The following is a 57,671-nucleotide window of genomic DNA, read 5'->3' on the forward strand; positions in this document are numbered from 1 at the left end:
GCTGCTCCGTGCTCAAGCAGCACGCGGATGATCAGCCCGTTCCAGCGTTGACCGAGGAGCTGAAAAGCGGATTCGAATTTGGGGCACAAATCGATTTTTGTCATTTGTGATCACTCCTAATCTTTACGTAATCTCATTGTATCATATGAAACAGCAATAAAGCACACTAATAGAGTGTTACTAACTAAAAATAAGTGGTTTACTGTTTGTTTGTAAAGGATATGGGAACTGTGAAAGAAAAATTCGGAGGATTGATTGAAATGACAAAGATTTTGATTCCTTTTTACAGTTCTTACGGTCATGTTCATGAATTAGCGAAAGCAGTCGCCGCCGGTGTTTCGATGGTGGAAGGAGCGGAAGCACGGACAGTTAAAATTGAGGAATTTGACGTGACAAAACAAGCGATGTCCGGCCAAGAAGCATACGTAAAGGCACAAGAAGAAATGGCTAATCTTCCGACAGCGACGCATGATGATTTGCGCTGGGCCGACGGAATCATTTGGGGAATTCCGACGCGCTACGGCACGATGCCGGCGCAAATAAAACAGTTTTTGGATTCTGCCGGAAGCTTGTGGATGAACGGAGAGCTGGAAGGAAAAGCGACCGGTATCTTTACAAGCACAGGTTCGATTCACGGCGGTCAGGAGACAACCGCCATCACATCACTCGTTACGATGCTGCACTTCGGGATGATTTATGTCGGTCTGCCGTACGGATCAAACCCTGAACAATTAACAACAGACGGCATCGGCGGTTCGCCTTATGCCGCATCAACGGTAGCTGCGCCTGACGGGAGCAATCAGCCGGATGAACGGGAATTAACGATGGCTAAACGGTTAGGAACGAGAGTGGCTGAGGTGGCGAAGAAATTAAATCAATAATCGAGCGAAACCGGAAGAGGGCGCCTCTTCCGGTTTTTTTGCTTTTATTAATGTCCTGCAATATGCCCTTTTAGTCAGGTAGGCAGTTTGCTATAATTGAGAAACTAATGAATTTCCGGAGGTGGAGATTTTTGGAAGGTTCGGAAAAGCGCAAATTATACATCGATTGGTATTTACTAACGGCCATCGCTGTCCTCTCCATATTCGGGTTGATAATGATATACAGCGCCAGTTATGTGCGCGGGTATGAACAATTCGGGAATATGACACATTTTTTTGACAGACAGTTAATCTGGCTTTTTCTGTCGACGCTGATGCTGATATTTTTTATGTTTTTTCCATATCGGCATTACAGTAAAATGATTAAATTCATTTTAATCGGTTCTTTTGCGATGCTCGTGTTGGTCTTAATGCCGGGCATTGGGTATGAAGTCAATCACGCTACACGCTGGGTGACGGTCGGCGGTTTTCAAATTCAGCCGTCGGAATTCGTAAAAATATCAATGATCATTTATATCGCCTATGTTTATTCAAGGAAGCAAGCGTACATAGATAAATTCGTTTCCGGGCTTCTTCCTCCGCTGATCATTGTCGTATTGATGTTTGCGCTTATTTTGATGCAACCGGATTTAGGGACGGCCACGTCAATTGTATTGGTAGCCGGGATGCTCGCTTTTTGTTCCGGTGCACGATTTTTTCATATCTTTTCGCTCGGCGGTTTAGCAGGGTATGCAATTTATCATTATGCCACGAGCGCTCCTTACAGAATGAATCGGATTACAGGTCACATGAATCCTTTTGAGATGGAAGCTGACCACGGTTATCAGCTCGTTCAGTCCTATATTGCGATCGCACACGGCGGTATGAGCGGAGCAGGGATCGGGCAAAGCGTGCAAAAACTTTTTTATTTGCCTGAAGCGCACACAGATTTTATTCTGGCGATCGTCAGTGAAGAGTTAGGCGTGATCGGGATCGGATTTGTTTTTTTGTTAATCAGCGTGATTATTTTCAGAGGGATTCTAGTCGGAATGCGCTGCCGTGACGCTTTTGGCAGCCTTCTGGCTTATGGAATTGTGTTTCAATTGGCGATTCAAATCGTTTTTAATGCCGGGGCAGTCAACGGGCTTCTACCGATTACCGGTATTCCGTTTCCGTTTTTAAGTTACGGCGGTTCATCAATTATGGTAACCTTTATCTCGATGGGAATATTAATCAATATCTCAAGGCGTACCGAAAAGGATCGTCAAGAACGACGCGGGGAAACTGAATCCGTCCCTGTATATGAAAATGAAAACCGCTCATTTTATGCCGGTTCAAAATGAACTGATTGATTATAAGGAATGGATGGATGAACAATGCAAGAACGCAAAACCCCGTTTCAGCAGTTAGATTTTTCGTTGTTGTTTTATTTATTCGTACTGATGTGTTTCAGTCTTATCGCGATACACAGCGCCGGTGCCGCAGGGCAATATGAAGGAAATTTCGTTCAGCTGCAAATCATTTGGTTTGCAATTGGAACGATTTTAATGCTCAGTGCAATGGTGATCGATTATGAATTATTTAAAAACTTATCATTGCCGTTATATATCATCGGCATGGTGCTTTTATTGCTCGTGCACTTTTTTGGGATAGAAGTAAACGGCGCGCAGCGCTGGATAGATATTCCCGGACTAGGGCGTTTCCAACCGTCGGAATTTGTGAAAATCTTTGTGATTATCACTTTAGCGCATTACGTTTTTCACTTGGCAAAAACCCCGAGGGAAAAAACGTTTAAATCGGATATTTTCGTCGTTGGAAAAATTCTTGCGATCGGGCTGCCTCCGTTCGGACTAATTTTAATTCAGCCGGATTTAGGGACAGCGATGGTTATTGCTGTCGTCATTTTCATCATGATTTTGATGTCAGGAGTTACTTACAGGATGATCAGTTTGATTATCGGGCTGTTTGTTTCATTTGTCGCTTTGCTTGTGTGGCTTCATAACAACTTTTTTGCGTTTTTTACGCAATACGTTATCCAGCCTCACCAACTGACGAGAATTTATGCGTGGCTGGACCCGAATGCAAATATCGGCGCTGAAGGTTATCAGCTTTTTCATGCCATGCAGGGGATCGGTTCCGGACAGCTGTACGGGACAGGATTCACCGAAGGAGTGAAAACTGCAAGCGGGAATATTCCTGAGCTTCATACGGACTTTATCTTTACGGTGATTGGCGAAGAATTCGGGTTTGTCGGAGCGACTGTGCTGCTAATTATTTATTTTCTTTTGCTTTATCGGATGATTATCATTGCCTTTACATGTAATAATTCATTCGGAACGTATTTAGTGGCTGGCGTTGTCGGATTAATCGCTTTTCAAATTTTTCAAAATATCGGGATGACGATCGGGCTGGTACCGATCACCGGGTTAGCGCTGCCGTTTGTCAGTTACGGGGGAAGCGCATTAATTACGAATATGCTTGCGGTCGGGATCGTGTTGAATGTTAATATCCGCACGAAAAATTATATGTTTGGCGAAAATGAATAGTTGGAATGAGGGTGAGCAATGCGGGCTGATAAATTATTAGCTTCACTCGGTTACGGATCGAGAAAAGACGTTAAAAAATTATTAAAGCAAGGTGCTTTGTCGGTTAACGGGGATATTGTTAAAGATCCGAAGACTCATGTTGATGAATATGAAGATGAATTTGAAGTGTTTGGCGAGCCTGCAGTCTATCGAAAATACATTTATTTAATGATGAATAAGCCTCCCGGAGTCATCTCCGCAACAGAAGATGAAACAGAAGAAACGCTCAGTGATTTGTTAGAAGAAGAGGACCGTTTTTTTGAACCTTTTCCCGTCGGCAGACTTGATAAAGATACGACCGGGCTTGTGCTGATGACAAACGATGGCAAATGGGCGCACAGGCTGATGTCGCCTAATCGGCATGTCGATAAAATTTACCGCGTTCATTTGGCTCATCCTGTCGGTGAAAAAGAAGCAGAAGCTTGCCATAAAGGCTTGACTCTGGATGACGGGTACGTGACGAAACCGGCCGACCTGGATTTATTCGGCAAAGAAGAAGCGGACGTTGTTCATCTGACGATCCGGGAAGGGAAGTATCATCAAGTTAAACGCATGTTTGCCGCGCTTGGAAATCATGTCGAAAGGCTGAAACGCGAGAAAATCGGCGATGTTCAACTTGATCCGGAACTTGAGCCCGGCATGTACAGAGAATTGACTGAAGAAGAGCGCTCGCTCTTATCTGGGGAAAACGATTAGACAGAGAAGCTGCCGCTGTTGACCGGCAGCTTCTCTTTATAATGTAAAAGTTTAAGCAGCAATCATTCCAATTTTAGAGATGTAAGCGTATAATTTTGGATTGCAAAGCATCACTGATCTGTTTAATAGACGGAGGATTCATATATGACGGAACGGCGCATGTTTTTTAATATGAAATTATTTTTCTTTTTTGCTTATTTTGGCTTCGGCGGTTTATTTCCGCTCCTAAGTGTTTATTTACAGGAGGATATCGGTTTGCGCGGTTCGCAAATCGGTGTGATAACGTCGATCGGACCGATTGTAATGATCCTTATTCAACCGCTGTGGGGGATGGCGAGCGATGTGACAAAAAAGCCGCGAATACTGTTGACTGTTTCAGCTGTCGGTGCTGGTTTGACAGGGTTTTCTTACTTATTTGCTGAGCAGTATGCGTTGCTCGTTGCGATTGCAGCCGGAGTCGCAGTTTTTCAAAGCGCAATCATTCCGCTGTCTGACAGCATGGCAATGTATTATGTACAGCAAAAAGGCGGGGATTACGGATCGATTCGAATGTGGGGAGCAGCGGGATTTGCCTTATCGGTTTGGCTGATGGGCAACTTATCAGACCGATTCGGACTTGAAGTTATTTTCTTCGGTTTTGCTTTCGTATTGTTTTTAAGTGCTTGGTTTGCTTCGGGAATGCCCGGGGAAACGAGTAAGCAAAAGGTCGACTTACGCGGAGGCCTGAAAAAGCTGGTCAAAATTCCGCAATTTAACGTATTTTTGCTCGTCACTTTTTTAGTCTTTGGGCCGATAATGGCCAATAACTTTTATTTTGGTCTTTTTATTCAGTTTGCCGGCGGCTCGCTGGCCGGCGTCGGCTTCGCGTTTTTGCTTGCAGCGGGGAGCGAGGTTCCGTTTATGCGTTTAGCCGGTTCGTGGATTCGGAAACGGGGAATTCTCGTTATTCTTCTCGCAGCCGCGTCAGCATCCGGCGTGCGCTGGCTCTTTTATGCAACCGGACCTGAACCGACCTGGATATATTGGACAACAGTCATTCAAGGTTTCAGCATTGGGTTATTCGTTCCGGCAGCGCTTCAGTATGTCGCGGATTTAGCGCCTAGAGATGTTAAAGCAACAGCCGTATCGATTTATTCGGCGGTCGGCAATGGTCTTGGTGCTTGGTTTTTCAGTATGACGGCCGGAATGATTATGGAATGGTTTAGTATTTTGTCTGTCTATTTGTTTTACGGAGTTATGACACTGACAGGTGCCGCGCTGACTTTCGGCTTATTGAGCGTGCATAAAAAATCCGTGCAAACGGCATGATAATGAACTAAGCGCCCTGAAAGGGCGCTTAGGCAGCCAATTAAAATTCGAACAGATCAGTCGATAAGTAACGTTCACCTGTGTCGCAGGTGATCGCTACAACAGCTTGATCAGCAGGCAGCTGTTTTGCCGTCTGCAAAGCCGCAAAACAAGCTGCTCCGGAAGATGGGCCGGCTAGGAGCCCTTCTTCTTGAGCGAGCCTTCTCGTAATGTCATAAGCATCTTCATCGGAAATACGGTAAATATAATCGTAAACCTCTGTATTTAATATCGGCGGAACAAAGCCGGGGCTGGTACCGACAAGTTTATGCGGACCGGGTTTTCCTCCTGATAAGACAGGAGACCCTTTCGGTTCGACAACATGGACAGCTAATTCCGGATAATGTTTTTTCAACTCTTCTCCGGTGCCTGTAACCGTTCCGCCAGTTCCGGAAGCTGCGATGAATGCGCCGAGCGGCTTGTTGATTTCTTCCATTGCCCGGATAATTTCTAAAGCGGTCGTTTCACGGTGAGCGTCGGGATTCGCTTTGTTTTCAAATTGCATCGGCACGAAACTGTTCGCGATTTCCTTATGAAGCTCGTGAGCCTTTTCAATCGCACCAGGCATTTTTTTATCGCCCGGGGTGAGGACCACTTCCGCCCCGTAAGCTTTCAGCAAGTTAATCCGTTCTTTCGACATTGAATCAGGCATCGTTAAGATCGCTCGGTAATTTTTGGCGGCGCAGACCATCGCTAGACCGATCCCGGTATTTCCGGATGTCGGCTCAATAATGACCGATTCTGCGTTTAAAAGGCCTGCTTTTTCCGCTTCTTCGATCATATTCGCTGCCGCTCTGTCTTTCACGCTTCCGCTTGGATTCATCGATTCAAGTTTTAAGTAAACGGCTGCGCCGTTCGGATCGGGAAGATGATTAAGCTTTAACAGCGGTGTGTCGCCGATCAGCTCACTTATGTTATTAACGACTTTCATATACAACACCCTTCCATAAATCTTATTTTACAGATCAGTTTAATCATTATTATAGCACAGCCGATATAAGAGGAGAAAGGTTGATGTCAATTGAGCACAAGCCATACGTTTATTGCAATTCCTTTAGCAGAAAAGCTGTTTGACACGGGCGTGTATTATCAAAATCAGCTTGATTTACGCACGTACTGCAAAAAGCTTGTTCATCCGGACGATTTTCATCTAACATTGCTCTTTTTGGGAGGGTGTGAAACGGCCCTTCGCGACCGGATTTGGCAAGACGTCCGGCAAGAAACAGCCGGTATGGAGAAGTTTTCGTTAACGATACGGCGGTTAAACTTTTTTGGTAAACCGAACCGCCCGCGCGTCCTTTTTCTGGAACCGGAAAACAATTATAATCTGCATGAAACGGCTGAAACGATTCGCAAAATAGCTGCCAAACAAGGGTTTTCCGCAGATGACAGACCGTTTCGCCCGCATATGACGCTGGCAAAAAAATGGCGCGATGCTAAGCAAGACTGGCCGGCGAAAAAGCGGCCCTTACCGAGCACGATTGAACCGGTAACTGTAACCGCTGAGAGGATTTCGCTGTTTAAAATTCACCCGGAAAGAAAACAAAAATACGAAGAGTTGGCGACGATCTGCTTTAAAGAGCCGGAAAGGAGAGATTGATCGATGGCCCAGCTTGTGAAACTTTCTCACTATGTGTCGCGTTATGAGATCGATATTTACCGCTATCCAAGCCGTTATGTACGTTTAAAACGAGAGCGCTGGAACCGGTTAAAACAGGAATGGAACGCGAAACAAACCGGTTTTCCTGACGCAGCTGTGCCGCAGGATGACCGGATCAATCGTGATTCGAGATTGCAAAGGACGGTGAAACGGCTGTTCAGACGGAAAACAGCGAGCGATGATATCCCTTATCCGGATTTTGGCCATGTTCACAGCCGGTCACTCGAAGATGTTAAAGCAGTGTTTCAAGAGGAGCTCTTTCATTTTCAAATAGGCTGGGCTAGTTCAACCGTTTCTGAAGTCTCGAGGGTAAAACAGGCGTATTATCAGGACGAGATGCTTCGCCGTCTAGTAAAAACCCTGCCCGACACTTTTTTTATCTTTTATGAACCGGTCTGCTTTATGAAAAAAGCCCCGGTAGAACTGGATATTGTGATCGTCAGCCCTTCTGACATTTGGGTTATTAAACCGCTTGCCGGCGACGGAGATACGATTTATACGAAATCATCAGAGCGGTATTGGGAAAAACGGGGAAAAGAGCGAACGGAAACTTTTTTAAGTCCAATGTATGATTTAAACCGGATGAGGACTGTCATTGAGCATCTCCTCGAGGAAGAAGGGATTTCTCTGCCCGTCTACCAGGCTGCTGTTGCCAAGGACAGCTTTCTTGATGTTTCTTCACACTCAACGCGGACAAAGCTGATCGATAAACGAACGATCGACAGTTTTATGCAAAAGCTGATCAATAATCAGGCGCCGATTAAGCACACGCAATTAAAAATTGCCGATGCGCTGCTCCGCAATGTACAAACCGTGTCTGAATCGCGGATTGAAGCCGATTTGGAGACAATCGAAAAACGAGATGACTGACAGAAAAACCCTTTGCTCTTCAACGAAGAGCAAAGGGTTTAGTTTAAAGCTTCCAAATATCTGAGACGTACTCCATAATCGTGCGATCGCTGGAGAACTTCCCTGAATGAGCAATGTTTGTTGCCGCCATCCGCTGCCAGTGGTTTTGATCGCGGTAAGCGCGGTCGATCATTTCGTGCGTTTCTACATAAGGACCGAAATCTTTAAGAACAAAGAACGGATCGTTATGGTACATGATGTTGTAAAAAAGATCTTTAAATTCGATTTCTTGCGAACCGAATACGCCGCCGTTAAGCTGGTCGAGAACCCGCTTAACACGAACGTCAGCATGGTAAATCGATTTGGCATCATAGCCGCCGTGCGCGTAATAATCAAGCACTTGCTCGGCTGTAAGACCGAAAATGAAAATATTGTCGTCTCCGACGAAGTCGCGTATCTCAATATTGGCGCCGTCCAATGTTCCGCACGTGATGGCTCCGTTCATCATCATTTTCATATTGCCGGTCCCGGACGCTTCTTTGCTTGCTGTTGAAATTTGTTCGCTGACTTCAGCTGCCGGGATAATTTTTTCGGCGAGACTGACATTGTAGTTTTCGAGAAAGACTACTTTCAGTTTGTCTTTTATGTCCGGATCGTTATTGACAACTGAAGCAACGTGATGAATTAACTTAATAACTTCTTTCGCTAAATGATAACTCGGCGCTGCTTTTGCTGCAAAAATAAATGTTCGCGGGGTAATATCCATGTTCGGGTTATCTTTTAGTTCGTTGTACAAATAAATGATATGAAAGACGTTCATCAGCTGGCGCTTGTATTCGTGCAGGCGCTTAATTTGCACATCAAATATCGAGTCGGTGTTTAATTTGACCCCTTGCTGTTCATAGACATACTTCGCCAACAGGTGTTTGCTGTGCTGTTTACAGTCTTTCATCGTTTCGAGAAACGGTGCATCGTTTGTGTACCGCAACAAATTCATTAACTTATGCGGCTCATGAACCCAGCGCGGTCCGATAACATCAGTGATTTTGCTCGCAAGGCAAGGATTGACCTGCTGGAGCCAGCGCCGGTGTGTAATGCCGTTTGTCTTATTATTGAATTTCTTTGGATAGAGCGTGTAAAAGTTTTTCATTTCTTTGTTTTTCAATATTTCGGTGTGAATTTTTGCGACGCCGTTCACACTGAAGCTTCCGACAATCGCTAAATGCGCCATATGAATCTGTTCGTAGGAAATAATCGCCAGTTCATGAATTTTGTCGCGCAACTCCGGATGCGTTGTATAGATTTGTTTGCAAAAGCGCTCATTAATTTCATGAATAATCATGTAAAGGCGCGGCAGGAGGTTTTGAATCATCGATACAGGCCATTTTTCGAGCGCTTCGCTCAACGTCGTGTGATTCGTATAAGCTAAAAGGTTCGTCGTGATTTGCCAAGCCTTTTCCCATCCGTACCCTTCTTCATCCATGAGTATTCGCATCAGTTCCGGGACAGCAAGACTCGGATGAGTATCATTGATTTGGATCACTGTGTATTCAGGCATCATCGACAGTGGTAAATCATGATTGCGCCGGAAATTTGCAATAATGTTTTTAATCGTCGCTGAGACGAGAAAATATTGCTGTTTTAAACGGAGCTCTTTGCCTTCAAAAGTTGAATCGTCGGGATAGAGAAACCCGGATATTTGTTCAATCGAGTGGATGTGATCCAAATGGTGGTAATACTGCTGATCAGAAGCTGACAGTCCTTTGTTTTCCGCCGGAGAAAGTTCAGCGCTCCACAGACGGAGAGTATTGACGACTTCATTATGATAGCCGAGAACCGGAACGTCATAAGGGACCGCCATGACAGAGTCGGTGTTTTCATAACTGATTTCCAGCGAACCGTCCCGTCTCTTATGTTCATGAACGGTTCCGCCAAAGCGGATTTCAACGGCTTCATCCGGTTTTCTCGTTTCCCACGGATATTCTTCTTTCAGCCAGTAATCCGGCAGTTCGACTTGATTGCCGTGAATAATCCGCTGTTCAAATAAGCCGTAACGGTAGCGTATTCCGGAACCATGCCCGGCATAGCCGAGCGATGCGATCGAATCGAGAAAACAGGCTGCCAGTCGTCCAAGCCCGCCGTTGCCGAGCGCAGCGTCGTGTTCTTGTTCGTAAATCCTCTCAGGCCGGCGGCCGAGATCAAGCAGCGTTTGGTTACAAATATCAAGCAGGCCGCAGTTTTGCAAATTGCTTTCGATCAGGCGGCCGATCAAAAATTCCATTGAAATGTAATACACTTGTTTGGATTTGTTTTGCTGAATTTCTTGATTCGTTTCAAACCATTTCGGCATAACAAGGTCCTGGATGATCGAAGCGATGCTGTAGTATATTTCTTTGTCCGTCGCTTCTTCAAGTGTCGTCCGGTGTTTTCGTTTTAATTTGCCTTCGATGGCTGTGTGAAATGATGCCGGGTCGTAATTATGCACGTCAGTCACTCTCCTTTATCGCTCCAGCAGTTAATTCTTTGTAGATGTCGGCGTAGGCAGCTGCAGAATCTTTCCAGCTGAAGGAGCTTTTGTTTACATTTTTCATCAAGGCTTTCCATTGCAGCGGATCGTGAAAAACCGAGAGTGAATATTGCAGGGATTGCAGCAGTTCATGCGCATTGTAGTTTTGAAAGCTGAATCCGTTGCCGGTGCCGGTATACTGATTGAATGGAATGACCGTATCTTTTAAACCGCCAGTTTCGCGCACAATCGGCACAGATTTGTACATTAAGGCGATCAGCTGGGAAAGACCGCACGGTTCGAATTTTGACGGCATGATGAAGAAATCGGAAGCGGCATAAAGGCGTCGCGCCAGCTTTTCATCAAACGTTAAGACAGTAGCCATCCGTTCGTGGTGCATATGTGCGATCCAGGAAAAAGAAGATTCAAATTCGTAATCGCCGGTTCCAAGCAGAACGACTTGGACGTCTTGCTGTAGAAATTCAGGTAAAATTCGTTCTAATAAATGGAAGCCCTTTTGTTCAACAAAGCGGGAAATAGCAATATAAAGCGGAACATCACCTCTTACCGGAAGCCCTAATTCTTCTTGAATGATCTCTTTATTTTGCCGTTTTTTCTCGCGTGAATGTTTGTACTGAACCGGTATATTCGGATCGTTTTGCGGGTTATAAGAATCGGTGTCGATCCCGTTAATAACGCCGGCGACATCAAGGTGACGTTCACGCAGGAGCGGGTCTAATCCTTCGCCGAAATAAGGATCCATAATTTCTTGGGCGTAACTTGGGCTGACGGTCGTAATTTTGTCTGCATGGAAAATGCCGCTCTTCATGCAATTCAGCATCCCTTTCCACTCGAACCCGGCAAAATGATCACGCGGCAAGTTAAAGAGGTCGTCAAACGCTTCATACATTAACCAGCCTTGGTACTGGATATTATGAATCGTAAAGACGGTGCGCATCCCTTCGATTGGCTGCAGAATGTTGGCAAAGGCGACTGCCAGGCCGGTTTGCCAATCGTGAGCATGAAGGACATCCGGTGTGAAATCAAGGTACGGCAGCGCGTCAATCACAGCGCGGCAGAAGTAGACATACCGCTCGCCGTCGTCAAAATAACCGTACACATTGTTGCGCCCAAAATAATAATCATTGCTGATAAAATAATACGTGATCCCGTCGTGTTCATATTCAAACAGTTCGGCGATATGCTCACGCCAGCCGACGTTAACGGTAAACGATGTCTTTTTCACGAGGCTGGACGCAAAAGGCTCTGGGAAATGATCATATTTCGGTAAAATAACTCTGACGTCAGCATGGCCTTGCTGTTTGAGCGCTTTCGGAAGAGACCCGATGACATCGGCGAGTCCGCCGGTTTTTACAAAGGGTGTACTTTCTGAAGCGGTAAATAATACATTTGTCATGTCGGACTCTGTCCCCTTTCTCATTTACGTTCGTTAGATCCGCTGTCTTTTTGCAGCGATAAACGGTTTTTCTTTCGATCCGATCAGTTTTTGCCCGCTTGAAACATGCACATCTTTATCGAGGATGACATTTTCCAAATAAGCTCCTTCTTCGACTTTGCAGCGCTGCATGATTACGGAATTTTTTATCGTCGCATTTTTTGCAACGTTGACGCCGCGAAACAATACGCTGTCTTGCACTTCGCCTTCAACCACACAGCCGTTGGCGAGCATCGATGAAGAGACGGACGAATCTTCTTTATATTTTACCGGCGGCTCATTACTCGTTTTTGTGCGGATGTAATGGTTTTTAAAAAAGAGCGATTTAAAATGATCCGGTTCGAGCAAAGACATGTTGTTGCGGTAAAAGCTCTCGACGGAATTTATAAACATCGTATAACCGCGGTAATGGAAAGACTGAATGGCTAAATCGGGAAGATTATCTTTAATGCCGTCCATAAAGAAGTGATCTTTATGATACGCGATGCATTGATCGACGAGCTTAAGCAACAGATCTTTTTTAATGATATACACATTCGAGAAGACGTTTTTGTTTTCCGGGTCATTTGAGAACCCTGTGACCCAGCCGTTTTCATCCTCGTTAATCCGCAGCTGCGGGCTGTGTTCCGGCAGGACATTTTCAACCGGTACAGTAATGCACGTAACATCCGCGTCCGTTTCAAGGTGGCGCTCGAACGCCCGTTCGTATTTCATGTTGGCCAAAAACTGACTGCCGCTGATCACGACGTGTTCCGCTGTTGAACGGTGGAAATAATCACGGTTATTATGGAAATGGCGCAAGTCGCCTTTTGAAATATCCGACGGATCATTCCAGTCAGGCGGGAGAATAAAAATTCCGCCATGCCGTCGGGCAAGTTCCCAATCTGCCCCTGTTGATAAATGGTCCATTATCGACCGGTATTTATGATTGGTGAATACTGCCACTTCATCGACGCCGCTGTTAACCATATTTGACAATGTGAAATCGATCAGCCGGTAGCGTCCGGCGAACGGCGTGGCAGCACCGCAGCGGAAATAAGTCAATTCTTCGAGAAAATCATGTTCATGCTCTATATTGATTAACCCCATCAGTTCTTTCATTTTAACGGCCCCCTTTTACACCATTGAAATCTGCAATGTTCTGTTGGTTGATAACAACCGGCTCATCGTATTGTTCTCCGTTTATCACCGTTTCGTCCGGTATGACGGTTTCTTCCATAATAATGGCCCGTTTGATTGTGCAATCGCTGCCGACAGAAACGGAAGGGTGGAGAATCGAATCTTCTACGACCGATCCTTTACCGATATCAACCCGTTCGAATAAGACGGAATGATTGACGCTTCCGCTGATCCAGGAACCGGACGTGACGAGCGAATTATTCACTTTACCGTCTTGGTCAACGTAGTGCGGCGGATAATGCGAATCGTGCGAGTACGTCCGCCACTCACGGTTATTCAATGAGAGCGAAAGGTCTTCTTCCAGCAAATCCATATTGGCTTCCCAATAACTTTTGACGGTTCCGACATCTTTCCAGTATCCGTCAAAACGGTATGCGAACATGCGGTGATCGTCGTTGAGCATCGCCGGAATGATATCTTTGCCGAAATCATGGCTCGAATCTTCCTTTTTCATGTCCTCGATTAAATAATTTCGCAGCGAAGCCCAAGTGAAGATGTAAATGCCCATCGATGCTAAATTATTTTTCGGGTTGGCCGGCTTTTCGTCAAATTCATAAATTTCAAGGTTTTCTCGCGTATTTAAGATTCCGAAACGGGAAGCTTCATCCCACGGGACTTCCATGACGGAAATCGTTGCTTCCGAACCGGTTTCTTTATGCTGCTCGAGCATTTTACGGTAATCCATTTGATAAATATGATCGCCGCTGATTACGAGAATATATTCCGGGTCATATTGATCGATGTAATGAATATTTTGCGAAATCGCATCGGCCGTGCCTTTATACCAGCTTCCCCCGTCTTGAGCCGTATACGGCGAAAGGGTCGCCAGTCCGTCGCGCTGCCGGTCCATATCCCACGGCTTGCCGATGCCGATGTGGCGATTTAATTCCAGCGGCGAATACTGCGTTAAAACGCCGACAGTATGAATTTTTGAATTGGAACAGTTGCTTAATGTAAAATCAATGATCCGGTATTTGCCGCCGAAGTGAACGGCAGGTTTGGCTAAATGTTTCGTCAGCAGCCCGAGCCGCTTTCCTTCTCCACCGGCGAGCAGCATTCCGACGATCTCTTTTTTCATTGCGATTCCCCCTCTGGTTGTAATAAATCTTTATGTGAAAATACAGCCACCGCCATGGGCGGAACCATAATTTTCATGTGTTGTTCTTGGCCGTGCCAGCTTTCATCGAACGTGTGGTGATCATACGGGTTAACTTGGCCTGATCCTCCGTACGTTTCCTGATCGGAGTTGAAAACTTCTTGATAAACACCTGGCTGCGGAACGCCGACTTTGTAATCGTAATGAACGACCGGGGTGAAATTACAAACGACAACAGCCTCATCTCCCGGCGTTTTGCCGCGGCGGATAAAGCATAATATACTTTGATCGTTGTTATCAGCGTCGATAAACTGAAAACCGGAGCTGTCGTGATCGTTCTCATACAGAGCAGTTGTATCTTTATAGAGATGGTTAATATCCCGGATGTAATGTTGCATGCTTTGGTGCAGCGGGTAGTCAAGCAAATGCCAGTCAAGGTCTTCTTTGTCTTTCCACTCGGCATACATGCCGAGTTCGCTGCCCATAAACAGCAATTTTTTCCCCGGATGCATCATTTGATAACCGATTAAGGCTCTCATGCCGGCGAATTTTTGCCACTGATCGCCCGGATTTTTATCCAAAATTGATTTCTTGCCGTGAACAACTTCATCGTGCGACAAGGGTAGGACAAAATTTTCCGAGAAGGTGTACATAAACGAAAAGGTGAGCAAATGGTGATTGTATTTTCGGTGAATCGGATCGAGTTCAAAATATTTCAACGTGTCGTTCATCCAGCCCATATTCCACTTGTAGTTGAACCCTAGGCCGCCGACGTACGTCGGTGAAGTGACGAGCGGGATATCGGTGCTGTCTTCTGCCATCATTAAAACGGTGTCGTCGTAGGAGAAGACAACTTCATTCATTTTTTTCAAAAAGGCGATCGATTCTAAATTTTCTTCGCCGCCGTAAGAGTTGATCATTTTCGGTCCGTCATCAGGCAGATCGAAGTTTAAATAAATCATGCTTGCTACAGCATCGACGCGGATTCCGTCCAAGTGAAATTCCTTCAGCCAAAATACAGCATTTGAAATTAAAAAACTTTGAATTTCCGGCCGGCCGAAATCGAAGGTGAGTGTCCCCCATGACGGCTTGTCGGCTTTACGGTGATCGGCATACTCAAACAGCGGTTCGCCGTCAAATTGCCGCAGGCCGTGATCATCCCGGCAGAAATGGCCCGGAACCCAATCGAGAATGACGCCGATGTTGTTTTGATGACATTGGTCAACGAAATACTTGAAATCTTCCGGCCGTCCGTAACGGCTCGTGACCGCATAATAACCTGTGATTTGATAGCCCCAGGAAAGATCGAACGGGTGTTCTGTAATCGGCATTAATTCGATATGTGTATAGCCGAGTTTTTTCACATACGGAATTAACGTTTCCGCTAATTCACGGTAGGAAAACAGCGCTTCATCTTCATCTTCAAAAGCGAATTCTCCGGGTTTTTTCTGCCATGTACCGAGGTGGACTTCATAAATGTTGACGGGTGATTCGTAAGATGACCGCTTTTCTTTTGCTTTAAACCATCCTTGGTCGTTCCATGTGTAACCGGGGTCATCCCAAACGACAGAACCGGTATTGGGGCGCACTTCAGCATAGCGGGCATAAGGATCCGCTTTTAACCGCGTCGTTCCGTTCGGGTGAGAAAGGTGATATTTATAAACGCTACCAGGTTTAATCGTTGTGAAAAAACCGGCCCATAAACCGTTGTCAGTTACCTTTGTCAGCGGCGCATCCCCGCTGTCCCAATTGTTAAAGTCGCCGACAACGGAAACGTAATTTGCATGGGGAGCCCAAACGGCAAAACGAAAGCCTTCTTTTTGGTCAAGCGTTACTTTGTGGACTCCGAGGAGGCGGTAGCTTTCATAATGCGTTCCTTGATGGAAGAGGTACGTTTCTTCTTCATGGAGGAGTTGTGTCATAAGCATCTTCCTTTCTTTTTAAAGAGGTGGTGATTGGAAAAACTCTTCCTTGTATTATATTTCTTGATTGTACAGCATATTCCCTTTAAATAAATGTGATAAAAGCGAGAATTTTTTGAAAGTAAATTTCGTTGAAAGTTCATGCCGAACAGAGTATGATCAAAGGTGCAAAGAAATTATTGAATGTACGGAATGAGGGTCGCACGATGAGACAAGTGACAGGCTGGATTGATGAACCGAACCGGGTTAAATTAATAGGGGCAGGTTTGCACAACCGGATTCATATCTACGATCCGGCAGTCATTCTTGGTGAGAAAGAACGCATCAATTTAACGGTTGTAAATATTGACGGCGACGAAGCTGATCTCGTCTCAGACAAATATATTTATCCCGGCGAAGAGCGGACCATTTATATCCGTGATTTGTCTGCGCCTGTTCATGCCGGAGCTGTTGTCCGATCGGAATGGTTTGAACGGATGTATGATGACAGCAGCAATACGTTCGGGGCGCTGTATGAAAAAACGAAAACCGTTTTCCGCGTATGGAGCCCGACGGCGACAAAGATGAGTGTCGAAGTGAACGGCCGCCAGTACCGAATGAAGCGGTCGTTTTTAGGAACGTGGGAAAGGACTGTCCGCGGTGATCTTCACGGAGCGCGCTACCTTTATATTGCGACAGTACAAGGAGTAAAAGCGCGGGTGATTGACCCTTACACGAAATCCTTGACAGCAAACAGCAAGCACGGCGTCGTGCTCGATTTGTCGAAAACAACGCCGAAGCAGTTCCTGTATGAAGCGAAAAATCGCCCTGAACATTTGCAAGACAGTATTATATATGAGCTGCACGTGCGGGATGCGACTGTGCACAAAGACAGCGGCGTTCGTTACAAAGGGAAATTCGCCGGGTTAACCGAACGCAATACGACGACCTCTGACGGGTATCCGACAGGATTGAATTACATTTCGAATTTAGGGGTTACGCATGTTCAGCTTTTGCCGGTCAATGATTTTGCGCGTGTCGATGACCGTAAACCTGAAACGGGCTATAACTGGGGGTACGATCCGCTCTTTTTTCAAGCGCCGGAAGGCAGTTATGCGACGGATCCTGTTGATCCGGAATGCCGAATTTGCGAATTGAAAAAACTCGTTCACGTTTTCCATGAAGAAGAGCTCGGCGTTATTCTGGACGTCGTTTACAATCACGTCTACATAATGGAAGAATCGCCGTTTGAAATGCTTGTTCCCGGTTACTATTTCCGCTATACGGATGACGGGAAAGTAAGCAACGGAACCGGGGTCGGAAATGATATCGCAACGGAGCGGCCGATGGTGAGAAAGTTCATCTTGGATACCATTGATTACTGGCTGAACGAATACAATGTGGACGGATTTCGCTTTGATTTAATGGGAATTATGGACATAGGCACGATGCAGGAAATTGTTAAGCGGACAAAAGAAGAATCGAAGCCGATCATGCTGCTTGGCGAAGGATGGGATATGCCGACGGCGCTTCCGACGGAGGAGAGAGCAGCGAGTCATCAGTCACACCGTCTGACCGGACTGCGCTTTTTTAACGATTTGTTTCGCGATTCGATAAAAGGAAGTTCTTTTCATCTTGAAGATCGCGGCTATATTAACGGCGGGGGGAGGTATGTCGAACGGCTCGAGCAGCTTGTTTCCGGTTCGTGGATACCGGAAGATCAGCCGATTCCCCCTCTCGTAGAAGATGTCCGTCAAAATGTCAACTACGTAGAGTGTCATGATAACCACACGTTGTGGGACCGGCTTAAAGTATCCAATCCTGATGCCGGAGAGCTGTCAAGACGGAAAATGCATCAGCTTGCTACGGCGATAACGATCTTAAGTCAAGGTGTGCCGTTCATTCATGCAGGTCAGGAGTTTTACCGCACGAAATACGGGGACGGCAACTCCTATATCTCAGGGGATGACATTAACCAGCTCGACTGGCAACGGGCTGAGTCTTTCGCCGAAGATGTCGCGTGGATTTGCAAATTGATTGAAATCCGAAATGCATGCGAGGGGTTTCGTAAACGGTCGAATACAGCTGTGGAGGAAAGACTTTACAGCTTTCAGACGCCCGAACCTGTTTACGGGTGGATGATGTTTGGCTACGACGAAGATATCGCTGTTTATTTAAACCCGGTAGACCGGTCGTTTCAAATACAAATCCCCTCGCTCGGCAACTGGTCATTAATGGCGTCGAACCAGCGGGAAGAATTATTCTCGACACAGTCGATGCTCGGGAACCAAACGGAGCTATTTCCTTACGAGTGTCTCATTGTAAAAAAAGCTTATAACAGTTGAACTGTAAAGGTATCTTATTTACAATGATAGAGGGCGTTCTGCGCCTTTTTTTGTCAATTGCTGCTGTTTTATACTACGCGGCAACATGCGATCATGAATGAACAATAAATGAGGGTGAATCATTTGGAACAATTCCTGGGTGGAGATTGGCAAATACGTCCTGCCGGCGGTGCGACCGGCGAAGCGTATATTGCTGAACAAGGTGAACAAAAAATATTTATAAAGCGCAACTCTTCACCGTTTCTCGCCGTTTTGTCGGCAGAAGGAATTGTTCCAAAACTGCTTTGGACGAAACGGCTTGAAAACGGTGATGTGATTACCGCTCAACAATGGGTGGACGGACGTGAATTGAAAGCATCCGATATGAACCGGCATGACGTTGCCCGGCTTCTTGCAAAAATTCACCGCTCGAGAGATTTGCTTGAAATGTTTAAACGTATGGGGAATACCCCGTTAAAACCGGAAGATATTTTATACGATATTCAAAAGCGTTGTGAAGCGCTTATTCAGAGCGATGAAGAAATGAACAGAGCGCTGCAATGGCTGGAAGAAAACCGCCCTGTCTACGATGTTCAAGAGTTTGTTGTCTGTCATGCGGATGTAAACCATAACAATTGGATCGAGTGCACGATCAACGGCAAAGATGATTTGTATTTGATTGATTGGGACGGATCGCAAGTTGCGGATCCGGCTTTAGATCTTGCGCCGCTTTTGTATTTATATATTCCGAGCGGCGATTGGCATTCGTGGATGCAGGCATACGGCCTTGAGCTGAATGATGCATTGCTTATGAAAATGCGCTGGTATATGATGGCGCTCATACTGGAAAATATTGTTTGGTACGAAAAGCGCCAGCGTTCGACGGAGCGCCAAGAATGGACGAAAAAACTGCGGGAGCTTCTGCAGTGAATAGCGACAGCAAAAAGGAGTGACCCTGTACGATGCGTTTACGTAATAAACCTTGGGCCCGAAGTTATATGGACGCGCGCCCGCATATTGTCGAACTTGATCCCCGCGGACAAAAAGGGCGATGGAAAGAGCTGTTCGGAAATGACAATCCTTTGCATATAGAAATAGGAACGGGGAAAGGGCGCTTTATTACCGAAATGGCCAAGGCGAACCCGGAGATTAATTATATCGGTATCGAACGGTTTGAATCGGTGATTGTGAAAGCCGTTCAAAAAGCCGGAGAAGAGCCGCCCCCGAATCTTAGGCTAATTGAAGCGGATGTTAAAAATATCGAGCATTTATTTGCGCAAAATGAAGTTGATCGTCTGTATTTAAATTTCTCAGACCCGTGGCCGAAAAAAAGGCATGCGAAAAGACGTTTAACGAACGAATGGTTTTTGAAGTGGTACGCCTTGATCCTTAAAGATCACGGGGAAATTCACTTTAAAACAGATAACCAAGGTCTGTTTGAGTATTCGATTGAGAGCATGACGGCATTCGGCTACCGATTGAAAAATATCAGCCTGGATTTGCATAACAGTGAGATGACAGATAACATAATGACCGAATACGAAGAGAAATTTTCCAACAAGGGTATGAGAATTTACCGTCTGGAAGCAACGCTGAATTGGTAAGACAAACTTTAGGAGGTGTTTTATGCTTGAACAGTTGACGTTATCCGATAATTGCCGCTTGACATGGCTGAACGGGGGAGTGACACACTTGGACGGAGGGGCGATGTTCGGTGTTGTTCCTAAACCGCTCTGGTCCAAAAAATACCCGCCGAATGAGCTGAATCAAATTGAGCTGCGGACCGACCCAATTTTGCTGGAAGTAGATGGAAAAAACTATTTGATCGAATCCGGGATCGGCAACGGGAAATTCAGCGATAAAGCAAAGAAAAATTTTGGGATTACAGAAGAATCACGGCTGACAGAAAGTCTCCGGACTGTGTCGTTAACCCCCGCGGATATCGACGGTGTATTAATGACACACATGCACTTTGATCATGCGAGCGGTTTGACAGATGGGAACGGACGTTCGATCTTTCCGAATGCAGTCATTTGGGTTCAGGAAACGGAATGGAACGAATTGCAACATCCGAATATCCGTTCTAAAAGTACTTATTTCGAGGAAAACTGGCGGGGAATCGCTGAGCAAACAGAGACGTATGCGCGTGAAAAAAAGATTGCAGACGGCATTCGTCTGATCCATACCGGCGGGCACAGTGCAGGACATGCGGTTATTCACATCGCAAGAGGAGGCCAGGAAGTTTGGCATCTCGCCGATTTGCTGCCGACTCATGCGCACAAAAATCCGCTCTGGGTGATGGCGTTTGACGACTATCCGATGGATTCGATTGCGCAAAAACAACGGTATCTTAACCCTGATTCATTTGAAACTGCCTGGTTCACTTTTTACCACGACGCCTGCTATCGCGCGTTAAAGTGGTCTGAAGACGGAAAAAGCATTCAACAAACGATTGAACGAAATCGGGATAACGAATGAAAAACCGGAACGGCATTGGCCGTTCCGGTTAGGTTTTAGACAAAGTCATGACATCGATAGATGTCATATTAATAGGAACGGATGACGACGCATCGTCCGGCTTCTTTCCGCGGGCGAGCGCCGAGCCGCTTCGGGCTTGGCCCTGCAGGGTCTCGTCTATCTCGCATTCCCGCAGGATTAAGCCGGGATGCTGGGTCATCCTCTTTTTTGAAGCGAGTTAATTTATAAAAAAAGAAGCCATGCATCCACTCCTCCGACGCCTCCGGGAAAGCAAGAGACGAAGATCCGGATTCGGCGGTCCATGGCCGCCGAATACTAGCTGAGTCCTTGCCCGGGACAAGCGGAGAGTAGTGGATTCATGGCTGACATAAAAATATAGTTTGTCTACAATCTAACCGGAACGGCATTGGCCGTTCCGGTTTTTGTTTATGCGGCATCTTCTTGTTTCTTGAATTCAAGCACCGTTCCCGTCGAGGAATCGACAAGAAATTCATACGCGGCAATTTTTCCGGATTCTTCAGCAATCGTAATGCCGCCTCGGTAAACATGATAGACAAGGTGATCTGTTTCGTACTCCTCTGTCATCATATGCACCCAAGATCCTTCGACTTCTCCGATTTGTGAAGCTTTCTTTTTAACCACTTTCAGCGCTTTCTCGGCCGAGAGCGGACTTTCGCTTTTCTCCAGTTGACTTTTTGCGAGTACAGTCAATGCGACGCCAGCTCCTAAACCTGCAACAAAACCTTTCCAGCTCATGTGATCTTCACCTCTTCTTTAAAACTCGATTGGTAATCGATTAATGCGCGAACGGTTTCAAAGACAGTATATCGGAAATAGGCGAAGAAGCCAAACAGAAAATTTCGCATCAGCGAATGCGCAGAAAAACTGGAAGATCAAACGCAGTTCCGTTAAAATGAGAACAAGAATGCAGTGAAAAGGAGTGGGTGATGAATGAACGAAGATACATACCGAATGTTTCAAACATTAACGCAGCTCCCGGGTGCACCGGGACATGAACACGAAGTGCGCAAATACGTGAAAGCTGAATTAGAAAAATACAGTGATGAAGTGATCCAGGACCGTTTAGGCGGAGTATTTGGTGTGAAACGAGGGGCTGAAGACGAGCCTAAAGTTATGGTCGCAGGTCATATGGATGAAGTCGGTTTTATGGTCACATCGATCAATGATCAAGGATTGTTGAAGTTCCAGCCGTTGGGAGGCTGGTGGAGTCAAGTGCTCCTCGCCCAGCGACTGCATATCATTACAGACGAAGGCCCTGTCACGGGGGTAATCGGTTCAACACCGCCGCATTTATTGGATGAAGAAAAACGGAAGAAGCCGATGGAGATCAAAAACATGTATATTGACATCGGAGCAGACGATAAGGAAGATGCTGAAAGAATCGGGATAAAGCCCGGGCAGCCGGTAGTACCGGTCTGCCCGATGGAGACGCTCGCGAACGAAAAAAAGATTTTGGCAAAAGCGTGGGATAACCGGTACGGTGTCGGTTTATCGATTGAACTGTTAAAAGAATTGCACGGTGAAAAGACGCCGAACACGCTCTTTTCCGGAGCGACCGTTCAAGAAGAAGTCGGTCTTCGCGGTTCGCAAGCATCAGCAAATATGATCCAGCCGGATATTTTTTACGCGCTGGACGCAAGTCCGGCCAACGATGCAACCGGAGGGAAAGATGCATTCGGACACCTCGGCAAAGGGGCGCTGCTTCGTATTTTCGACCGGACGATGATTACGCACCGGGGGATGCGCGAGTTTATTTTAGATACAGCTGAGTCACACGATATCCCGTATCAATTTTTTATTTCGCAAGGAGGAACGGATGCCGGGCGGGTGCATACTTCCGGCGACGGCGTACCTTCAGCAGTGATCGGTATTTGCTCGCGCTATATTCATACGTCGGCGTCGATGATTCATGTCGACGATTATGCTGCTGCGAAAGAATTGATCACAACACTTGCCCGAAAAACAGATAAAACATCGCTTGAAACGATCCGAGCACAAGTATAAACGTCATTCATGCAATTATAAAAGGTGCTGCATAGCGGACATACCGCTCGGCAGCACCTTTGTTTTGCTGGATGCTTAGGCAAAAATGTACGCGAGAGACTGCAAGGCTTGTTCCGGTGTTTCGACCGTTACTTGAGCTTTCTCTGATAATTCCTTCAGCGGGTGGTGAAGCTGCGGCGGACGGATTAAAATCAGCGGTTTGCCTAGTGCGACGGCGGTTGCAGCGTCCATTGCACTGTTCCACTGTTTGTAATTTTCGCCAAAAAGAGCAATGACAACATCCGACTTTTCGAGAAGAACTCTTGTGCGCAGATTGTTCAGCTGCGAAGCGGCCTCATCTTTATAGACGGGACTCGGCTGTTCTCCGAGAATCTCTTCGCCGATGTTATCAGAGCGATCGTGGTTTTCCATCGGGCCGGTGAATTGAACCGGGAGTCCTTGTTTTGAAGCGAGCTCTTTCAGCTCTTGTCGCCAATCATCGTGAATCTGTCCGGCTAAGTATACAGTTAATTCCATCTTATCCCTCCTTTAATGGCCATTCACAAGAACATTTCCCGTTTCATTTTGCTTCAAACGTAGCTTAAGGATAACAGCCCGCAAAAAAAGAAAAATTATGATAAAATAACCCCGGTATTTATCAAGACGAATTCGGCTTTGGAGGATATTATGAAAGCATTTTTACAGAGAAAGGGTATTGAACCGTCGTTTCATCAATACGTTGTAAAAGCCCTCAGTTTTATGGCGCTCGGACTGTTTTCCTCGTTAATTATCGGTTTGATTATGGAAACGGTCGGCGAACAGTTGGTCAGTCCGTTTTACGAACCTGCAGGCGAGGCGTTAATAAGTATGGGGCAGCTGGCAATGGATCTTTCCGGTCCGGCGATCGGGATTGCCGTCGCCTATGGTTTAGGCGCGCCGAGACTCGTGTTATTTTCCGCTCTTGTCAGCGGTGCTGCCGGTGGTGAACTGGCCGGTCCGGCAGGAAGTTTCCTTGCGGCGCTACTGTCGACAGAGATCGGTAAACTTGTTTCGCAGGAAACAAAGCTGGATATTATTGTGACCCCGTTTGTAACGATTGCTTCCGGCTGGACGGCGGCGATGCTGGTCGGCCCGCCGATCGGTGAAGGGATCAGGCAATTCGGCATATTTATTATGTGGGCGACAGAACAGCAGCCGTTCATTATGGGCGTATTGGTAGCCGTGCTGATGGGCTTGGCGTTGACTGCTCCGATTTCCAGTGCAGCGATTGCATTTATGCTTGAACTGGAAGGCGTGGCTGCCGGTGCGGCGACGGTCGGCTGTGCCGCCCAAATGATGGGGTTTGCTGCGAGCAGTTACCGTGAAAACGGGGTGAGCGGTGTCATTGCATTAGGTCTCGGCACATCGATGCTGCAAATTGCTAATATAGCTAAAAACCCGCGAATCCTCTTGCCGCCGACACTGGCAGCAGCTGTGATCGGTCCGCTGACAACCGTTGTATTTGTAATGGAGAACAACCCTGCCGGCGCCGGGATGGGGACAAGCGGCTTAGTCGGACCAATTATGACAATCCGAACGATGGGGACAGAGCAATTTGTCTGGTTTGGTATTATCAGCTTGCAAATCGTTGGACCGGCGCTTGTCAGTCTGATATTCTCAGAATGGTTCAGAAGAATCGGCTGGATTCGGCCGGGCGATATGGCGATCGAAAAATCTTAAAGTTCTGTATCGATCACGCTGTTTTATCCTGAACCGGGATCATGCTAAAATGAGGCTGTCAGGAGGAAAAAACATGAAACCGCTCGAATTAAAACGCGAAATCGAAAAACATTTAGATGAAAAGTGGACGACGTCATACGATCGCGATACGGATAAATTACGGATTGTCGACCCGCAAACAGACAAAGGTGTCACCGTCAATTTAGCCGGTTTAACGGGAAAAATGGCGGAAAATAAAGAAAAAACACTCGAGGAAATTTTGCATACAATTACAGAGGGTATGCAGCTGTTATCGAGAGAAATCGAACTGGAAGGAAATGAACAGCGGATCTATCCGGTGTTGCGCAGCGCTTCTTTTCCAGTTGAAACTGATGACGGCAGAAAGCTGCTTTACAGAGACCATACGGCGGAAACGCGGATTTTATATGTTGTCGATAATCCTTCATCTTATGCGATGATTGATGAGGATACGGCCGCGAAAGCAGGCAAATCAATCACGGAAATCGAAGAAACAGCGCTGTTTAACCTTCGCTCGCTGCCGGCTCCGTTGACAGAAGATACGGTAGCAGGCAATACATTCTACTTTTTGCGGACTGATGACGGGTATGACGCCAGCCGTATTTTAAACGACAGCTTATTGCAAACGATGTCGGAGAAGATTTACGGGGAAATGGCTGTTGCTGTTCCGCATCAAGATGTCGTTATTTTTGCTGATTTGCAAAATAAAACCGGCTACGATGTGCTCGGGCAGATGGCTTTTCAATTTTTCTCCGAAGGACGGGTGCCGATTACAGCCCTTCCGTTTCTTTATGATCAAGGCGAGCTTGAGCCGATATTCGTTTTGGCGCAAAAAAAACCGCAAGATCCGAAAAAGGACGGATGAAACTTTAACCAACTGGCAGTATGATATAATAAGCTGAAGAATCGCCCGAGGGTGATTCTTTTTCTTTCGATCTGACTATAGTGAATAGAGGAGAATCAAAGTGAACTTTTCAGAAATTCCCGTTTGGTTAAAAAAAGTGTTCAGGTCATTCGCTGCCGAGGAAGAGCAAAAGAATGACCGCGATCATCATTCTCATACGCTTAATCGATACGAAGATGATAACTCGGAAATAGAAGTTAAAACAATCAGTTATTACCCTAAGCAAGGCGCTTTTCGCTTTCCGGTGCAAGTGGATGAAGCAAAGACGATTCATGAACATATTGAAGAAACGCGAACACATACAGCGAAAAAGACGAGCGGGCAAGCGTCCGGTTATACTGATAAATCGACTGAGAATGCAGAACCTGCGAAAAAAAACGGCCCCTTTGTTCCGACCGCACAAATACCGTCGCCGATTTACGGTTACAGTACATCCAGACCGGCTCGGCAACAGGAAGAAACAGACACGGATGAAACGGAAAAAGAAGCGGACTGCTCACCGCTGTTAGCGGAACGCGCTCAAAAGGCGGATCCGGCCGGCTTTAACTCCAAAGAGCAGCCTGAACAGCTTGCCGACGAAGAGGCAGCGGAGGAGACGCTGTCAGCTGAAACGGAATCTTTTTATGCCAACCGCACATCCGAAGAAGAACCGGCGGCTTTTGAGCAGGAGGAAGAAGCGGAAGACCCCGCTGTTCAAAGCCCGTTAACGCCTGTTCTGCGCGAAGGTGTACAAACCGTGTCCGCTCCGGAGCCGGCGGCAAAAGATACGGTTTCTGTGAAGCCGTTTAATGTCATAATGACGCCTAAAGATAAACAAACCGTCAACAAGAAAAAACGCACAACAGGCAAGAGCGGTTACTCATTGCCCCCGCTACATTTGCTGGATGTCCCGGCGCGTGCAAGCGAAGCTGACGGGCAATGGATTGCAGATCAGACGCAACGGTTGAACGAAGCGTTCGCACAATTTAAAATTGCCGCCCGTGTCGTTGATTCGACACGCGGCCCGGCGGTTACCCAGTTTGAAGTGCAGCCGGATGCCGGTGTAAAAGTTAACAAAATTGTTAATTTAGCTGATGATTTAAAGCTCCATTTAGCCGCGAAAGATATCCGGATTGAGGCGCCGATTCCGGGCAAGAGTACAATCGGGATTGAAATACCGAACGCTTCGACAGACCCGGTATCTGTACGAAAAATTATGCATTCGCGCGCATTTACACAAGCTGCGGATCCGCTTACAGCAGCGATGGGGATGGACCTTACCGGCGATCCCGTCGTGTTAAACCTTCAAGCGATGCCCCACGGCCTTGTGGCAGGGGCAACCGGTTCCGGCAAAAGCGTCTGCATCAACAGTATATTGATCAGCTTGCTCTACCGTTCAAGCCCGGAAGAAGTGAGACTGTTATTAATTGACCCGAAAATGGTCGAACTGGCCCCGTACAGGGAAATTCCGCATTTGGCTGCGCCGGTAATCACTGATCCGAAAGAAGCGACTGCCGCGTTAAAGTGGGCAGTCGCTGAAATGGAAAATCGTTATGAGAAATTTATGCAAGTCGGCGTGCGGGACCGGGAAAAATACAATGCAGAAATGGATAAACGGGGAGAAGAGGCAGAAAAAATGCCGTATTTGCTCATCGTGATCGATGAACTTGCTGATTTGATGATGACAGCTGCCAACGAAGTCGAAGACGCGATTTGCCGGATTGCTCAAAAGGCCAGAGCATGCGGGATTCATTTGCTTGTAGCAACGCAGCGGCCGTCCGTCGATGTGATCACAGGGCTGATTAAATCAAACATTCCGACAAGGATTGCCTTTGCGGTATCGGCGCAAACGGATTCGCGGACGATTTTAGACTCCTCCGGCGCTGAGAAGCTTCTCGGAAAAGGCGATATGCTGATGATGGTTAACGGAGCTCGGCGAACAAGGCGTGTTCAAGGGGCATTTGTATCCGATGAAGAGATCGAAAAGGTGACGTCTTTTGCCGCAAAACAGCCCCGGCCAGATTTTTTATTTGAAAAACCGGCGATAAAAGAAGACAATAAGGGGGAAGATGATGATCCGCTGTACGATGACGTCCGTGAATTTGTTCGGACATCAAAGGCGGCGTCAGCATCTTTATTGCAGCGCCACTTCCGGATCGGCTACAATCGAGCTGCTCGATTAGTAGATGATTTGGAGGCAAAGGGAATCGTCTCTCCGGCCCGAGGGAGCAAACCCCGTGAAGTTTATTTGACAAGTGAAGAAAATTCGGAACAAAATGAGTATTAGGCTACACACATGGTCTTATTTTCGATACAATAACCATGTTGCTGCTCCATCCCGAACGACGAATTTCGTTTTAAAAGACAACAAGAGTTCGAACAACAACATTTCAGGAGGGATTGTTATGCAGCAAGAACCTTTAGAAAATATTGTTCAAACTGTCTCGCCGGCTTGGCTCCATTTGCTCAAATCGGACGAGCGTCATCAAGATGTTGTACTTCGAAATGGGATGAACTGTTTAAACGAAAGCGATGTTGCCGAAATTGTTGAGGCTGTTATTCAGCAACGCGCAAAAAATACGCTCTATCAATAACAGGAAGAGTCCGAAATGCAAGGAGATTAATGATGAAAGAAATCCATTTAAAACTTCAGGGCAAAATTAAACGGTTGACAAACAATACGTTTAAATTTGATGAACGGGTCGGAGAAGGCTGGTTCTCTGCTGTATATTTTCTTAAAACAAAAGAAATCGCCAAAAAATTAAAAAAAGATAACCGGATCACGATGCAGTTTTTCCAAAAAGAAAATGCGGTTTTGTGCGGTACGGATGAGGTTTTAGCGCTTTTGGAAACTTTTGCTGATAATCCGGAAGACCTTGAAGTATATTCACTTGAAGACGGAGATAAAATCGAACCGTTTGAACCCGTTTTAAAAATCACCGGTCCTTATCAGCATTTCGGGTTTTTAGAAGGGGTAATTGACGGAATATTGGCCCGTCGAACGTCGGTGGCAACGAATGTGTATGAAGTCGTGACAGCGGCAAAAAAATCAGGAAAAGAGAAACCGATTATCTTTATGGGTGATCGGGATGATCACTTTATGATGCAAGCGGGCGACGGCTATGCGGCTTACATCGGCGGCTCCAAAGCTCAAGCAACCCACGCAATGAACGAATGGTGGGGCAAACGGGGAATGGGGACGATGCCTCATGCTCTGATTCAATTGTTTGAAGGGGATGTTGTTGCAGCCTGCCGGGCTTATCAAGAAACATATCCCGATGATGACTTGCTGGCTTTAGTAGATTATAATAATGATGTCATAACTGACTCATTAAAGGTTGCCCGCGAATTCGGCGATAAATTGAATGGCGTTCGGGTTGACACGTCAAATCATATGATTGACCAATATTTTTGCCGCCACCCTGAAGTGATGGGGACATTCGATCCGCGCGGAGTGAATCCGGAGCTGCTCTTTGCTCTCAGGCAGGCACTTGATGAAGAAGGATTTAACCATGTGAAAATTGTCTGTTCAGGCGGGTTTGATGCTTCACGCATTCAAAAATATGAAGAAATTGGCGCACCGGTCGATATGTACGGTGTCGGCAGCAGTTTGCTGAAAGTACATATTGGTTTCACCGGCGATAACGTGAAGCTTAACGGTGAACACGAAGCCAAAATGGGCAGAGAAGAACGGGTTAACCCCCGGCTGGAAAAAATAAATTTTGCGAAAAATCATTATTAAGCGCCGGCTCAGCATCCGCCGGAATATTTTTGGTTGCGTATACTTTTGACGAGGAGATGGAGATAAGAATCATGAGAAGCAGAAAAACTGAGTTTATGGTTGATTTCCCGCGTTTGAAAAAGCAAAAACAACTTGAGGCGACGCAAAAATTATCCGTGCTGTATGAAGGTGTGTTTGATTACATCGAACGTGAAGCGAATTTGCGCGAAAAAGTCCGTGCAAAAGCCATTTATAAACACAAGATCGGCCTTGGTAAAACGAGTATGATAACGGTCGAAGAAGATGAACATTTTCAACACTGGTTCGCCTTTGATCATATCACTGCTGCCGGCTCAAGAATGTTTGATTTGTATATTCGCGACAACCAAGAGAAGCTCGATAAAAAGACGCTGGAGATTGCCGGAATGGTTATGCTAATGCATTTGGAGCCTTTTTATGTGCAATTTTCCAATTCGGACAACTTTATTATCGCTCCGCTTTTTGAACCGTTTGTCTATCAAGAAGTATCGCCTTTAAAGCCGATGACGATGCCCGTTGAAAAAGAGTTCATTTTGGCGCGGACAGTGAAGCTTGGTTTTGAACGGAAAATGATCGGTCCCCCGATTACGATTAAGGAAGAGTGTGAGGAAGATGTGGCATTACGTCTGTTAACAGCGAGCGAACAAGGTCAATTGGCCTATAGGAAATATTTAAAAGAGTTTGGCGTTGACTTTCGAAAGTACTGCAATAAATGATCTGAATATGGTTCTTGCTCGTCATTTTTTGCGTGAAACTTGCATCTGCTCTCAGCGGTGCGTATGATTTCCTGTGAATACGATGACCAAGAATGTGGAGGTTTTATCTAATTATGACGCTGTATCATTTTATCGGAATCAAAGGTTCCGGCATGAGTGCGTTAGCACAAATACTCAGTGATATGAATTACCCGGTCCAAGGTTCAGACGTGGATAAACAATTTTTTACACAAAAACCTCTAGAGCGAAAGAATATTCCGATTCTTCCCTTTGACAGCACAAATATTCAAGAGAACCAGACAATTATTGCATCGCCGGCTTACGATGAAACGAATCCTGAGTTTGCTGAAGCGAAAGCGAGAAATATCGCTGTTCATTCTTATCCGCAATTTTTGGGAGATTTTATTAAACAATTTACAAGCATTGCTGTTACAGGCTCGCACGGAAAAACAACAACAACAGGTTTATTAGCCCATGTTCTTGAGGAAGCCAAGCCGACTTCTTATTTAATCGGGGACGGCACCGGCAAAGGCGCAGAAAACAGCGAGTATTTTGTTTTTGAGGCATGTGAATACCGGCGCCACTTCCTGCAATATAGTCCCGATTATGCAATTATGACAAATATTGATTTTGATCATCCGGATTATTTTAAAGATCTCGAGGATGTTTCAAAGGCTTTTTCGGAAATGGCGGAGAAAGTCAACAAAGCAATTATCGCTTGCGGCGAGGATGAGCAGCTGCAAAAAATGAAGGCGACAGTACCAGTTCTCTACTACGGATTAGAGGGCGATCATGACTTTTTAGCCAGCAACGTGACAACCGATCAAGACGGGACGCACTTTGATGTGTATATTCGCGATTCGTATTACGGCACGTTTACGATTCCGGGTTACGGAAACCACCACGTATTAAATGCTCTTGCTGTCATTACGATCTGTCATTATGAAGAGTTAGATATGTCGGTTGTTAAAAAGCAGCTGAAAACCTTTCCCGGCGTTAAACGGCGTTTTACGGAAAAACAGCTTAACGGTCAAGTGTTGATCGATGATTATGCGCATCATCCGACAGAGATAGCAGCGACGATTGATTCGGCGAAGAAGAAATATCCGGATAAAAGTGTAACCGCGGTTTTTCAGCCGCATACTTTTTCGCGTACCGAAGCGTTTCTGAATGATTTTGCCGACAGTTTGCAGCAAGCGGATTATGTTTATCTTTGCGATATTTTTTCATCTGCGCGTGAAACAGACAGCGCTCTGACAATCGATGAGCTGCAGGAACGGATTCCGGCATCGCAGCGGATATCTGAAGAAGAGACGTCGGTTTTGCATGAACATGAAGACGGGGTGATCCTCTTTATGGGAGCAGGCGATGTACAGAAGTTTCAGAAAGCGTACGAAGGAACGATGAAGACTGTATAAAGCTATTCGGTATTAAAGAGACCTTCTCAACATGAGAAGGTCTCTTGTAATTTAGCGGCGCTGTCAGCTCGGTTTTATTTTAAGTTTTCCGGATTCAATACTGCAAGGTCGTCCGTGACGAAGCGTCCGTCTTCGCGGATTAATTCATCGTCGAAATAAATACGTCCTCCGCCGTATTCGGGACGCTGAATCGAGACGATGTCCCAGTGAATCGCTGATTTGTTGCCGTTATCAGCATTTTCATAAGCTTGACCGGGCGTGAAATGAAAACTGCCGTCAATTTTCTCATCGAATAAAATATCTTGCATTGGGTGCTGGATATACGGATTTACGCCGATGGCAAACTCTCCGATATAGCGTGCTCCTTCATCAGTATCGAGAATTTCATTGAGCCGGTCCGTATTATTCGCTGAAGCAGCAATGATTTTCCCTTGCTCGAATGTAAACCTGATCGCATCAAAGGTAGTTCCCTGATAAGGAGACGCGGTGTTATAAGTGATCGTTCCTTCAATGCTTTCGCGTACTGGGGCGGTGTAGACTTCGCCGTCAGGAATATTCAGTTTTCCGGCACATTTAATTGCCGGAATATCTTTGATTGAAAAAGAAATATCCGTGCCTTCGCCTGTAATGCGAACCTTATCGGTTGTTTCCATCCGCCGGACAAGCGCGTCCATTGCAGCGTCCATTTTGCTGTAATCCAGTGTACAGACATTGAAGTAAAAATCTTCGAACGCTTCTGTACTCATGTTTGCGAGCTGCGCCATCGACGGGTTTGGATAACGCAGAACGACCCATTTTGTGTTGGGGACACGTATTTCCCGGTGAACTTTCGTGCCGACAGTTTGCTGATGCAGACTCATTTTTTCGGACGGAACATCGGCGAGTTCGTTGATGTTATCTCCCGAACGCAAGCCGATATAAGCGTCCATATTTGTCATGACTTCTGCTTCAAATGCGGCTTGCTGCTCCTGCTGTTGCTGTGTGGCATTCATCAGCAGTGTCCGGTTTATTTCCGGTTCTTTTAGGGAAATGAAGGGATGTGCGCCGCACTTATATGCTTCTTCAACTAATGCTTTCACCAGTTCGGTTTTAACACCGAAGTTTTCGATTAATATGTTTTCATTATGTTGTAAATCGACGGAATAACGGATCAAGTTTTTCGCAAGCTGGTTTAATCGCTCATCGCGCATAGATTTGTCCTCCTTTTTTATATGTGAAATATCGTGTTCATTTTACAACGTTTTGCAAGGAGAGACCAGTGTATGGAATATTTATGCGGATTTTTTACGAGGAGGGCTGTTTAACACCGGATCGGATGGTATACTGTACAGTAAGTCAAAGTAAATTACTCACTCGGAGGTGCCGGTTATGGAATGGTTAATGTATGTAAGTTTGGCAATTATTGCTGTTGCGTTTGCAGTACTTGTCTTTTATATTATTCAAACGCTGCAAGCGATGAAACAAACAATGGATAATTTGTCAGAGACGGTGGACGGAATGCAGAGTCAGGTGGACGATATATCAAAAGAATCGACGCAGCTGTTACATAAGACAAATAAATTGGCTGACGATCTTCAGCACAAATCAGATTCATTAAATTCCGTTTTTGATGCTGCAAAAGATTTAGGCGATTCTTTTCAGAGCATGAACCGCTCTGTGCAGAAAGTGTCGGAGTCGATTTCCGTTCAAGCGGAAGAGCGTTCCGAACAAGTCGGCCAGGCTGTCAAATGGGGCAATCTTGCCATGGAGTTTTGGAGCAAATATAAAAAGAAGAAAGCAGAAACGGCGGCTGCAGAACAAACGAAAGGGGAGTAATGATGAGTGATCAAAAGATGGATCCTAAAGATGTCATTATCGGAACGTTTATCGGCGGCGTGATCGGTGCGGGTGCTGCCTTGTTATTTGCACCGGTTCCGGGCAGGGAGCTCCGCCATAATATTAATGAGACGGCTAAGGAGAGCACGACGTCAATCGCGCGCAATGTCCAAGGGCAATCGACACAAGTGATTGATAAAGTGAAGGAGATTTCCAAACGTCTGCGCAGTGACATGGATGAGTTGACCGAATCGGCCGACTCATTAATGGATGATGCCGAGGGCCTTGGCGAAGAAATTGCTTCTTCTGTCCGCAAAGAAGTGGAAGATTTACAGCGTTCAGTCGAGCAGCTCGTCCGCGAAGTAGAAGAGCGCGAAAAAGCGAAACAGGGGGAATCAGACTCGTGAAAATGTATAAATTGATTCGACAAGACGATCTTGATGCGATGATCAATCAACATTCACGTTTTTTGTTGTATAAAAACAGCACGACTTGTCCTGTATCGACGGAAGCATTTGAAGAAGTGAGAAGTTACAGCGAAGAAGATGAAGCACTTCCGGTTGCATATTTGCATGTTCAAGAAGCAAGAGAAGCTTCCAATTACGCAGCGAACTATTTTGATGTGCAGCACAAATCGCCGCAAATACTGCTGGTTGAAAACGGCTCTTGTTCTTGGAATGCTTCGCATTGGCATATCACGGCCGATGCGATTCGCAGCGTCACTGAAAAATAAGAAAAGCTCTTGCGTTTTTTCAAATACGCAAGAGCTTTTTTTATTGCCAAATGAGTTCAAGCTGATCACCTTTATTGATCGGGGTGGAGAAGGCTGTATGTTGACCGTTTAAGCTGATAAGCGGTTTCAGCTGAGGATCATCCGGTCTGAAGATATTTACAGCGGCAAACACGTCCTGGAAAATAAACGGTTCATGTTCATTTTCTTCGATTTCAATCCTGTTGCCGTGAAAAACCGGTTTGTCCATTGCGACGCGCTCCCCGTTAAGATAACAGGTGAAGCGATCCTTCGTTAACGTAACCGGTTCGTCGTTAAATGTAACGGTGATTGTTTCTTTTACTTCTCGGTAATCAAGTGAAAGGATGTCATAAACAGTCGGTCTGTCTTTCCCGGCTTCGTTTTTTAACGTCAGGCGATCGCCATTTTGAACTCGCTGATTCAGCATAACCGGAGCAGCGTGGTCGTTGATAAAAATATCTGCACCGGGAGTATCGATTATTTTCGATTTGCCATTCAGCGTCACTTTGACGGGCTCTTTTTCTGACGGTACAGAGTGTCCGGCTAATGCCAGCACATCTTGAACGGTTGCGGGCGTCTGAATTGTAAGGCTGTCTCTGTCTTGCAAGCATCGAGTCGGCGCCGCCGGATGGTTGTTCACGTTCACAGCCGGAAAGACTGTCACGGGCTGATCGTTAATATAAATCAGTTTATGCGCCAACTCGCCTTCAAGCAAATCGGAAACAGCCGCTTCGGCATCTTTTCCCGACTGACCGGGCTGTATTTTAATTTCGTCTCCTTCGTTTAATAGACTGTCGATGGCGGCTGGCTTGCCGTTTATGACTACATCCGGCGGTGTGCCGAGCGTCCCGGGAACAGACGTCGGCCGCCCGTTCACTGTGACGGTTATGCCCGCTCCGGGTTTCCCATACAGCTCGGCTAAGTCAAATCCGCCGGTTAACAGCGCGTCTCCCGCGGTCAGTTCTTTAACATTAAACATTCTTACCGGCGAGTCATTGACAGTGACGCTGAGGTACTCTACCGGCGTTTCTTTGGCGGCGATAGCGATGCCGATCGGCGTGACGAACTCGGGGCTTTTATCCTGCTCTTTGGCAAACGTCAAGTTTTTAATTGCATCGACACCGCGAACAGCAATCCGTTCTGCGGGAATTTGCAGTTTTTCTGCCAGTTTTTCCGCCAGTTTCGGAGTCATGCTTCCGCCGCCTACAAGCATGACGGCCCGCGGAGCTTTTTTATTCAGTGTCAAAATTTCCTCGCGGATAAGTTCTGTCAAATGATCAACTGCCGGAGACAGCGCTTCAATCACATCGCTGCCGGTTAAAGTATGTTCGATGCCAAGAATATCAACAGCATTGACGCGTGTTTCTTCGCTCAGACGACGTTTTACACTCTCGGATTCCGGAAAATCGAGTAAAAATTGATCGCTGACAGCTTCTGTTATTTCATCGCCTGCATTAGGGACCATGCCGTACGCGCTGACAGTTCCGCTGTCGGTAATGGCAATGTCTGATGTACCGGCGCCGATGTCAACGAGCGCAATATTCAATCGGCGCATCGAGGCGGGAATAAGCACGTTAATAGCTGCGATCGGTTCGAGCGTCAGCGCCTTAAGACGAAGGCCGGCCCGGTTTAAAGCCGCCAATAACGATTCGACAACAACTTTCGGCAAAAACGTGGCAATCACCTCGACGCCGGCACTCGTTCCTTGCTGCTCCAAGAGGCTTCCGATATGCTCGCCGTCAAGCTCATAAGTTAAGATCGAATAGCCGACACAGTAATCAGGATGATCTTTCAATGAACGGTATTGATTCGCGAGCTGAAATTGAGCTTTTTGTACAGCAGATAATTCCAAATGAAGCAATGAAGAGCGGTCAAGAAAATGATTTCCTTCCAAAGATACCGTTTCCTTGGCGCGCACGGTTTTTAACGAGCGCCCTGCTGCAGCAACGGATACGTCATAGAGCGGTCCGTAAATACTCTCAAGCTTTGTTTTAACCCGGACGATGGCAGCAGAGACTTCGGGAATGTTATGTATTTGTCCATCGAGCATCGAGCGTTCGGGGTGTTCTTCGGTGACAATATCCAAGACATGATAGCCGTCGTTTGTTTCCGCAAGGATCAATCCGACGACAGAACGGGTGCCGATGTCCAGCGCAAAAAGATAAGATGATGAAGGTTCATGCATCGAAAAACCTGCCTTTCAAATTTTCAATTCTTTGCTGTATTATACATGAATTCGTTTAGAATGCCGATACAGCAAGATCAATTTACAATAAAACCGCTTCATTACATAAAAGCGTCGAATTGTTAAAGAAAATGACGTGACAGCACATTGTTTATCAGTTATAATAGGCCGTAATTCGTTAAAGAGCGAAAACGCAATGCATAAGAGAGGGGTATTTTCAAATGGGAAATGAACAATTAGAAGAGTTGAGAGGCCAATTAGATGAAGTGAACGAACAATTGGTTGAATTGATCAGCAAACGGGCAGAAATTGCTCAAGAAATCGGCCGGGTGAAACGTTCGCAAGGGTTGAACCGTTTTGATCCTGTCCGTGAGCGCAGCATGTTAAACATGATTGAGGAGAAAAATGAGGGACCGTTTGAAACCTCTACAATGCAGCATATTTTTAAAGAGATATTCAAGGCGAGTCTTGAACTGCAAGAAGACGATAATCGTAAAGCGCTGCTAGTATCCCGGAAAAAGCAGCCGGCTGATACGGTTGTTCAAGTCGGCAATGAACAGATCGGCAACAGTAAACAACATCTCATTGCTGGACCGTGCTCAGTAGAAAGCCAAGAGCAAGTGGATGAAGTTGCTGCTATGATGAAAAAACAAGGTTTGACAATGATGCGCGGAGGAGCTTTCAAACCGCGGTCGTCACCTTATGATTTCCAAGGACTCGGTCTTGAAGGGCTGAAAATTCTTAAAAATGCCGCAGACAAATACGGCTTGTCTGTTATCAGTGAAATTGTTACACCGCAAGATATTGAAACGGCAGTCGATTACCTTGATGTTATTCAAATCGGCGCGCGGAACATGCAAAACTTTGAGCTTTTGAAAGCGGCAGGAAGAGTCGATAAGCCGGTCTTGCTTAAACGCGGTTTATCCGCCACAATTTCGGAATTCATTAATGCAGCTGAGTACATTTACTCACAAGGAAACAAAAATATTATTCTTTGCGAGCGCGGTATTCGCACGTATGAAACAGCAACACGGAACACCCTGGATATTTCAGCTGTGCCGATTTTGAAACAAGAAACACACTTGCCGGTGCTTGTTGATGTAACGCACTCAACCGGACGACGCGATCTGCTTCTCCCGACAGCGAAAGCTGCATTTGCAGTCGGCGCAGACGGTGTGATGACAGAAGTTCACCCTGACCCGGCAGTAGCCCTCAGCGATTCAGCGCAGCAAATGGATATTCCGCAATTCGAAAGCTTTTTGGAAAGCTTGGAAGCATCCGGTTTGTACAGCCGTCAAACGGCGACAGTAAAATAAGATTGAACGAGTGCCTTGCTGTTGCAGTCTTCATAAATGCAGCGGCAAGGCACTTTACTGCGTTTTTATGAAAAAATATGATTGATTTTCAAAATAAATGTTAACTTTTGATTTTTGCAACCGATATAAAGATGAGAATTTGCGTCCCTCCGCGAATTATCGTATTATATCAGTACATTGTGAAAATAAATCTGAAAACCATAATATGTAAATTTTAGGAGGATAATAAGATGAACATTACAATTTATGACGTAGCGCGGGAAGCGGGCGTATCGATGGCAACTGTCTCCCGTGTCGTTAACGGAAATCCGAACGTAAAACCGACAACAAGAAAGCGTGTACATGAAGCGATCGAACGGCTTGGCTACCGGCCTAATGCGGTTGCGAGAGGTTTAGCGAGCAAACGGACGACGACGGTCGGAGTGATTATTCCTGATATTTCAAGCATCTTCTTCTCCGAACTGGCGCGCGGAATCGAAGACATTGCAACGATGTATAAATACAACATCATTTTATGCAACTCAGATCAAAACAAGGAAAAAGAAATTCACTTGATCAATACGCTTTTAGAGAAACAAGTAGACGGCATTGTATTTATGGGCGGGGAGATTACTAAAGAGCATGAAGAGACGTTCAAAAGCTCGCCGGTACCGATCGTTCTCTCTGCGACCATTGATGCCAATAAGGAATTCCCATCCGTAAACATTGATTACGAGCAGGCATCGTATGATGCAGTGACAGCTATGATTAATGCCGGGCATGAAAAAATCGCCATGCTTTCCGGCACATTGGCAGATCCGATTAACGGCTATCAAAAGTTTGCGGGCTATAAACGAGCGTTGCTCGATGCCGGTAAAGAAGTGAACGACGACTATGTTACTTTAGGCGATTATACACATGACGCTGGAGTAAATGCGATGAAGGAATTAATTGCATTGGAAGACCGCCCGACAGCGGTTTTTGCTTCAACAGATGAAATGGCGCTCGGACTTATTCACGGCGCACAAGATGAAGGTTACCGTGTGCCTGAGGACTTTGATATTATCGGATTTGACAACACACGTCTTGCGACAATGGTCCGTCCGACATTAACATCGGTCGTTCAGCCAATGTATGATATTGGCGCGGTTTCTATGCGTTTGTTAACGAAGTTTATGGACGATGAAACAGTCGATGAACAGGTGGTGCTGCTGCCGCACAGAGTTGAGTACCGTCAGTCGACTTCATTTCAAGGTGAATAAAGCGAACAGAGTGAGCTGCTGAAGCCAGCTTCGGCAGCTTACTATACATAATACATAAAGCAGCGATCATTGTCAGTTTGGGGAGAGGGATTATGAAAAAAACAGATATACTCACACCAGCAGGGATACTAATAGGGATGACAGCCGTCATGCTGGCAATATACGGGAATGCGGCTGGAGACGGAGAAGTTGCTGATTTCATCCAATTTTCGTCGATTTTAATTGTATTTGGCGGTCTGAGCGCAGCAATTGTGATTAACTTCTCAATTCCGGATTTAAAACTGCTCCCCCGCGTTTTTCGGGAAACATTCCGGACGAAAGAACACGACCTGGAACAGTTGATTAATACGTTTGTCGACTTATCTACCCGTGCCAGACGGGAGGGCTTGCTTGCTCTTGAGGCAGGTCTTGAGGAAGTCGATGATCCGTTTATTCAAAAAGGTGTTTTGTTAGCGGTGGACGGAATCGAACCTGACGTGATCAAAGATATTATGCTTGCTGAAGTAACCGCGATGGAAGAGCGTCACCGTAAAGGACGGACGATTCTTGAAAAAGCGGGTGAATACGCTCCGGCTTGGGGAATGATTGGTACGCTCGTCGGTCTCGTATTAATGCTGCAAAATTTAAACGATCCGGAATCGATCGGACCGAGTATGGCAATTGCTCTTTTGACAACGCTGTACGGAACTTTGATGGCGAACCTCGTTTTTCTGCCGATGGCGAATAAGCTCGCTCTTAGCACGGAAGAAGAAATTTTTGTCAAGCAAGTGATTGTCGAAGGCGTCATCGGTGTGCAGTCAGGACAAAATCCGAAAATACTTGAAGAGAAACTGAGCGCGTTCCTGCCTGACCATATTAAAGGCAAAGAAGAGGATGAGGAGCAGGATCTTAATGAATAGGCGGCGTCCGCAGGATGAAACTAAAAAAGGTGCACCGAAATGGATGGTGACGTTCTCGGATTTAATGACGCTGATCCTCGTGTTTTTCATCCTGTTATTCTCGATGTCGGTCGTGGATGCTAATAAGTTCCAAGCGATTGCAGAGTCCTTTCAAGACAGAGCAGTATTTGACGATTTTCCTTCAATCGTCCCGTTTGAAAATCCGGCAGAAGAACGAAATGAACGTAACGAACCGCATGAACCGGATGAAACAGATATCGAACAGGATACAGATGAGCTCGAAATGGATGAAGAGCTGGACGATATGCTGGAAGAGGTAAATGACTATTTGGAAGAGGAAGAGCTGACAGAAGAAATCTCAGCTTCGCGCGATGATCGGGGTGTTGTTCTCGTTTTGCAGGAGCAGGCACTGTTTGAAACAGCTGAAGCTGAAATCGTTGAAGGAGCTGAGCCGTTTCTGGAAAAAGTCGGTGAACTTCTTGATACGATTCCGAATATGGTGAAAGTGGAAGGACATACGGACAGCCGTCCGATTGAAACGGCTCAGTTTCCGTCAAATTGGGAGCTCTCTGGAGCAAGGGCAAGCAGCGTGATCCGATACTTGACTGAGGAAGATGCTGAGCTTGATGAAAAGAGATTTTTGGCAGTAGGTTATGGAGATACACGTCCGGTCGCCCCGAATACGACGGAAGAGAATTTACAGCAAAACCGCCGTGTTGTGCTCGTTATATCGGACCCTTCCTATGAAGACAATGAATTGTATTAAACCACCTTTCCGCCGAAGCGGAAAGGTGGTTTTTAAAATACGTGCTTTTTGTTTTTTTGGTAAATAGGTTTTAAAGCGTTTAGCAATGTCCGTTCATTTTTCTTCTCGATTTCATTGCGCCGCGGGATCTCAGGATAGATGCCTTGCGGATCATGCCAATAGCCGGGCAGATTTACGGGCGAAGCGGCACGCCATTTATTTACCCAATTTTCCGGGAGGAAGCCGTTTATCATCCCGGTTTGTTCGGACATTACGAGCCAGAGAAGTGACCAGGCTCGCGGAACGACACGCCAAATATCATAGCCGCCTCCGCCGACAGCGATCCATTTACCGTCACAGTATTCGTGGGCAAGTTCGTGAGCGAGTTTGGGGATTTCATGATAAAGGTTAATCGTGCCGCAAAGATGCGTGAGCGGATCATAGTAATGAGAATCAGCTCCGTTTTGTGTGAGAATGATGTCCGGCTTAAAATACTCTGTCACTTCGCGCAATGCCGCTTTATATAATGTAAGCATTGATTCATCCTCGCTGAAGGCCTCATAAGGAACGTTAAATGAATATCCGTAGCCGTCGCCGTGTCCTCGTTCATTGACGTGGCCTGTACCGGGGAAAAGAAACCTTCCGCTTTCATGGAAAGACAGCGTGCATACATCCGGATCGTTATAAAACGCCCACTGAACACCGTCGCCGTGATGAGCGTCAGTATCTACATATAAAACTCTCGCCCCGTATTTTTTTTTCATGTATTCAATGGCAATCGAACTGTCATTGTAAATGCAAAAACCCGATGCTTTTCCGCGAAAACCGTGGTGCAGCCCGCCGCCAAGGTTAAGGGCGTGATCATAGCCGTGTTCAAATACCTGATCGACCGCTTCTAAAGTACCGCCGACAAGCCAAGAAGCGGCATCATGCATTTCCGGAAAGGCAGGGGTGTCGTCGGTGCCGATTCCGTATGCTGTCCGGTATGATGATTTAACCTGTCCTTCGCTCGCATTGATCACAGCTTGGATATAATCTTCATCATGAATCAGCATCAATTCTTGAACAGTGGCCTTACGGGCAGGAATCATTTCAGCTTTGTTTAATGCGCCGGTTTCAGTCAGCAAATCATTGGTCATCGATAGCCGTTGCTGGTTGAAAGGATGATCATCATGAAATTTATACTGTAGCTGCTCGTTCGAGTAAATATATACAGCATTTCCCGTCATAATGTTATCCCCAATTCACGGGGCCAGATGACGTTATACCCTTGTTTTTTCAACGTTTCGATTAACGGGCGCATATCCATCGTAGAGAGTCTGAATACAAGGATTTTACAGTCCGGCTTTTCCGAAGAAGGATAAAGCAGAACACTTTGCACATTCATGCGATGCTCTTTTATTAATACCGATACGTCGCAAAGCATGCCGCTCTCGTTCGGGACTTCTACTTCCAGCCTTGAGCTTGGGTTTGCGGCTCCCGTAAGTTTAACGAACGTTTTTAATAAATCCGTTTCTGTGATAATACCGACAAGGTCGCCTTCTTCATTTTCGACGGGCAAGCAGCTTAAGTCATTTTCAACCATAATATTAGCTGCATCTTCAGCGAAATCCATCGGCAGTGCAGTGATAACATTCGTCACCATTACATCGGATATCGGACGGTTCATATAGTCTTTATGATTGCCTTCGAAAATTGACGGGGAAGCTTCTTTTAAATCCCGGTCAGAAATGATGCCGATCATTGTCCCTGATGAATCAGTCACCGGCATATGACGAAAGTGTTTTTTCTTCATCAGCTCTAGAGCATCACCGATCGCCATATCCGGCTCGGCCGTAAAGATATTACGTATCATGATATCGCTTACATTCATGCGCAGACAACTCCTTCAGTTTGCTAAATCATGTATTTATGCTTAAAACGAACTCTGTCAAACTCGTGAATCGCATCGGGTTTAACGCGTTTGCCGATACGGGCCATTAAACAGTTAGCAGGATGGGAAGTGATCTCGGGATCATCTGTGGCGTACCACTCTAACCCTCCGGTTTTCATCACTTTTTCCATGATATCTCTGTACTGCCAAATGGATAGACCTGTACCGCGTAAATCCCAATGCCAATAATACTCTGTCGTAATAATTATATAATCTTCAACCGCTTCATCCATCATCGATACTTTTAAAATGTTTTTAGCGAGCTGATAACCGCGGTAGCGCTGTGATACTTCGATCGCGCCAAGCTCAATGAGGTTATCGAGATTTACTTCGGACCAACGCTCGAGCGGATCAGGATACAAATACGTCGCATAGCCGACAATAAGGTCTCCATCCCGGGCAACAATGATGCGGCTTTCCGGAAGATCAAGCACTTGAATTAACGCTTTTTGCTGCTGAACAGGCTTTCGAAAAGCAACTAATCCTTCATCGAACTCGCATTTTTCTAATACTTCTTTAGAAACGGGACCTTCGACTAAAAAATTTTTTCCGTCTTTTGCTTCGATGTTCATGGAATGATACGTTTTTTTGTGCTTCACAGGCATCCCACCTTTAATCCGGTATACAGTGCAACTATTAATGATTTTGTTTAACTATATCATATTCAACCTGCTTTATGAGACAAAAATTCCCTTCTTCTTTGTAAAAAACCCTTTATGTACAGTGTACATAAAGGGCAGACAGTTAATTTTCATTCTCTTCATTAGCATTATTGTTGCTGTTTTCTTCTTCCTCTTCTTCACGGTTTGCTTCGGCATTGTTGTTCGAGTTATTATTGTTTTCATTTTCATTGCTGTTCGTGTTATTAGTGTTGTTTGTGTTGTTCGCATTATTCGTGTTATCTGTGTTCTCATTGTTGTTGGAGTTTTCCTCATTATTCGATTCATCTGCATTATTGTTTGTTTGATTGTCGTTTTCAGCCTCGTCATTGTCATTATTTTGATTGTTACTGACGTTGTTTTCATTCTCATTGTTATTGGCTTCGTTATTATTATTGTTTCCGTTATTTTCATCGTTTGTTTCGTTGTTATCAGAAGAATCTTCATTGTTATTAGAGGTGCCAGCATTGTTGTCTGAAGACGCATCGCTATTCTCGCTATTATCTTCAGCGCTGTCATCATTATTATCGTCTTCATCGTCATCTTCAAACGAACCGACCATTGTTTCGTTGCGATCTGATTCTCGGCCGGCCGTGTCTACGGCGGTCACGGCATAGCTGCCTTCGCCTCCGCTGTAGTTGAAATCTTCATCCCATCTGACGGCGTCGACTTCTTCATAACTGCCGTCTTCAGATGAAGCGTAATAGACGCGGTAACCGATCACTTGCTCATCCGGATGCTCATCCCAAGCAATGCCGTTACCGGAAGTTGTTACCGAATTCAGTGATGACGGGGTGCTTCCATTATCCGGAGCTTCTTCATCAGAAACGAGGTCGTCCCAATCTTCCGGAATATATTCAGAAATATCTTCGTCTTCAGCAAAATCAAAGTACTCTTCATCAACGGAAACCCCGGAACGGGTGAATTCAGACGGCGTTTCATCTAATGCCGTATAAGAATTGCCGCCGACTTCAACGTAATCGACTTCTTGCAGACTGTCGTCTTCTTCTGTCGGCGCATAATCCGAATTAAAGATATCTGTTTCGACAAGTCCGGCTTCTTCACAAAGATCAGACGGGAGCATGCCGGAGATTGTACAAACTTCTTCCTCAACAATACCGCCAGGGGATTCAAACTCTTCATCCGGACCGATTAATTCGTCATCTTCTTCGTAAGCAGCGTTCATCAATTCAGCCCAAAGCATTTGCGTGCGGCCGCTGTATCCCATCCCTTGATAATTTTGCGCAAGCTGGCGGTTATCGTCAAAACCGAGCCAAGTCGCCTGCGTGATATTCGGATTCAATCCGACGAACCAAGAATCTCTGAATTCTTGCGTTGTCCCGGTCTTGCCGGCAAAATCGCTGTCAAAGTTCAGCGTATTCGTGATTTGCGTCGAGGCCGTTCCGACATCGTCGTAAATCACATCGCGCATCGTGTCTAAAACGAGATAACCGGTTTGCGGGGAGAAGACTTCGATGCCTTCTGTCTCCTCTTCATAGATCGTTTCGCCGTCGGAATCATTGATTGATTCGATCATAAAGCTGTCGACGCGTTCGCCCATATTGGCAACAGCCGTGAAGGCAGAAGCGTTCGCTTCAACGGTCAGTCCCAGTGTACCAAGCGGTGTGCTTGCATACGGATGCGGATCATTTTCGATAAAGCGGCTGAAGCCGTAATCAATTAAAGCATCTTCAGCGAACTCCCGCTCGCCATCTAAAATCGGCATAAATTCGCGTACAGCCGGCACGTTTCTTGAACGAGCCAACGCTTCGCGGGACGTCATTAAGCCGTCATATTGGTTATCAAAGTTCGTCAGTCCTTCGCCATCATTATAATCTTCATACGGCGTATCCGGTGCTAAGATTCCCGGCTGCAAATATCCGGTTTCAAAGCTGAGCGCATACGTCGTCAACGGTTTCATCGTCGAACCGGATTGACGAAAAGCTTGTGTAGCACGGTTGTAATTTTGTGTTTCGAAGTCGCGTCCGCCGACAAAACTGATAATTTGCCCCGTTTCGTTGTTAATCGTTACAGAAGCTGTTTCTTCAAGAATGGTTGTTTCTTCTTCTTCGCCGTCGTCATTCGTAACATAGTCCGTTTGATCAGAGAACATCTCGAACTCCTCGACTGCTTCTTGCTGCGCATCATAAATATCTTTATCAATTGTCAGGTGAATTTCGTATCCTTCCTGTGATAATGCACGTTCAGCTTCTTCCTCATAACGGTTGCGAACGAGGTTGCGCTGGTCGTCGTCCTCAATATCATCGAGGTCAACATCGTCGTTATCCATGAGGATTTCCGGCAGCTCTTGCAAAGCCCGGCGCCGTACTTCATCGGTTAAAAACGGGTATTCATCAAGGCTTGTCGGTTCCGGTTCTGTAAGGTTTTCGCGAATATCGTAAGCGAGAGCGTCTTCTTTCTCTTCGTCTGTGATCGCTCCGAATCGGTGCATACGTTCGATGACGGTCTCCATCCGGTCGAGCCCGGCGTCAAAATTCTCGCGAACCTCGCCGCTGCCCTCAAACGGCGTGTAGCCGAACGGGCTCTGCGGCAGGCCGGCGATAAAAGCCGCCTGAGCAATGTTTAGATCCGAAACATCTTCGTCAAAAATTCCTTCAGCCGCTGCGCGGACGCCGGCAATTTGCTGCCCGTTGGCGTTACGGCCGAAAGGAACAACATTTAAGTACGCTTCAAGAATGTCTTCTTTTTCAAAGAAATGTTCTGTCCGCATCGCATACAATATTTCTACAGCTTTACGGTCGTGGGTTACTTCGCTCGAGAGGAGCTGATTTTTAACGAGCTGCTGTGTTAATGTGCTCCCTCCGGTTTGCGTTGCAGCATTGGAAAAATCTTGATACAATGCACGCAAAATTGCCTTGGGAACAATCCCGTCATGTTCAAAGAAATATTCATCTTCTGTTGCAATGACAGCATTAATAAGATTTTCTGAGATCTCATCAAGCTCAGCTTCACGGCGCTCGATTGGGCTTGGCATATCGCCAAGATATTCACCGCCGGCAAAATAAATTTCTGTTGCTTCCTCGTAATTGTAAATGTTTTCTTCCAGTTCTTCAGAATCCGGAATCGGTTCATCTTGAACGAGGGAGGCGAAGTATCCTGCGGCAGCACCGCCGACAAAAAAGGCTGTGACGAATAGTAGCGAGATTAACAGCAATAATAAATTCCAAATCACACTCGATGTTATTCGTGTACCTTTTATGGCTATTTGCGGTTCTTTGCGGGATAAAATTTCCCGCAGGGAGAAACGTTGATTATCCATGTTCATACCTCCTAAAAGTCATCAATATTATAGCACATAAAGAAATGAATGATATAGACTGTCGGTCTTAATTATCGGATTGACAGCTGTCAGACGCTGTGATATAAATGGTGCTTAGTAATAAATACAGCAGAGACACAAAGAACATACCGAAGTAGTTTTCTTTCTCAATGGCCCAGAAAACCGGTGGATGCTGCGAACCGGCGCACAGAAAGATAAATGAATTACAGTATGGGAGTGTGTCCGGCATGAGCCGGGCCGTTTTGCGGAGCGATAACCCGCATTGAGCGGGGAAACAATGTTTCCCAACCAGGGTGGTACCGCGATTTCATCGTCCCTTACGTTAACAGCGTGAGGGACGTTTTATTATTTAAAAGAGGTGAGAAACTTGACACTGTTGGAAGATCTGCAATTTCGAGGTTTAATGAATCAAGTAACAGATGAGAGCGGTTTGGAAAAGCTGTTGGAAACGGAACAAGTCAAACTGTATTGCGGTTTTGATCCGACCGGTGACAGTCTGCATATCGGTCATTTATTAACGATTTTAACATTGCGCCGTTTTCAAATCGCCGGACATAAACCGTATCCGCTCGTCGGCGGTGCGACCGGATTGATCGGCGATCCGAGCGGCAAGTCTTCTGAACGGACGTTAAATGAACAGGACGTCGTTGAAGGTTATGTGAATAAAATTCAAGCCCAGCTCGAGCGCTTTTTGGATTTCGCCGGGGAAAATAAAGCAGAAATGAAAAATAATTATGACTGGCTTGGATCGATGACGTTAACGGATTTTCTCCGTGATGTCGGTAAACATTTCAGCTTGAATTATATGTTGGCGAAAGACGCCGTGTCGTCACGCGTTGATACCGGTATTTCATTCACTGAATTCACTTACCAAATTTTGCAATCGTATGATTTTCATAAACTTTACAGCGAGGAAGGCGTTAAGCTTCAAATCGGCGGGAGCGACCAGTGGGGCAATATCACTGCCGGTCTTGAATTGATCCGCAAATTATCCGGCGGAGAAGAAGGCACCCCGCCTGATGCTTACGGATTTACGATCCCGCTTGTCACAAAAGCAGATGGTGAAAAGTTCGGTAAAACAGCCGGCGGAGCGATTTGGCTTGATCCGGAGAAAACGTCTCCTTACGAATTTTATCAATTCTTATTGAATACAGACGACAGGGATGTCGTGAAGTTCTTGAAATACTTCACATTTTTAAGTCCGGAAGAAATTCAAGAGCTTGAAAACGAAGTGAATGAACGTCCGCATGAACGAAAAGCACAGCGCCGTTTGGCCGAAGAACTTACCCGTTTTGTTCATAGTGAAGAAGATTTATTGCAAGCGGAGAAAATTACTGCTGCGTTATTTGGCGAGGGAGATTTGACAAATTTAAAGGCTGATGAAGTTTTGCAAGGTTTCAAAGATGTCCCGAGTTACACAGTGACAGAAGAGTCTGCGGGATTGATTGAAGTTCTTACACAAGCCAAAATCGCATCGTCCAAGCGGCAGGCGAGAGAGGATATTCAAAACGGTGCTGTATATATTAACGGTGAGCGCTGTCAAGACTTAGAGAAGGCGCTCGGGGAAGAGGATAAAATTGACGGCGCTTTTACGATTATCCGCCGCGGCAAGAAGAAGTTTTTCTTAATTAAATATGCCAACTAGAAAAAGAGACCGTCTATGCGGTCTCTCAGAGTGTTGGCAAAGTCATGAAATCGATAGATGTCCTATTAAAAGGAACGGATGACTACGCATCGTCCGGCTTCTTTCCTCGGGCGAGCGCCGAGCCGCTTCGGGCTTATGCCCTGCAGGGTCTCGTCTGTCTCGCTATCCCGTAGGAAAAAGACGGGATGCTGGGTCATCCTCTTTTTTGAAGCGAGTGTATTCATAAAAAAGAAGCCACGCATCCACTCCTCCGACGCCTCCGGGAAAGCAAGAGACGAAGGTCCGGATTCGGCGGCCCGAGGCCTCCGAATACTAGCTGAGTCCTTGCCCGGGGCAAGCGGAGGGCAGTGGATTCATGGCTGACATAAAAATATAGTTTGTCTACAGTCTGAGAGACCGTCTATGCGGTCTCTTTTTTATGCTGATGATTATTCATACTCTTTTTCGATCGTTTTTGCACTCCGCACAGTGTCGATTTCCCGAACAGATTGTTCGATTGACTCGCGCTTTGCTTCCAAAAACGGCGGGAGCGAGAGTTTCTCGCCCAGCGTTTCGTAAGGTTCGTCTCCCATAAATCCCGGCCCGTCGGTAGCGAATTCGAAAAGAATTTGCGGAGCGACGCGAGCATATAAAGACTTAAAGAAGAAGCGATCGACAAAGCCGGAAGTTTGAAAGCCAATGTTGCGAAGATGGGTGTCCCACGCATCAAGTTCTTCACGATCGGCGATGCGAAAGGCAGCATGGTGGACAGTTCCGTAACCTTGCCGGGCCTGAGGCAGGATCTGATTGTGTTCGACAATGACGCGGCCGCCATTACCTCCTTCCCCTGTTTCAAAAACTTGAAAAGAGCCGTCTTCATCAATTTTTTGAAAATGGAGGACATTAATCAGCATGTTCGTAAAATGGTCAGCATCTTTGACACGGACAAATAGAGGTCCCAGACCGGTAATAGCAAATTCTAGCGGGATCGGGCCGTCTTGCCATGGCTTGCCCGGAGCAACTCCGCCGTCATGTTCGTCAGAAATGAGCTGATATTGCTGGTCATCAAAATCAACAAACGAGAGCGTTTTGCGGCCAAATTGATCTTGAATGCCGCTATGCCTGACTTGAAGGCGGTCAAAGCGTTTGACCCAGTAGTCGAGAGCAGAATCGCTTGGGACGCGAAAAGATGTTTTCGCTATTTCATCCGTGCCGTGAATGCCTTTCGGAATACCGGGAAAGTCAAAAAAAGTCATGTCTGTTCCCGGGTTGCCCTCATCGTCGGCGAAAAAGAGGTGATACGTTTGGATATCATCTTGGTTGACGGTTTTTTTGACAAGACGCATGCCGAGCACGTACGTGAAAAATCGATAGTTTTTTTCAGCGCTGCTCGTAATTGCTGTAACGTGATGCAGTCCGCGTAATGGGTTCATAAGCTCCTCCTCTGAATATATAAAATAAAGTTACTATATAAAATATAGTAACATAAAAAGCAGGAAAAGTCATATAAAAAACCGGTGCTCTAAAAATGAGAGCACCGGTTTTACTAGTTTATTAACGGCTGTACCACTCAACGATAAGCTGTTCGTTAATTTCAGCTGGAAGTTCAGAACGCTCAGGGAAGCGAACGAATGTACCTTTCAGCTGTTCTTCGTTCAAATCAAGAAATGCTGGAACGAAATCGTTTAATTCCAACGCTTCTTTAGCAACATCGAGGTTGCGGGATTTTTCGCGAAGCGCTACTTCATCGCCTGCAGTTACACGGTAAGAAGGAATGTCGACGCGGCCGCCGTTCACTTCAATGTGACCGTGGTTAACGAGCTGACGGGACTGACGGCGCGTTCGTGCAAAACCTAAACGGTAGACGACGTTGTCCAAACGGGATTCCAAAAGTCCCATAAAAACTTCACCGTGAATGCCGTCCATGCTTCCTGCTTCAACGAAAAGACGCTGGAATTGACGCTCAGTCAATCCGTACATGTGACGAAGTTTTTGTTTTTCCTGAAGCTGCGTGCCGTATTCAGAAAGCTTCTTGCGTTGTGTCGGACCGTGTTCGCCCGGTCCGTATGGGCGTTTTTGCAACTCTTTCCCTGTTCCGCTGAGAGAAATACCGAGACGGCGGGAAATTTTCCAAGTTGGTCCAGTATAGCGAGCCATAATAGCTCCTCCTTTGAATATAAATTCGTGAAATAAACAGTAGTAATCCCGTTCAAGAGCCATTTCATTTTCGGTATCTTCGCCTCGACAGCTAGAGGTTACACAATACCCCTCAACCTTGTGGGAATGAAATGAACTTCATGACGTTTACATTGGCTGTCTTATTTGCACAAAGAACAGTGTATAATTTTTTAATCAAAAAGTCAATACGGCATTGAAAGAAGAAATGCAAATAAGGTTGTTCACTCCGGTGCATTCATATATGCTTGATAAGAACAGAAACAAATTGGCGCAAGCCGTTTTCGTCCGCAGCTGTAAACCGGCTGAACTCTGGACTGTCGATGTCAAGAACGCCGATTAATTCGCCGTCTTTAATGATCGGCAGGACAATTTCAGAATTTGAAGCAGCGTCACAAGCAATATGACCGGGGAAATCATGGACATTGTCGATTCGTTGCACGGCAGATGTTTCAGCAGCTTTACCGCAGACCCCTTTGCCGCTCGGAATGCGAACACAGGCAGGAAGGCCTTGAAAAGGACCGAGAACTAATTCGCTGTTTTCCATTAAGTAAAAACCGACCCAATTGACGTTTGTTAAAAATTGATTTAATAATGCGGCAGCATTGCTGTATTGAGCAATGGTGTTTGTTTCCCCTTCAAGGAGGGCATCGAGCTGCTGGTTAAGCTGATTGTATTGTTCGGCAACCGTGCCGGTGTAAGTCATCGTTTGAAACATTAATAAGTTCACCTCATTCTCATTTTTGCGCTAAAGTATAGCACAGAGCGATAAAAAAATAAAAGTCAGCAATTAAAGCGACACGGGGAGGGCAGAAGCAGTGGCAGAAAAATCGACGGTACAACAAAGAATTCTTGATGCAGCGGTTGCGCGTTTTAATGTGCAAGGGTTTCACGGAACATCAGTACGAGATATTGCTGAACATGCCGATGTGAACCAAGCGTTGATTTCGTATTACTTTGGCAGTAAACATAAATTAATGGAAAGAATTTTAACCGGTTTTTTTGAAGGTTATATTGAGATGCTGGAAACGGCCGTTGCCCGCCGGCCGATATCGGGTTGTTATTTTGATAAATTGGTCAGAACAGCGTGGGAAGTTTTGATTTACCAATGCCGGCGCAGGGAAGCTGCCCGTTTTGCCCATCGCGAAATGACGCTGGACACGACGCTCGTCCGTGAAATCATGACAACTTACTTAATGAGAGAAAAGCATTTATTGGCGCTGATTTTTTCCGAAGCATATGAAGCCGGGGAAATGACCGTTCAGCCGACGGAATTGTTCGTTTTACAATTAAAAGAACTGTTAACGGTGCCTTTTCTGCATCCGCAATATATTCAGGAGCTTTATCAACGGCAAGTCGATGACCGTGATTTTTTAGACGATTATTTATCGACAGTTGTCCATTGGCTGTCGCTATATTTTCAGCCTACGGTTATTTCTTATGAAGAATTATACGGCATGGCGGTTGATCATGTTACAAATCAGAATGAATCCACGGACTAATCACGCCGCTTCCTTGGCCGACGGCGGTTGCTGTATGGGCATCGCTCCCGTAAACAAGCTGGATTCCCCGTTTTTTAGCGGTTTCCACAACATATTTTGGCGGATAAACTTCTCGGCAATCGGGCTTGTATAATCCGGCGCCGTTAATATCCAAACTCATGCCGTGGTTTTCAACGGTTTCCAGAACGTTTTCGATCATAGCCGTGTCGGAGAATTTTCGCGGGAAAGCGTTTTGAAATTTTCTGATCAACGTCATATGTCCGAGTCTTGCAGGTTTGTAAGCGCCGAGATCAGCTGATGCGGCTTGGATCAGTGTGTTGTAATAACATTGATAAACCTTTTCCAGGGAACCGGCTTCGGTAAGAAATGTTTGAAAAGTGTCTTTACTGTAATCAATGCATGAATAAGAGCGGCTGTCTAACGTTAAAAAATGGACAGACAGAATACTGTCGTCTAAGCGAGGTCCCCATTGATTTAAAAACGTAGCTGTTTCGTTTTCGTACCCGGCGATGTAATCAACTTCGAGGCCTGTTAAAATCTTGATATGCTCCTGATACTCTTCTTTTATCCGTTCGCAGTCTTGTAAATAATTGTCTAACGAGTGCAGTGTCATGGCGCTGTCCTTGGTCGGCGCAGGATCGTTAAATGATTCAGGCAAGGGCGCGTGTTCCATAAAGCTGATCGCAGCGAACCCTTGAAAAACGGCGTTCTCAACATAAGACTTAAGTGAATCTCTCGAACCATGGGGGCAATAGGGGGTATGGATGTGTCCGTCATGACGATTCATACTGCTCACTCCGTTCTTTAGAAAAGGAATTGTTGAAAAATAGAAAAAAGCAAGAAAACCGATGCTTCAAAGCTTATGAACGTGGTATGATGGAAAGCGACAAGATTTTACTGAACTGTCGCTGTTATTTTAACGGATGATGCGGGAAAAATACATAGAAAATTAACTGGCTAATAATAACCATGATAAAAGATAAGCAACGGTAATTGTGGAGGAGGCTTTCAGTCGTGTTATTAAATATTTTATACGCTGTCATTGGAATTTTTTTAATTGTAATTATATTCAGTGCTTGGGCACGAAGGAAGCTTTATCGAATTGTCGATGAACTTGAAAACCGAAAAATCGAGATGATGAACGAACCAGTCCAAGAAGAGCTGGCCAAAATTAAAGGCTTAACGATGTCCGGGGAAACAGAGGAAAGGTTTGAACAATGGCGGGCAGAGTGGGATCATATCATTACAAAATTGCTTCCGAATATTGAAGAAAAACTGTTTGATGTAGAAGAACTTGCAAATCATTACCGTTTTTTGAAAGCTTTCCGGGAAACGAAGCAAATCAGTTATGAACTTGATGAAATTTACAAACAAATGCAGTATGTGATTGAAGAAGTTAAAGAACTTGTTGAAAGTGAAGAGCAAAACCGAGCGGAAATCGATGATGTTAAACATATGCATGACGCTGCTGTTAAAAAAATAAATTCCGAAGAAAAAAATCTTGGCGGAGCTGCATCTGTCATTGAACGGGAGCTCGAAGAAGCAGCAGAGCAATTGCGTTCATTTGAAGATCACACGGCGAGCGGCAATTACTTGCAGGCGCGGGAAATTTTATCGAATGTAAAAAAGCAAATTGAAGAATTGACCGTGCTTGCGGATCAAGTTCCGCAATATTTGATCAAATTAAAAACGGATATTCCAGGGCAACTTAGTGAGCTTGCTAGCGGAATAACGGAAATGGAAGATGACGGATACCCACTTCATCACTTTTCATTTCGCGACGCGCTGCAGCGTAATAATGAAAAAGCAGCAGACTTAATTCAGGAAGTTGAGAACCTTCGTCTGTCAGCTTGTGATGAGCCGATTCGTGAGATGGAAGATGAGATCAAATCTATCTACGATAAGCTGGAAAAAGAGGCGGTTGCCCGAAATGAAGTCGAGGCGAATCACGCCGACTTGACAGATATGACAGAAAAAGCTGAGAGAAATTTAATAAACTTAAACGAAGAAGCTGATAACATCCGGGTCAACTATCGTATTTCCGATCAAGACGAAACACGGCTGTCTCGCTTGGAAGATGATGTCAATCAGCTTCGTCAGCAAGTTTCTGCGGTCGAAGACGCAATTTCTGAGCAAACCAAGACCTATACTGTACTCGATGCATCAGTTAAAGAAAATTTAGCTAAGGCCGAAGAAGTGTCGGAAGAGATCGAAGAAGTAAAAGCAGCCTTGCACCAGCTTCGAAACGAAGAAAATAGTGCGAATGAACTGCTTCAATCATTGAACGATAAATACGCCCGCGCTTTGAAACGTTTAAAGCAAACGAACATTCCCGGTGTCCCGGCGACTTTGGCGGCCAAGTGTGAAGAGGCTGAAGAACGTTTGGATGAATTGGAAGGTCTGTTAAACAGTGTACCGCTTTCGATCGATGATATCACGAAAAAAGCCGAAGAAGCCGAAAATGATGTTGAAGAAGCTATTACCCAAATTTATCATACAATTCACCAAGCTCACTTTGCAGAATCGGCGATCCAATACGGAAACAGGTACCGAAGCGACAATGACCATGTGAATATTATTTTACTTCAGGCAGAAGACCGCTTCAGAAATGCTCTTTATGATGAGGCAGTTGAAACGGCGATCGAAGGGATAGAAAAAGTTGAACCGGATGCAAGACATAAGCTAGAGGAACTTTTCGGAAGCAATGCTTCTGCTTCGCAGTCAAAATGAAATGGAGGCGAGCGGTCTTGAGAAAAGATTTGTGGATGCTTGCTGCTGTCGGATTGATTACTGTCGGCATTTGGGGGACGATGATCTTTTCGCTCTTTTTCGATGAAGCAGATACGCTGTCTGGTACCGGAGAAGATAACGATAACAGCAGCTTGGCTGAATTTTATCATGAGCAGGCTGCCAATGAAGATCAAGCGGATGACACGGTAAACAGCAGGAATTCGCCCGCTGAAGATGAAACCGTGGAAAAAGAAGCTGACAGCAGCTCTGAGTTAACAGAAGACGGGCTTGATCGCGATCTGCCGATCACAGAGCGCGGTATTTTGCCGGGAGACTTGACCGATATTGCCCCGGATGGGAAAGCGTCAGTTGAAGACGTGCTTGAACGAATTAACGAAGCAGAAAACGAATAAATCTTCAGCTTGTGCGGATTCAAACGGACTGTTGCTTTAGCAGCAAGTTCGTTTTTTATTTTGCTGTTAAATTCGGGTGAGATGTGGTAAGATCAATCGTTGAAATATTGAACGCTTGAAGGAGACCGATGAAGATGATCTATTTCGATCAAAGTGCGACGACTCAGCCTTATCCTGAGGTGATTTCTTCTTATTCAGAAGCTGCCGGCCGTTTTTTTGCGAACCCAGCTTCCCTGCATCCTCTCGGTACTGAAGCTGAACAAGTGACTGAACAGGCGAAAGAGAAAATCGCCCGTCAATTTAACTTGGAAAATTACGATATTCTGTCTGTGTCCGGAGCAACCGAAGCGAATAATATGGTTTTGCAAGGTGCAGCGCAAATGTATAAAAACCGCGGTGACCACATTGTGACGACAGTCCTTGAGCATGCTTCTGTCTATGAAACTGCGAAGCGTTTGGAAAGCGAAGGTTTTCGGGTGACATTTGTCTCTCCTGATGATGACGGGACCATTTCAGCCGAAAAAGTTATCAATGAAATCACCGATCAAACAATTTTAGTTTCGGTTATTCACGTCAGTCATGAGCTGGGCACGATTCTTCCTGTCGAAGAAATCGGCCGTAAAATAAAGGATTATCCCAAAGCACGCTTTCATGTTGACCATGTTCAAGGTGCCTGTAAACTGCCGATCAATATCGAAAAATCCGGAATTGATTACGTTTCCCTCTCCCCCCATAAACTTCACGGCCTTAAAGGGAGCGGGTTGTTATTCAAACGTAAATCGGCGCTTTTGAAACCGCAAATGAACGGCGGCGGTCAGCAAGGAGCCAACCGGCCCGGAACAGAAAATACCGCCGGGCTAGCAGCGGCTGCCAAAGCGCTCCGTATAAGCGAAGAGAACAGGGGCGCATACGTTAACGATATTCGCCGGTTAAACGAATATTTATCAAGCGAATTAGCGAAAATACCGGGCGTAGAAATCAATTCGCCGGAAAACCGCTCTCCGTTCATATTGAACGTTTCTGTTCCCGGTATGAAAGCTGAAGCTATCGTACAATCGCTCGCGAAAAAGGACATTTATATTTCGACAAAATCGGCTTGTTCATCAAACGACATTCATGCCCCGAGCCGGATATTAGCAGAAGCTGGTTTTGAGCATAAGCGTGCCTCTTCGGCTTTACGGCTGTCGATGTCGTATAAAAATTCAATGGATGAGGTGTGCGAAGTTATTCAAGCGATGAACCGAGTTGTTTCTGAGATGAAAGAGGTGAAAAACAGCTGATGAAGTATGATTTTATGCTTATACGTTATGCTGAACTGGCAATTAAAGGGAAGAACCGCAAGAAATTTGAGCAAATTTTAGAGAAAAATATTCGCCAAGCGCTTAAGCCGTTTGACGGTGCTAAAACTTCACGTTCGTTCGGACGGATTTTTATCGAATTAAACGGTCATGAAGAAGAAAAAATTGCTGAAGCAATCAAGCCGGTTTACGGAATTTATTCCTTCAGCCCGGCTGTCCGCACAGAATCTAATGAAAAAGCCATGCAGGAGAATGCTCTGTGGATGTTAAACGATGCGTTTGGAAATCAACACGGCACGTTTAAGGTATCGGTGCGCCGGACAGATAAAACGTATCCGGTCTCTTCACAAGAAATGAATCATGTTATCGGCGGTTACTTGCTGCGCAATTTAACAGATAAAAGTGTCGACGTTCATGACCCGGATGTGGAAGTGAACGTTGAGATCCGCGAAGATGCGACTTACATCCTCTGTAAACGGTATGAAGGAATGAAAGGACTTCCGGTCGGGTCGAGCGGAAAATCGCTGCTGATGCTTTCCGGAGGTCTTGACAGTCCGGTCGCGGGGATTTATGCCCTGAAAAAAGGCGTGACCCTTGAAGCTGTGCACTTTCACAGCCCTCCTTACACAAATGACCGTGCGAAGAAAAAAGCAGAGGATTTGGCAAGAGTCATGACGAGGTACGGCGGGAGAATAAAACTTCATACAGTCTCCTTCACTGAGATTCAAAAAGCGATTCGTCAGCAAATTCCGGATAATTATGAAATTACTGTGACACGGAGGTTTATGCTGCGAATTGCAGAAAAGATCGCTGAAGAGACAGGTGCAAAAGCGGTTGTAACCGGAGAAAGTCTCGGTCAAGTCGCCAGCCAGACGTTGGAGAGCATGCACGCGATCAATGCAGTGACGGCTTTTCCTGTGTTGCGGCCGCTGTTAACAGCGGAAAAACTCGATATTGTCGAAGATGCAAAAAAATTCGGGACACATGATATTTCCACCAGGCCTTACGACGATTGTTGCACCATCTTTTTGCCGGCAGAATCAAAAACAAAACCAAAACCAGAAAAAGCAGCGCGGTATGAGTCGTGGCTTGATATTGAGCAACTTGTTGCAGAGGCTGTATCAGCGAGAGAAATTCAGATCATTGATGCAAAAGATTCAGGAATCAATGAGGAAATTTCTGAGCTGTTTTAAAGCGCAAGATGAAACAGGGCGAAGAGTCATTTCCCGGGAAATATCGTCAAAAAAGCCTTCACTGCAGTGTGAAGGCTTTTTAGCTGTGAGCTTGATAGAAATTTTGTACAAGCTGTTCCATTACTTTGTTCGTCCGCGCCGCGGTTTTTCCGGTGCTTGGACAAACTTCTTCATCCCCAAGCAATTCATTAACGATCGATTGAATGTGATTTTGTTGAATGTGATCAGGGTGATCGATGTGAAAAGCTTTCTCTCCGGCACCATTAATCAACGTGATCGGTCTATTATCAAATGTTGAAAAGCGGATTTCTCCCTTTGTTCCGACAATGCAGTTTAAATCTTGCTTTTTGTAGGAGGAAAAGCTCCATACACCGGCCCCTAAAGCGCCGTTGGCAAATCGCCATGTGCCGCTGACGGTGTCTTCGGCCGGATAGGA

The 57,671-nt window shown here is 45.8% G+C and carries 54 protein-coding genes and 1 other annotated feature (2 of these 55 cut by a window edge); of the genes, 34 read left to right on the forward strand and 20 right to left on the reverse strand.

All coding sequences use genetic code 11. From position 1 onward, the window contains the following. Window positions 1-104, reverse strand: partial view of a winged helix-turn-helix transcriptional regulator gene (locus EDD67_RS12430; protein WP_093073291.1) — the 5' end (the start) only. Its footprint begins 214 nt before the window's first position; the window shows 104 of its 318 coding nt (coding positions 1-104); its start codon is at window positions 102-104; its stop codon lies beyond the left edge, outside the window. Window positions 105-230: 126 nt separating this feature from the next. Between EDD67_RS12430 and wrbA the strand changes: the two genes are divergently transcribed. The 5 genes from wrbA (at window position 231) to EDD67_RS12455 (ending at window position 5,449) form a co-directional block, all read left to right on the forward strand. After that, the gene (gene wrbA / locus EDD67_RS12435; protein WP_307723702.1) at window positions 231-881 is read left to right on the forward strand and encodes an NAD(P)H:quinone oxidoreductase; all 651 of its coding nucleotides are present in this window, start codon (window positions 231-233) and stop codon (window positions 879-881) included. A 131-nt stretch (window positions 882-1,012) separates the two neighbouring features. Beyond that, the gene (ftsW, locus tag EDD67_RS12440) at window positions 1,013-2,203 is read left to right on the forward strand and encodes a putative lipid II flippase FtsW (RefSeq protein WP_121440547.1); all 1,191 of its coding nucleotides are present in this window, start codon (window positions 1,013-1,015) and stop codon (window positions 2,201-2,203) included. Between the two features lie 33 nt (window positions 2,204-2,236). Continuing rightward, entirely contained in the window at window positions 2,237-3,406 is a 1,170-nt protein-coding gene (gene rodA, locus EDD67_RS12445) for a rod shape-determining protein RodA (RefSeq protein ID WP_121440546.1), read from the forward strand. 18 nt (window positions 3,407-3,424) lie between these two features. Further along, window positions 3,425-4,141 carry a pseudouridine synthase gene (locus tag EDD67_RS12450; protein ID WP_121440545.1) on the forward strand — a complete coding sequence of 239 codons (717 nt, stop codon included), beginning with the start codon at window positions 3,425-3,427 and terminating at the stop codon, window positions 4,139-4,141. Window positions 4,142-4,285: 144 nt separating this feature from the next. After that, window positions 4,286-5,449 (forward strand): MFS transporter, encoded by a 1,164-nt coding sequence (locus tag EDD67_RS12455; RefSeq protein ID WP_121440544.1) that lies wholly within the window; start codon window positions 4,286-4,288, stop codon window positions 5,447-5,449. A gap of 40 nt (window positions 5,450-5,489) precedes the next feature. Here the strand turns inward: EDD67_RS12455 and cysK are convergent, their stop codons facing one another. Beyond that, the gene (gene cysK, locus EDD67_RS12460) at window positions 5,490-6,419 is read right to left on the reverse strand and encodes a cysteine synthase A (protein WP_121440543.1); all 930 of its coding nucleotides are present in this window, start codon (window positions 6,417-6,419) and stop codon (window positions 5,490-5,492) included. 90 nt (window positions 6,420-6,509) lie between these two features. Here cysK and thpR point away from each other — a divergent pair, with 90 nt between their 5' ends. After that, window positions 6,510-7,088, forward strand: coding sequence for an RNA 2',3'-cyclic phosphodiesterase (thpR, locus tag EDD67_RS12465; protein WP_121440542.1), 579 nt, complete (start codon window positions 6,510-6,512; stop codon window positions 7,086-7,088). 3 nt (window positions 7,089-7,091) lie between these two features. Then, the gene (locus EDD67_RS12470; protein WP_121440541.1) at window positions 7,092-8,018 is read left to right on the forward strand and encodes a nuclease-related domain-containing protein; all 927 of its coding nucleotides are present in this window, start codon (window positions 7,092-7,094) and stop codon (window positions 8,016-8,018) included. 43 nt (window positions 8,019-8,061) lie between these two features. On the opposite strand, the gene EDD67_RS12475 is transcribed toward EDD67_RS12470, so the two are convergent. Genes EDD67_RS12475 through glgB form a run of 5 tightly spaced genes read right to left on the reverse strand, consistent with a single transcriptional unit; the run spans window position 8,062 to window position 16,156 of the window. After that, on the reverse strand, window positions 8,062-10,482 hold the full coding sequence (locus EDD67_RS12475) for a glycogen/starch/alpha-glucan phosphorylase (RefSeq protein ID WP_121440540.1): 2,421 nt from the start codon (window positions 10,480-10,482) through the stop codon (window positions 8,062-8,064). 1 nt (window position 10,483) lies between these two features. After that, entirely contained in the window at window positions 10,484-11,920 is a 1,437-nt protein-coding gene (glgA, locus tag EDD67_RS12480; RefSeq protein ID WP_121440539.1) for a glycogen synthase GlgA, read from the reverse strand. A 33-nt stretch (window positions 11,921-11,953) separates the two neighbouring features. Beyond that, on the reverse strand, window positions 11,954-13,060 hold the full coding sequence (gene glgD, locus EDD67_RS12485; protein WP_121440538.1) for a glucose-1-phosphate adenylyltransferase subunit GlgD: 1,107 nt from the start codon (window positions 13,058-13,060) through the stop codon (window positions 11,954-11,956). A 1-nt stretch (window position 13,061) separates the two neighbouring features. Further along, window positions 13,062-14,216 carry a glucose-1-phosphate adenylyltransferase gene (locus EDD67_RS12490; protein ID WP_121440537.1) on the reverse strand — a complete coding sequence of 385 codons (1,155 nt, stop codon included), beginning with the start codon at window positions 14,214-14,216 and terminating at the stop codon, window positions 13,062-13,064. Continuing rightward, window positions 14,213-16,156 (reverse strand): 1,4-alpha-glucan branching protein GlgB, encoded by a 1,944-nt coding sequence (gene glgB, locus EDD67_RS12495; protein WP_121440536.1) that lies wholly within the window; start codon window positions 16,154-16,156, stop codon window positions 14,213-14,215. Before glgB ends, EDD67_RS12490 begins: the two co-directional genes overlap by 4 nt. Before the next feature lie 206 nt (window positions 16,157-16,362). Here glgB and pulA point away from each other — a divergent pair, with 206 nt between their 5' ends. From pulA to EDD67_RS14020, 5 genes are all read left to right on the forward strand, one after another. Further along, window positions 16,363-18,480: a type I pullulanase gene (gene pulA / locus EDD67_RS12500; RefSeq protein ID WP_158638260.1), complete on the forward strand. Its 2,118-nt coding sequence runs from the start codon at window positions 16,363-16,365 to the stop codon at window positions 18,478-18,480. A gap of 114 nt (window positions 18,481-18,594) precedes the next feature. After that, complete coding sequence (locus EDD67_RS12505) at window positions 18,595-19,389, forward strand: phosphotransferase family protein (RefSeq protein WP_307723703.1); 795 nt, start codon at window positions 18,595-18,597, stop codon at window positions 19,387-19,389. A gap of 32 nt (window positions 19,390-19,421) precedes the next feature. Further along, window positions 19,422-20,063, forward strand: coding sequence for a tRNA (guanosine(46)-N7)-methyltransferase TrmB (gene trmB / locus EDD67_RS12510; protein ID WP_093073321.1), 642 nt, complete (start codon window positions 19,422-19,424; stop codon window positions 20,061-20,063). A 22-nt stretch (window positions 20,064-20,085) separates the two neighbouring features. Beyond that, window positions 20,086-20,937, forward strand: coding sequence for a YtnP family quorum-quenching lactonase (locus tag EDD67_RS12515; protein WP_121440533.1), 852 nt, complete (start codon window positions 20,086-20,088; stop codon window positions 20,935-20,937). Window positions 20,938-20,984: 47 nt separating this feature from the next. Continuing rightward, window positions 20,985-21,158 carry a hypothetical protein gene (locus tag EDD67_RS14020; RefSeq protein ID WP_154718772.1) on the forward strand — a complete coding sequence of 58 codons (174 nt, stop codon included), beginning with the start codon at window positions 20,985-20,987 and terminating at the stop codon, window positions 21,156-21,158. A gap of 205 nt (window positions 21,159-21,363) precedes the next feature. On the opposite strand, the gene EDD67_RS12520 is transcribed toward EDD67_RS14020, so the two are convergent. Continuing rightward, window positions 21,364-21,693 carry a PepSY domain-containing protein gene (locus EDD67_RS12520; protein WP_093073560.1) on the reverse strand — a complete coding sequence of 110 codons (330 nt, stop codon included), beginning with the start codon at window positions 21,691-21,693 and terminating at the stop codon, window positions 21,364-21,366. A gap of 195 nt (window positions 21,694-21,888) precedes the next feature. Between EDD67_RS12520 and EDD67_RS12525 the strand changes: the two genes are divergently transcribed. Beyond that, complete coding sequence (locus tag EDD67_RS12525; RefSeq protein WP_093073558.1) at window positions 21,889-22,962, forward strand: M42 family metallopeptidase; 1,074 nt, start codon at window positions 21,889-21,891, stop codon at window positions 22,960-22,962. A 75-nt stretch (window positions 22,963-23,037) separates the two neighbouring features. On the opposite strand, the gene EDD67_RS12530 is transcribed toward EDD67_RS12525, so the two are convergent. Then, entirely contained in the window at window positions 23,038-23,478 is a 441-nt protein-coding gene (locus EDD67_RS12530) for a YtoQ family protein (RefSeq protein WP_121440532.1), read from the reverse strand. 150 nt (window positions 23,479-23,628) lie between these two features. Between EDD67_RS12530 and EDD67_RS12535 the strand changes: the two genes are divergently transcribed. The 7 genes from EDD67_RS12535 (at window position 23,629) to murC (ending at window position 31,455) form a co-directional block, all read left to right on the forward strand. Beyond that, window positions 23,629-24,660 carry a PTS sugar transporter subunit IIC gene (locus tag EDD67_RS12535; protein WP_121440531.1) on the forward strand — a complete coding sequence of 344 codons (1,032 nt, stop codon included), beginning with the start codon at window positions 23,629-23,631 and terminating at the stop codon, window positions 24,658-24,660. A 73-nt stretch (window positions 24,661-24,733) separates the two neighbouring features. Then, window positions 24,734-25,543, forward strand: a complete 810-nt coding sequence (locus EDD67_RS12540) for a DUF1444 family protein (RefSeq protein WP_121440530.1) — start codon at window positions 24,734-24,736, stop codon at window positions 25,541-25,543. Window positions 25,544-25,643: 100 nt separating this feature from the next. After that, complete coding sequence (locus EDD67_RS12545) at window positions 25,644-27,848, forward strand: DNA translocase FtsK (RefSeq protein ID WP_242006053.1); 2,205 nt, start codon at window positions 25,644-25,646, stop codon at window positions 27,846-27,848. A gap of 118 nt (window positions 27,849-27,966) precedes the next feature. Beyond that, entirely contained in the window at window positions 27,967-28,155 is a 189-nt protein-coding gene (locus EDD67_RS12550; protein ID WP_121440529.1) for a hypothetical protein, read from the forward strand. 32 nt (window positions 28,156-28,187) lie between these two features. After that, a complete protein-coding gene (locus EDD67_RS12555; RefSeq protein WP_121440528.1) occupies window positions 28,188-29,303 on the forward strand; it encodes a nicotinate phosphoribosyltransferase in 1,116 nt (371 codons plus the stop codon). Window positions 29,304-29,374: 71 nt separating this feature from the next. After that, complete coding sequence (locus EDD67_RS12560) at window positions 29,375-30,037, forward strand: hypothetical protein (RefSeq protein ID WP_121440527.1); 663 nt, start codon at window positions 29,375-29,377, stop codon at window positions 30,035-30,037. Between the two features lie 113 nt (window positions 30,038-30,150). Further along, window positions 30,151-31,455: a UDP-N-acetylmuramate--L-alanine ligase gene (gene murC / locus EDD67_RS12565; protein ID WP_121440526.1), complete on the forward strand. Its 1,305-nt coding sequence runs from the start codon at window positions 30,151-30,153 to the stop codon at window positions 31,453-31,455. Window positions 31,456-31,529: 74 nt separating this feature from the next. Here the strand turns inward: murC and EDD67_RS12570 are convergent, their stop codons facing one another. Next, window positions 31,530-32,645 carry an aminopeptidase gene (locus EDD67_RS12570; protein ID WP_121440525.1) on the reverse strand — a complete coding sequence of 372 codons (1,116 nt, stop codon included), beginning with the start codon at window positions 32,643-32,645 and terminating at the stop codon, window positions 31,530-31,532. Between the two features lie 178 nt (window positions 32,646-32,823). On the opposite strand from EDD67_RS12570, the gene EDD67_RS12575 reads away from it, so the two are divergent. Genes EDD67_RS12575 through ytxJ form a run of 3 tightly spaced genes read left to right on the forward strand, consistent with a single transcriptional unit; the run spans window position 32,824 to window position 34,003 of the window. Further along, window positions 32,824-33,270 carry a DUF948 domain-containing protein gene (locus EDD67_RS12575; RefSeq protein ID WP_093073539.1) on the forward strand — a complete coding sequence of 149 codons (447 nt, stop codon included), beginning with the start codon at window positions 32,824-32,826 and terminating at the stop codon, window positions 33,268-33,270. Between the two features lie 2 nt (window positions 33,271-33,272). Then, the gene (locus tag EDD67_RS12580) at window positions 33,273-33,677 is read left to right on the forward strand and encodes a YtxH domain-containing protein (protein ID WP_093073537.1); all 405 of its coding nucleotides are present in this window, start codon (window positions 33,273-33,275) and stop codon (window positions 33,675-33,677) included. A 2-nt stretch (window positions 33,678-33,679) separates the two neighbouring features. Beyond that, the gene (ytxJ, locus tag EDD67_RS12585; RefSeq protein ID WP_242006055.1) at window positions 33,680-34,003 is read left to right on the forward strand and encodes a bacillithiol system redox-active protein YtxJ; all 324 of its coding nucleotides are present in this window, start codon (window positions 33,680-33,682) and stop codon (window positions 34,001-34,003) included. 40 nt (window positions 34,004-34,043) lie between these two features. On the opposite strand, the gene EDD67_RS12590 is transcribed toward ytxJ, so the two are convergent. Continuing rightward, entirely contained in the window at window positions 34,044-36,206 is a 2,163-nt protein-coding gene (locus EDD67_RS12590) for a cell division protein FtsA (protein ID WP_121440523.1), read from the reverse strand. Window positions 36,207-36,427: 221 nt separating this feature from the next. Here EDD67_RS12590 and EDD67_RS12595 point away from each other — a divergent pair, with 221 nt between their 5' ends. From EDD67_RS12595 to motS, 4 genes are all read left to right on the forward strand, one after another. Further along, complete coding sequence (locus EDD67_RS12595) at window positions 36,428-37,522, forward strand: bifunctional 3-deoxy-7-phosphoheptulonate synthase/chorismate mutase (RefSeq protein WP_093073531.1); 1,095 nt, start codon at window positions 36,428-36,430, stop codon at window positions 37,520-37,522. Between the two features lie 230 nt (window positions 37,523-37,752). Beyond that, entirely contained in the window at window positions 37,753-38,763 is a 1,011-nt protein-coding gene (gene ccpA, locus EDD67_RS12600) for a catabolite control protein A (RefSeq protein WP_121440522.1), read from the forward strand. Window positions 38,764-38,855: 92 nt separating this feature from the next. After that, window positions 38,856-39,662: a flagellar motor protein MotP gene (gene motP / locus EDD67_RS12605; protein WP_093073527.1), complete on the forward strand. Its 807-nt coding sequence runs from the start codon at window positions 38,856-38,858 to the stop codon at window positions 39,660-39,662. After that, window positions 39,655-40,428 carry a flagellar motor protein MotS gene (motS, locus tag EDD67_RS12610; protein ID WP_121440521.1) on the forward strand — a complete coding sequence of 258 codons (774 nt, stop codon included), beginning with the start codon at window positions 39,655-39,657 and terminating at the stop codon, window positions 40,426-40,428. The genes motP and motS overlap by 8 nt, the downstream gene beginning before the upstream one ends. A 32-nt stretch (window positions 40,429-40,460) precedes the next feature. Here the strand turns inward: motS and EDD67_RS12615 are convergent, their stop codons facing one another. The 4 genes from EDD67_RS12615 to EDD67_RS12630 all read right to left on the reverse strand — a co-directional run bounded on the left by EDD67_RS12615 (window position 40,461) and on the right by EDD67_RS12630 (window position 46,279). After that, window positions 40,461-41,636 (reverse strand): acetoin utilization protein AcuC, encoded by a 1,176-nt coding sequence (locus EDD67_RS12615; protein ID WP_121440520.1) that lies wholly within the window; start codon window positions 41,634-41,636, stop codon window positions 40,461-40,463. Next, window positions 41,633-42,280: an acetoin utilization AcuB family protein gene (locus tag EDD67_RS12620; protein WP_121440519.1), complete on the reverse strand. Its 648-nt coding sequence runs from the start codon at window positions 42,278-42,280 to the stop codon at window positions 41,633-41,635. The genes EDD67_RS12615 and EDD67_RS12620 overlap by 4 nt, the downstream gene beginning before the upstream one ends. Window positions 42,281-42,303: 23 nt before the next feature. After that, on the reverse strand, window positions 42,304-42,939 hold the full coding sequence (locus EDD67_RS12625) for an N-acetyltransferase (RefSeq protein ID WP_121440518.1): 636 nt from the start codon (window positions 42,937-42,939) through the stop codon (window positions 42,304-42,306). A gap of 145 nt (window positions 42,940-43,084) precedes the next feature. Further along, complete coding sequence (locus EDD67_RS12630; RefSeq protein WP_121440517.1) at window positions 43,085-46,279, reverse strand: transglycosylase domain-containing protein; 3,195 nt, start codon at window positions 46,277-46,279, stop codon at window positions 43,085-43,087. Between the two features lie 131 nt (window positions 46,280-46,410). Beyond that, window positions 46,411-46,621: a binding site (T-box leader), on the forward strand. A 46-nt stretch (window positions 46,622-46,667) separates the two neighbouring features. Here EDD67_RS12630 and tyrS point away from each other — a divergent pair. Together tyrS and EDD67_RS14165 are read left to right on the forward strand one after the other, a co-directional pair. Next, window positions 46,668-47,945: a tyrosine--tRNA ligase gene (gene tyrS, locus EDD67_RS12635; protein WP_093073516.1), complete on the forward strand. Its 1,278-nt coding sequence runs from the start codon at window positions 46,668-46,670 to the stop codon at window positions 47,943-47,945. A gap of 44 nt (window positions 47,946-47,989) precedes the next feature. Further along, entirely contained in the window at window positions 47,990-48,118 is a 129-nt protein-coding gene (locus EDD67_RS14165; protein WP_277872134.1) for a hypothetical protein, read from the forward strand. A gap of 255 nt (window positions 48,119-48,373) precedes the next feature. Here the strand turns inward: EDD67_RS14165 and EDD67_RS12640 are convergent, their stop codons facing one another. The 3 genes from EDD67_RS12640 to EDD67_RS12650 all read right to left on the reverse strand — a co-directional run bounded on the left by EDD67_RS12640 (window position 48,374) and on the right by EDD67_RS12650 (window position 50,817). Beyond that, window positions 48,374-49,357, reverse strand: coding sequence for a ring-cleaving dioxygenase (locus tag EDD67_RS12640; protein ID WP_121440516.1), 984 nt, complete (start codon window positions 49,355-49,357; stop codon window positions 48,374-48,376). Window positions 49,358-49,478: 121 nt separating this feature from the next. Further along, on the reverse strand, window positions 49,479-50,081 hold the full coding sequence (gene rpsD, locus EDD67_RS12645) for a 30S ribosomal protein S4 (protein WP_093073511.1): 603 nt from the start codon (window positions 50,079-50,081) through the stop codon (window positions 49,479-49,481). A gap of 256 nt (window positions 50,082-50,337) precedes the next feature. Beyond that, window positions 50,338-50,817 carry a GAF domain-containing protein gene (locus EDD67_RS12650; protein WP_121440515.1) on the reverse strand — a complete coding sequence of 160 codons (480 nt, stop codon included), beginning with the start codon at window positions 50,815-50,817 and terminating at the stop codon, window positions 50,338-50,340. 100 nt (window positions 50,818-50,917) lie between these two features. Between EDD67_RS12650 and refZ the strand changes: the two genes are divergently transcribed. Next, entirely contained in the window at window positions 50,918-51,601 is a 684-nt protein-coding gene (gene refZ, locus EDD67_RS12655; RefSeq protein ID WP_093073507.1) for a forespore capture DNA-binding protein RefZ, read from the forward strand. Here refZ and hisJ read toward each other — a convergent pair. Continuing rightward, window positions 51,573-52,388 (reverse strand): histidinol-phosphatase HisJ, encoded by an 816-nt coding sequence (gene hisJ / locus EDD67_RS12660; protein WP_121440514.1) that lies wholly within the window; start codon window positions 52,386-52,388, stop codon window positions 51,573-51,575. The genes refZ and hisJ overlap by 29 nt on opposite strands. Before the next feature lie 227 nt (window positions 52,389-52,615). Between hisJ and EDD67_RS12665 the strand changes: the two genes are divergently transcribed. The 4 genes from EDD67_RS12665 to thiI all read left to right on the forward strand — a co-directional run bounded on the left by EDD67_RS12665 (window position 52,616) and on the right by thiI (window position 57,235). Further along, window positions 52,616-54,331, forward strand: coding sequence for a septation ring formation regulator EzrA (locus EDD67_RS12665; RefSeq protein WP_158638259.1), 1,716 nt, complete (start codon window positions 52,616-52,618; stop codon window positions 54,329-54,331). Between the two features lie 17 nt (window positions 54,332-54,348). Next, window positions 54,349-54,744, forward strand: a complete 396-nt coding sequence (locus EDD67_RS12670) for a hypothetical protein (protein ID WP_121440512.1) — start codon at window positions 54,349-54,351, stop codon at window positions 54,742-54,744. A 134-nt stretch (window positions 54,745-54,878) separates the two neighbouring features. Beyond that, window positions 54,879-56,024: a cysteine desulfurase family protein gene (locus tag EDD67_RS12675; RefSeq protein WP_158638258.1), complete on the forward strand. Its 1,146-nt coding sequence runs from the start codon at window positions 54,879-54,881 to the stop codon at window positions 56,022-56,024. Next, the gene (gene thiI, locus EDD67_RS12680; RefSeq protein WP_121440510.1) at window positions 56,024-57,235 is read left to right on the forward strand and encodes a tRNA uracil 4-sulfurtransferase ThiI; all 1,212 of its coding nucleotides are present in this window, start codon (window positions 56,024-56,026) and stop codon (window positions 57,233-57,235) included. Before EDD67_RS12675 ends, thiI begins: the two co-directional genes overlap by 1 nt. A 79-nt stretch (window positions 57,236-57,314) precedes the next feature. Here thiI and EDD67_RS12685 read toward each other — a convergent pair whose 3' ends face one another. Further along, window positions 57,315-57,671, reverse strand: partial view of a Gfo/Idh/MocA family protein gene (locus tag EDD67_RS12685; RefSeq protein ID WP_242006052.1) — the 3' end only. It continues 633 nt past the right edge of the window; 357 of the gene's 990 nt are visible here — the last part of the coding sequence; its start codon lies beyond the right edge, outside the window; the stop codon is at window positions 57,315-57,317.

It is taken from the genome of Salisediminibacterium halotolerans (assembly GCF_003814815.1).
GTDB classification, from domain to species: domain Bacteria; phylum Bacillota; class Bacilli; order Bacillales; family Salisediminibacteriaceae; genus Salisediminibacterium; species Salisediminibacterium halotolerans.

What these genes read in the sequence shown, in the direction of transcription:
- rodA (WP_121440546.1), top strand. Translation starts at nt 2,237, where the DNA reads ATGCAAGAACGCAAAACCCCGTTTCAGCAGTTAGATTTTTCGTTGTTG.
- EDD67_RS12450 (WP_121440545.1), top strand. Translation starts at nt 3,425, where the DNA reads ATGCGGGCTGATAAATTATTAGCTTCACTCGGTTACGGATCGAGAAAA.
- EDD67_RS12455 (WP_121440544.1), top strand. Translation starts at nt 4,286, where the DNA reads ATGACGGAACGGCGCATGTTTTTTAATATGAAATTATTTTTCTTTTTT.
- cysK (WP_121440543.1), bottom strand. Translation starts at nt 6,419, where the DNA reads ATGAAAGTCGTTAATAACATAAGTGAGCTGATCGGCGACACACCGCTG.
- EDD67_RS12470 (WP_121440541.1), top strand. Translation starts at nt 7,092, where the DNA reads ATGGCCCAGCTTGTGAAACTTTCTCACTATGTGTCGCGTTATGAGATC.
- glgA (WP_121440539.1), bottom strand. Translation starts at nt 11,920, where the DNA reads ATGACAAATGTATTATTTACCGCTTCAGAAAGTACACCCTTTGTAAAA.
- glgD (WP_121440538.1), bottom strand. Translation starts at nt 13,060, where the DNA reads ATGAAAGAACTGATGGGGTTAATCAATATAGAGCATGAACATGATTTT.
- EDD67_RS12490 (WP_121440537.1), bottom strand. Translation starts at nt 14,216, where the DNA reads ATGAAAAAAGAGATCGTCGGAATGCTGCTCGCCGGTGGAGAAGGAAAG.
- glgB (WP_121440536.1), bottom strand. Translation starts at nt 16,156, where the DNA reads ATGACACAACTCCTCCATGAAGAAGAAACGTACCTCTTCCATCAAGGA.
- pulA (WP_158638260.1), top strand. Translation starts at nt 16,363, where the DNA reads ATGAGACAAGTGACAGGCTGGATTGATGAACCGAACCGGGTTAAATTA.
- trmB (WP_093073321.1), top strand. Translation starts at nt 19,422, where the DNA reads ATGCGTTTACGTAATAAACCTTGGGCCCGAAGTTATATGGACGCGCGC.
- EDD67_RS12515 (WP_121440533.1), top strand. Translation starts at nt 20,086, where the DNA reads ATGCTTGAACAGTTGACGTTATCCGATAATTGCCGCTTGACATGGCTG.
- EDD67_RS14020 (WP_154718772.1), top strand. Translation starts at nt 20,985, where the DNA reads ATGACATCGATAGATGTCATATTAATAGGAACGGATGACGACGCATCG.
- EDD67_RS12520 (WP_093073560.1), bottom strand. Translation starts at nt 21,693, where the DNA reads ATGAGCTGGAAAGGTTTTGTTGCAGGTTTAGGAGCTGGCGTCGCATTG.
- EDD67_RS12525 (WP_093073558.1), top strand. Translation starts at nt 21,889, where the DNA reads ATGAACGAAGATACATACCGAATGTTTCAAACATTAACGCAGCTCCCG.
- EDD67_RS12530 (WP_121440532.1), bottom strand. Translation starts at nt 23,478, where the DNA reads ATGGAATTAACTGTATACTTAGCCGGACAGATTCACGATGATTGGCGA.
- EDD67_RS12535 (WP_121440531.1), top strand. Translation starts at nt 23,629, where the DNA reads ATGAAAGCATTTTTACAGAGAAAGGGTATTGAACCGTCGTTTCATCAA.
- EDD67_RS12540 (WP_121440530.1), top strand. Translation starts at nt 24,734, where the DNA reads ATGAAACCGCTCGAATTAAAACGCGAAATCGAAAAACATTTAGATGAA.
- EDD67_RS12550 (WP_121440529.1), top strand. Translation starts at nt 27,967, where the DNA reads ATGCAGCAAGAACCTTTAGAAAATATTGTTCAAACTGTCTCGCCGGCT.
- EDD67_RS12555 (WP_121440528.1), top strand. Translation starts at nt 28,188, where the DNA reads ATGAAAGAAATCCATTTAAAACTTCAGGGCAAAATTAAACGGTTGACA.
- EDD67_RS12560 (WP_121440527.1), top strand. Translation starts at nt 29,375, where the DNA reads ATGAGAAGCAGAAAAACTGAGTTTATGGTTGATTTCCCGCGTTTGAAA.
- murC (WP_121440526.1), top strand. Translation starts at nt 30,151, where the DNA reads ATGACGCTGTATCATTTTATCGGAATCAAAGGTTCCGGCATGAGTGCG.
- EDD67_RS12570 (WP_121440525.1), bottom strand. Translation starts at nt 32,645, where the DNA reads ATGCGCGATGAGCGATTAAACCAGCTTGCGAAAAACTTGATCCGTTAT.
- EDD67_RS12575 (WP_093073539.1), top strand. Translation starts at nt 32,824, where the DNA reads ATGGAATGGTTAATGTATGTAAGTTTGGCAATTATTGCTGTTGCGTTT.
- EDD67_RS12580 (WP_093073537.1), top strand. Translation starts at nt 33,273, where the DNA reads ATGAGTGATCAAAAGATGGATCCTAAAGATGTCATTATCGGAACGTTT.
- ytxJ (WP_242006055.1), top strand. Translation starts at nt 33,680, where the DNA reads ATGTATAAATTGATTCGACAAGACGATCTTGATGCGATGATCAATCAA.
- EDD67_RS12590 (WP_121440523.1), bottom strand. Translation starts at nt 36,206, where the DNA reads ATGCATGAACCTTCATCATCTTATCTTTTTGCGCTGGACATCGGCACC.
- EDD67_RS12595 (WP_093073531.1), top strand. Translation starts at nt 36,428, where the DNA reads ATGGGAAATGAACAATTAGAAGAGTTGAGAGGCCAATTAGATGAAGTG.
- ccpA (WP_121440522.1), top strand. Translation starts at nt 37,753, where the DNA reads ATGAACATTACAATTTATGACGTAGCGCGGGAAGCGGGCGTATCGATG.
- motP (WP_093073527.1), top strand. Translation starts at nt 38,856, where the DNA reads ATGAAAAAAACAGATATACTCACACCAGCAGGGATACTAATAGGGATG.
- motS (WP_121440521.1), top strand. Translation starts at nt 39,655, where the DNA reads ATGAATAGGCGGCGTCCGCAGGATGAAACTAAAAAAGGTGCACCGAAA.
- EDD67_RS12615 (WP_121440520.1), bottom strand. Translation starts at nt 41,636, where the DNA reads ATGACGGGAAATGCTGTATATATTTACTCGAACGAGCAGCTACAGTAT.
- EDD67_RS12620 (WP_121440519.1), bottom strand. Translation starts at nt 42,280, where the DNA reads ATGAATGTAAGCGATATCATGATACGTAATATCTTTACGGCCGAGCCG.
- EDD67_RS12630 (WP_121440517.1), bottom strand. Translation starts at nt 46,279, where the DNA reads ATGGATAATCAACGTTTCTCCCTGCGGGAAATTTTATCCCGCAAAGAA.
- EDD67_RS14165 (WP_277872134.1), top strand. Translation starts at nt 47,990, where the DNA reads ATGAAATCGATAGATGTCCTATTAAAAGGAACGGATGACTACGCATCG.
- EDD67_RS12640 (WP_121440516.1), bottom strand. Translation starts at nt 49,357, where the DNA reads ATGAACCCATTACGCGGACTGCATCACGTTACAGCAATTACGAGCAGC.
- rpsD (WP_093073511.1), bottom strand. Translation starts at nt 50,081, where the DNA reads ATGGCTCGCTATACTGGACCAACTTGGAAAATTTCCCGCCGTCTCGGT.
- EDD67_RS12650 (WP_121440515.1), bottom strand. Translation starts at nt 50,817, where the DNA reads ATGTTTCAAACGATGACTTACACCGGCACGGTTGCCGAACAATACAAT.
- hisJ (WP_121440514.1), bottom strand. Translation starts at nt 52,388, where the DNA reads ATGAATCGTCATGACGGACACATCCATACCCCCTATTGCCCCCATGGT.
- EDD67_RS12675 (WP_158638258.1), top strand. Translation starts at nt 54,879, where the DNA reads ATGATCTATTTCGATCAAAGTGCGACGACTCAGCCTTATCCTGAGGTG.
- thiI (WP_121440510.1), top strand. Translation starts at nt 56,024, where the DNA reads ATGAAGTATGATTTTATGCTTATACGTTATGCTGAACTGGCAATTAAA.